The organism is Rhizobium ruizarguesonis (assembly GCF_012349115.1).
Taxonomy (GTDB): Bacteria; Pseudomonadota; Alphaproteobacteria; order Rhizobiales; family Rhizobiaceae; genus Rhizobium; species Rhizobium ruizarguesonis.
Window position 1 is genome coordinate 52,091 of record NZ_PQIG01000071.1, and the last position, 53,854, is coordinate 105,944.

The following is a 53,854-nucleotide window of genomic DNA, read 5'->3' on the forward strand; positions in this document are numbered from 1 at the left end:
GCAGATGCAGCAGATGCAGATGGCGGCGCAGCAGGCCGCAGCTCGGGCCGAGCAGATGGGGCAACCCGCACCACCGCCACCTGAGATGCCGCCGCAGCTTCAACAGATGATGCAGCAACCGACGATCGACGAGGTCGTGCAGCTCTTGCGCAATGACAGCATTCGCGGCTTCCAGATCGACATCGAAACGGATTCGACCATCGAGCCCGACGAGGACGCCGAAAAGCAGCGCCGCATGGAATTCGTGCAGATGATCGGCGGCTTCCTGCAGCAGGCGGGCGCCATGGCACAACAGAACCCGATGCTGGTGCCCGTGATGCTCGAGACGCTGCTCTTTGCCGCCCGCGGCTTCAGGGCCGGGCGCCAGCTCGAAAGCACGCTGGAGCAGGTCGGCGCCCAGCTCTCCGAGGCCGCAACCGCGCCGAAGCAACCGCCGGAGCCGCCGGCCGAGCAGATGATCAAGCTGAAAACGGCAGAGGTGAAGGCCGGTGCGGAACAGCGGAAAGCCGAGCTTGGCGTGGCGCAAGCCGAGATCGAGCATCGCGCCGTGGTCGAGCAGGCGCGCGGCGAGGCAGCGGCGCAGGCCTTGCAGCAGTTCCAGGCGCAGCAGCCCGCCTATCAATGATTGGGGTTGAAGCATGAGAGAACGTTATTGCCGTGTCTGCGGCGGCTGGCACGCGCTCGACAAATGGCCGCACAACTGCATGCCGGCCCAAAACCCGGCGCAGTCAGATCTGCCGGCGCCGCATTTCGTCAGCGACAGCATCGACATCCAGTCGATGCATGACGGCAGGCATTACACCTCGAAGGCCAAGCTGCGTTCGGCCTATCGAGCGGCCGGCGTGGTCGAGATCGGCAACGAAAAGCCGCAGCCGATCGAGAAGCCGAAGACCGATCGTGCCGAGATCCGCAAGGAGCTGCGGCGGGTTCACGCCGAATACAACGCCTAGAACAAACTGCTCTAACCTTTTGTTTTTACGGGCATCAATCCCCGACAAAGGAAGTTTCCGACATGGACATGGAAGACCTGAACGAGGCCGGCAACGGCAGCGAAGATTTTGGCGCGTTCGACGAAAGGCCAGTCAGCATCCGCGACAGCCTGAAGGCGGCGATCGACACCGTCGAAGGCAATGGACCGGGCGATATAACCGGCCAGCCGCGCGACGGGGAAAACGGCCGCTTCCTGGCCAAGGGGCAGGAGCAAGCCGCAGCGGCGAGGGCAGGGCAGGCGCCGGCAGCTAACGCTGCTTTGGCCGCCCAGCAGCAGACGCCGCAAGTACAAAGCCGAGCGCAGAGCGGCGAACAGCCGGCAGCTATCGGCGGCCGGGTTCCGCCCGGCTGGTCGGCGGAAGCCAAGGCGCAATTCGCGACCCTTCCCGGGGAAGTGCAGGCGGCGATTACCAAGCGGGAGCAGGAGGTCGATAACGGCTTCCGCGTCCTGCAGGATTACAAGGGGCTCGAGGAGTTCACGCCGCTCATCCGCCAGGCCGGCATGACCCATGCCGATGTCATGCGCCGGGCGATCGACTGGGAAAAGGCGCTCATCCACGATCCCGTCAACACCGTCGTTCACGTCGCCAGGATGGCCGGGGTCAATCTTCATGCCCTGGTCAATGGTCAGATGGAACAGGTCCTGCAGCGGAGTTCGCAGCAGGCCGGACCACAGCCCGGACTACAGCAAGGAGGACCGCAGCCTCGACCCATCAACGTCGAGGCGACGGTCGAACATGTTCTGCGGAAAAGGGACACCGAAACTCAAGTCGATGCCTTCCTTTCCGACCCGGCAAACGCGCACGCCGATGATGTGCTGGACGATATGATCGCCCTTATCAACGCAGGGCGGGCATCATCGCTTCAGGACGCCTACGACGCCGCATGCTGGATGCGCCCGGACATTCGCCAGCAGTTGATCAGCCAGACTGCACAGGCCCCCGTTCACCAACAGCAAGCCCAGAGGGCAGCAGCGGCAGATCAAGCCCGCCGCGCCTCGCGATCCATCTCTGGATCTTCCGCGCCGGGCCCGACCCGCGATGCGGCAAGAGGCCAGCCCACCTCAATCCGAGACTCGCTGCGCGACGCCATGCGTTTTTCGCGCGGTCAAGTCTGATCAAAGGAATGATCAATGCCCATCTCGCCCAACCTCTCTGAAATCGTGACCACGACGCTGCGCAACCGCAGCGGCACGGTCGCCGACGACGTGACGAAGAACAACGGTCTTCTCACTCGTCTGAACAGCCGCGGCCGCAAGAAGCCCATCTCCGGCGGCCGCACCATCGTTCAGGAACTGCAGTACCAGGAAAACGGCAGCTTCAAGCGCTATTCCGGCTACGATATCCTCAATGTGCAGCCCTCCGACGTCATTACCGCTGCCGAATACGACCTCAAGCAGGCCGCGGTCGCCGTCTCGATGTCGGGTCTCGAACAGCTGCAGAACTCCGGCGAGGATGCGATCCTCGATCTGCTCGAGCAGCGCATCGAGAACGCCGAAACCACGCTGAAGAACAACATCGCGCTCGACTGCTATTCCGATGGCACGGCCGATGGCGGGCGTCAGATCGGCGGCCTGCAGCTGCTGGTCTCGACCTCGCCGACCTCGGGCACCGTCGGCGGCATCTCGCGCGCCACCTGGGGTTTCTGGCGCAACCAGAAGTTCTCGGCCTCGGCCGATGGCGGTGCCGCCGCCTCGAATGCCAACATCCAGAGCTATATGAACCGGCTCTACATGTCCTGCGTTCGCGGCTCCGACGCGCCTGATCTGGTCGTCGCCGACAACAACTTCTTCCGCCTCTACTGGGAATCGCTGCAGGCGATCCAGCGCATCACCTCGGCGGACAAGGGCATGACCGGCTTCCAGTCGCTGCAATACATGGGCGCCGACGTGATCTTCGACGGCGGCTTCGGCGGCGGTGCGCCTCTCAACCAGATGTTCTTCCTGAACACTAAGTACCTGTTCTATCGCCCGCACCGCGACCGCGACATGGCTCCGATCGGCGACGAGCGCATGAACACCAACCAGGATGCCTTCGTGCAGCTCATGGGCTTCGCCGGCAACCTCACCATGAACAACGCCTTTCTGCAGGGCGTGTTGTTCGCCTGATCGTCAACGAAAGGAAAAGCAAATGTCGGTCGCTTCAATCCAGTCCGATCGTCTTGGCGCGAACCCGTTCGTCGTCGAAGGCCCGATCGTTTCCGGCTCCGGTATTCCGGGCCCGAACTTCTCCCTCGGCGCCGTCGCCGGCGGAGACCGCGAATCCGAATGGGTTTATTGCCAGCTTGTGCTGGCCTCGCAGACGACCCTTCAGCCCGGCCAGTGGTTCCAGTGGACCAGGGATTATGTCGCTTCGCTGCTGACCACGGCGGCCGCCGTCGTCGGCCAGCGCTGCGGCGTCTTTTCCGGTGCCGCCCAGCCTCCGACCCTGACCGGCGGGCCGGTCGGTGCCATCACGCTTGCACCAGGCACCTATTACATCTGGCTGCAGCGCAATGGCCAGGCGCCGTCGCAGGTGGCAACCGCAACGGCGGCCCTCGTCGTTGCCGAAACCACCGCCACCGCAGGTCAGGCGAGCGCCCCGGCATCCGCCACGGCAACCACCAAGGCCATCGCCAACGTCAACTTTGCGGCGGCCAACCAGACCTTTACCGCAACCACGGTCAACGGCTCCAACCTGCTGACGAGCCTTTCCGGCCTCAACGCCGGTTCCGGCCCGTTCATCGGTGCGGCTGTCTCCGGCACCGGCATATCAGGCGGAACCACCATCGCCGGCATCACCTACAGCCCGAACGGCGTCGTCCAGAGCATCACGCTGTCGGCCAACGCCACCGCCAATGGCACCGGCATCACCATCACGGCGACGGGTGTGCTCGAGGCAACGCTGATGCGTCCGTTCCTGTCGAAGGTGAACTAAACCAAGACGTCGACGGGCACTTCGGCGCCCGTTTCGTCGACCTATCCATACGCGGCCTGCCCCTCATCCGGCTGCCGCCACCAACCGGGGTCGAGCCACGCGTCTCGACCCGTCCTTCGGACCCCCGTAAACGGGGCGAAGGGGATATGCCGCGACCTCTCTGTTCCCCTCAGGCCTATCGCGGGGCACGTCCCCTCTCCCCGTCAGAACGGGGAGAGGGCTAGGGTGAGGGGCAGCCAGCCGACATCAAGCCGGCGCTTCGGCGCCCGCTTCCTTTCCCCCGCCATCAACAGCGAGACAAACACCATGCCCGACAGCAACACCGGAATTTATGCCTCCTTCAGCCTCGAACCGGTCGAGCAGACCTTTCTGACGGAGAAGGAAGGCCGGCCGATCTTCGCCGACAAGGAATTCGTCCGCATCTTCATCTCCGGCGACAAGCACACCGAAGTCTATCGCGAGGTGACCGACAACGACAAACAGCGTTTTTCCCAAGCCTATAAGCGTTTCAAGGAAGGGGCCGCCGCCCGCGAGCAGCTGACCGGCACGCCGCTGGCGCAATGGCCCTATCTGAAACCCAGCCAGATCAAGGAGCTGGAGGCGGTCAATATCTACACCGTCGAGCAGCTTGCAGCACTCTCCGACACCGTCAAGCAGAAGATCGGCATGGGGGCGAACGAACTCGTCGCCGCCGCTCGGGCCTATCTGGCAACCGCTGAAAACTCGAGTGCTGCCTCGGCCTTTGCCGCCGAGAACGAGCGGCTGAAGGACGAGGTGACACGCCTGCAGGAGCAGATGAAGGAGATGGCCTCGCGCTTCGAGGCGCTCGAAAACGAACGTCAAGCCGGGGCCAAGTCCCGCGGCCGCGTCGCCGCCTGAAGAGGAGATCCCGCGCATGTCGCTCTTGACCATCATTCAGAATGTCTGCGCGGAAATCGACCTCGATCCGCCGACGGCCGTCATGTCCTCGGCGGATCCGCAGATCATGCAGCTGCGCATCCTCTCCACCCGCGCCGGCCGCGACCTGATGCGCGAGCATGACTGGTCAACGCTGATGGTGCAGCGGCAATTCGCAACGACGGGCGCCAACCCCGAACCGGCCGAGCCGCCCGCTGACTGGGACCGCTTCGCCGCCAATTCGAAGATCTGGAACGCCTCGCGCCTCTGGCAGATGAATGGCCCGGTGGAGCCGCAGACCTGGCAGCGCAACAGCATCCTCAACTCCAACCCGGTGCCGCAGATCTGGCGCATGGCCGGCGGCAAGCTCGACATCCACCCGAACGCTGCCGGCGAAACGATGGCTTACGCGTATATTTCCGGCTTCTGGGTGGCGCTGAATGGCGAGGCGACCTATGCCGCCAATTGGGCTGGCGACACCGACACCGCCCGCTTCCTCGAAGACCTCCTCGAACTTTCGCTGATCTGGCGCTGGAAGCGGGCCAAGGGCCTCGACTATGGCGAGGAGATCGCCAGTTTCGAGCGATCCAAGGAAGCCGCGATCGGCGCCGATCGGGCGGCAAGCCCGGTCGACCTCTCGCTGCCGGCGAGGGGGCAGGCGCCTGAGAATTACTGGCCCGGCACGATCACGGTGTCCAACCCATGACCCGCAGACCTGTCCCTCAAAACGGGCGCACCGGCCGCGTTTCGCCAAGCAAAGACTGGATCGCACCGATCGGCGGCTGGCGAACCGATGTCGAGATGGCGGATATGCCCGCCGATGCGGCCTTTCAGCTCGACAACTTCTTTCCCGAGGCCAACCGGGTGCGCGCCCGTTATGGCTTCCTCGCCTTCGCCACCGGGCTTGGCGCCGACGTGCAGACGGTCATTCCCTATTCCGGCGTCGGCAACCGGCTCTTTGCCGCCGCCGGCGACAAGATCTTCGACGTGACGGCGGGCGGTGCCGTCGGTGCGCCCGTCGTCTCCGGCATGGCAAGCGCCCATTGGTCGGTGCAGCAATATACCAATCCGGCCGGCCAGGAGTTCCTGCGCCTCGTCAATGGCCTCGACACGCCGCTGCTCTTCAACGGCACCGCCTGGACGAATAATTTTCTGGTCGGCACGGCCACGCTCGCCACCCAGAACGTCGCCGTCCGGAACACGGCCTATACGCTGAGCTTCTTCGGCACCGGCTCCGTCGCCCTTTCCGGCGCCTTCACCGGCTCGCTGAGCGGCACAGGCGTCGCCAACCGGGTGTCGCTGACCTTCACGCCGGCGGCCGGCACGCTTGTCGTCACCGTCTCGGGAACGGTCAGCAATGCGCAGCTCGAAAAGGGCGCGGTCGCCACCCCTTACGTTCCCTCGACGATGATATCGGGCATTCCGGACGCCTCTCTGCTGATCGCCGTCACCGCCTATCGCTCGCGCCTGTGGTTCATCGAGAAGAATTCGACCAATGTCTGGTATCTCGCCACCGATGCCGTCAGCGGCACGGCGACGGTTCTGCCGGTCGGCGGTAATATGAAATATGGCGGCACGCTGATTGCGATCAACGTCTGGACCATCCCCGTTTCCACAGGCCTGCAGCAGTGCCTGGTGCTGATTTCCTCGGAAGGCGAGGTGATCGTCTTCCAGGGCTCCGATCCCTCGAGTGCTGCCAATTGGGGCCTGATTGGCACCTTCAAGCTCGGCCGGCCGCTCGGCACCGATCGATGCCTGCTGTCGGTCGGCGCTGATCTGGCGATCATGACGACGGACGGCATCGTGCCGATCACCAAGGCCGTGCAGCTCGATCGCGGCGCCACCAGCCTCGGGGCGATCACCGCCAAGATCGGCCCGACCTGGCGCGAGACCGTTGCGGCGACCGGCACGACCTCTGAGGAGTGGCAGCTTTCGAGCTTTCCGGCGCGGCAGATGGCGATCGTCAACCTGCCGTCCTCCTTCGGCCCCTATCAATATGTGATGAACACCGAAACCGGGGCCTGGTGCCGCTTCGTCGGCATGCCCGCCTCCTGCTGGACGACATGGCAGGACCGGCTGTTCTTCGGCGCGGGCGACGGCACGGTTTATGAGGCCGAAGTCGGCGCCAACGACAATGGCGTGGCGATCGACGCGCTGATGGTCGGCGCATGGAGCCGCTATGGCGACGGCCTCTCGACCAAGCTCTCGAAGCTGATCGGGGTGACGGCGCAGATCGGGGTTTCCACGCTGATGTATGCGGGGATCTCGGTGGACTACCAGACCAAGATTCCCAACGCGCTTTTGTCGTCGATCGAGAACAATACGGCGGCGAAGTGGGGAACGGCGGTCTGGGGCGTGTCGAAATTTCCGGGCATTTCGCTTGTCCGCAAATTCGCCTCCGCCGGCGGTGCGGGTTCGGCCTTGGCGCCGACGATCCGCGCGCTGATCTCCGGCTCGTCCGGCTCCGTCTCGGAAGCGGCCGTGGTCGGCGGCTCCGTGCTTTACGAGAAAGGCGCACCGATTTGATCGTCTCCGAACCGCGCGAGCAGATCGCGGCCTGGGTCGGCAACAGGATCGGCGTGAGCTTCCACCCGCCTTACACCACGCTCGCCCATATCGACCGCGGCCGGATCATCGCCGGCTTCGTCTTCAACGTCTGGACCGAGCATGACGTCGAGGTTTCGCTGGCCGCCGACCGGCTGACGCTGACGCTGATGCGATCGGTCTTCCGCTATGTCGTGCACCAACTCGGCTGCTGCCGCGCAACCGCAAGAACCCGCGCCGACAATGCCGAATCCCAGAAGATTCTGGCAAGATTGGGCGCCCGGCGGGAAGGCCGCCAGCAGGCCTATTTCGGCGACTGCGACGCGCTGCTTTACGCAATCATGAAAGAGGATTTTCCCTATGGTCTCCACGCCGAAGGCCCCAAAGGCGCCTGATCCGACACAGACCGCAGCGGCGCAGACGGCCACCAACGTCGACACCGCCATCGCCAATGCGGGGCTCAGCCACACCAACCAGTACACGCCGGATGGCTCGCTGGAATACAAGGTCAGCGGCTACCAGACGATGACCGACCAGAACGGCAAGACCTACCAGCTGCCGACCTATTCGGCCTATCAGACCTATTCGCCCGAGAACCAGGCGATCTACGACCAGACGCAGCAGACGCAGCTCGGCCTTGCCAGGCTCGCCAACGACCAGACCGGCAAGATTTCGGGCGTGCTGGGCACCAATGTCGATCTCAGAGCCGGCAATGTCGACAAATATGTCAACGATCACTGGCAGTCCGGCTTCAACAACCAGTGGGACCGCGATCAGGCAAGCCTCGACCAGAGCCTCGCCGACAAGGGCATCTCGATGGGTTCTGCCGCCTATGACAATGCTCTACGCGATTTTTCGACGCGCAAGCAGGCCGCCTCCGACCAGTATCTCGGCGACATGTATTCGAATGCCCAGAACTCGATCCTGACCGAGCGAAACCAGCCGCTGAACGAGATTTCGGCGCTGATGTCGGGCTCGCAGGTCCACCAGCCGAGCTATGTCAACACGCCGACGACGCAACTGCCGACCGTCGACCAGGCTGGGCTGATCAACGAGAATTTCAATCAGAAGATGGGTCTCTACAATCAGCAGCTCGCCCAGTCGAACGCCGCCATGGGCGGCCTGTTCGGCCTCGGCGGCTCGCTGCTGGGCGGCTGGGCGAAATCCGACCGGCGGCTGAAGGAAGACATCAAACGCGTCGGCACGCTGGACAATGGCCTGCCGGTCTACGCCTTCCGCTACAAGGACGGCGGCCCGACGCAGATCGGCCTGATGTCCGACGATGTCAGAGAAATCCATCCGGACGCCGTGTCCGAACACGCCGACGGCTTCGACCGCGTCTCTTACGAAAGGGCAGTAGGCTGATGGGATTCATCTTCGGCGGCGATACCGGCAAGACACAGGGCAACATCAGCGACCAGCGCAAGCGGCTGGCCTACGCCATGCTGCAGCAGGGCATGGACACGAGCCCGGTGCAATCCCCGTGGCAAGGGGCGGCGCGGCTGGCGCAGGCGCTGATGGGCGGCCTGGCGATCAGGCAGCAGGAGAAACGTGCAGGTGCGGCTGAAGGTCTCGCCGCATCGAAGAACGCGTCTACCACCTCGTCTGCGGTTTCGCCCGACGAAGCATTCAACGCGAACACTACACAATATCGAGATATCGTTGAGCGCGACGAGCTCAACCCGACCGATGTCGTTCCCGATTTTGGAACATCTGCACAACCGAACGCGCTAACTCCGCCGGTCGCCGCCTCGGTCGCTCCGAGACAGCGGGCAGCCCCTATCGCTCTTGCTGGAACCACAACGCCTTCAACCATGCGCAAAACATCGAACGGCACCACATGGAGCATTGAACAGTAATGGCGACAATCTTGGTTAATGGTCAGCAGTTAACGGTCGACGACAGCTTTTTGAGCCTCTCTCCGGACGACCAGAATTTTCTAGTTGACGAGTTATCGCGGCGCCTCCCCCCGCCTGTAGATAGCCTCCCTCCACCTGTAGATAAGAGTCATATCGGACAGCTTTGGCCAATCAGCCGGGACGCCGACGGGAACAGATATTTCGATAGCGACGCCGGCATTCTGGGAGCGCTAAAACGCTCCGTCATGCTTCCGGGTGACGTCTACAGCGGCAAAGTGCAGATGAATGGCCCAGATGGCAGAATAAGCCCAGAGGCGATTGGTCGTTCGTTGGAGTTTGCGTCGACTTTCATCCCGGCATCGCCGGGGCTCCGCGCAGGAGAGGGGCTAGTCCCAGGATTGAGCAAGAGCCTGCGAAGGCCAAATAGCGTAGAGCCGCCATCTAGCAACGCTCTTTATGCCGAGGCAGAACGCAATTTCGAGGCGATGCGAAACAGTGGTGTTGATTACTCCTCCGATGCCGTTAAAACAATGGCAGAGGCAGTTCAATCGAAGCTCGAGAAAGAAGGTTTTGACCCAGAGCTCGCCGGAAAGACTCACAAGATTCTCGCAAAACTCTTTAACCCTCCGGAAAACAGCTTGGCGAGCATCGAGGGGTTAGACTCAGCCCGCAAGACGTTCGGAAAAATAGTCCAATACGTCAAAGAACCGAACGATCAAGCTGCTGCGTCCCGCGTTATTCGAGAGTTGGACGAGTTCATTGGTGCCGGCGATCCGGCGACCGTCGTGGCTGGAAAGGCGACTGACGCAGCCGACGCGCTCAAGGCAGCAAGTGGTAATTTCGCAGCCGCAAAGCGTTCCGATATTGTGAACGGTATCGACAGATCCCCAGATTTCCGCGCTGTACCAAACACTTCCGCTACAAATACTGTAGATGTGATTCGTCAACGCGCCGCCTCAACCCTTCTTCAGGACAAGGAGATATTCCGTTTTTCTCCCGAGGAAATAGAAGCGCTCAAAACTATTGCCGGGGGAAGCGCGGCCCAAAACGTCACGCGCCGCATAGGAAAATTTTTGGAGGGCGGAAGTGGTCTCGCTCGGATGCTGAGCACGGCAGCGGGCGGCGCCGCTGGAGCGGCGGCGAGCAGCACCGGTGGCGCCGGCGCCGCCGCCAGCGGCGCGGCTGTGGGGGCATTGGTCCCGACAGTCTTGGGCCAAGGCAGCAAGGAACTGTCCAACATTCTGACATCGCGGGCGCTGTCTTCCGTTGATCGAATGGTTCGGCAACGTTCTCCGCTTTATCAGGCCACGCTGAATGCCGCCCCCAAGGAAGTCGTCCGCCAACCGATGGCGGAGGCACTCATACGGGCTCTATTGCTTTCTCGACAGAAGCAAGATGGCGGTGACCCATGGATATGAACTTCCGCGTTAAAAATCCTTCTGGAAGCTTGCGAGTTGAGGGATACACGCTGTCAGCGGTTCTCAAGGCCGATCTGGATCGGTATGGCAACCAGCAGCAATGTTGCGAGCGTGGCCATCAAACCAAGCGCGCTGCCGGAACGACACCCTCTGTCGGCCAGGTCATCGCCCCCGAGGCCGGGATTTTCGAGACCCGCGGGGGACGATGAACCATCTCCGCGAACAGCTTGCGGTACCGGGCGCCGAGAAAGCGGCTGCACTCGTACGCGCGCTGTTGCTTGCTCGGCAGCAGCAAAAATAGCGGTGGTGGCTGGTGAGCTATCCCCGCAGATCTTCCCACAATATGGCAACCCCTAGTGCCATCACGCTTATCGGTATGGCCCAGATGATCAATTTGACGGGTTGGCCGGCGTACAGGAACATGTAACCGGCCGCTGATGCTCCGCCAATGGCCATCATCGCCCCTAGTGTCATGGATATGAATTTCCTCATTAAAAATCCTTCCTGGAAGCTTGCGGGCCTGAGGGGTACATGATGTCAGCGGTTATCAAGGACGATCTGGATCCGGATGGCGACCAGCAGCAATGTTGCCAGCGTGATCATCAGGCCGAGGGTGGCGCCGGGCAGGCAGGTGGTGCCGTTGAAATAAAGTCCCTCGCAATTAGCCCGCGCCTGCTTCCATATAAAAAAACAGGCCGGCCCTGCCGTCAAAGCGCCGGCGAGAAACAAGGTCAACTCGATCGGAAACTGATCAACCACCCACCTGGCGGGGCCTGTCCTGAGCGGGGACCATGAGGCAAACGTCACGACGGCGATGAGCATCGCGACGATCTTGATCGCTCTGTGTGACGGTTGGTTCGGCTCGTGATCACTCTGCATGCCGCAACCGATACTATACGATTCGAGGCCTCGCAATTCGCGGGGCCTTTTTCTTTGGAGAAGGTCAATGCCCAGAAACCCCTCAACCGGCGTCTATTCCAAGCCCGCCGGAACGACACCTTCCGTCGGCCAGGTCATCGACCCCGTGCCGTGGAACGCACTGACCACCGACCTCGGCAACGAAATCACCAACTCGCTGCCGCGCGACGGCTCGGCGCCGATGGTAGCACCCCTCAAGGCCGCAGGCGGAACCGTGTCCGCCCCGGGCCTCGGCTTCGCCTCGACCCCGCAGACCGGCCTCTATCTGAAGGGCGGTGGCCTGCTCGGCTTCACGCAGAACGGCGTCGACGTCGCGTTCGATCAGGCTCTGGTCTATGCGGCCAAGTCAGGCGACTACACCGCGCTTGCATCCGACGACAACGCGGTTCATCGCTTTACCGCGGCCGCGACGCTCACCCTGACCGCAGCGTCGACGCTTGGCGCAAACTGGCACTATTGCGTCATCGCCGATGGCGGGGACGTGACGATCGATCCAAACGGGTCGGAGACGATCGACGGCGCGGCAACGCTTGTCATTAAAAATGGCTATAGCGTCGAAATCATATGTTCCGGTGCCGCTTTCTTCACCAACAAACTCTTCGCCAGGATAGCGAGCAAAGCCGACAGCGCCGCTGTAGGCGATTTCGTCGTCGGGCTCACGCTTTCGAACAACAGCGGCAGTCCGAACACTCATATCGATTTTAGCGCCGGCTCCGCTCGTTTGGGCTCGAGTTTCGTCTCAAATCTGTCGTCGATCACAAAGCGGACGAACGGGATATTCGCCGCCGGCACCGGCGCCGGTGGTCTGGACACCGGTTCGGTCGCGGCGAACGCAACCTATTTCGCATATGCGCTACGCAAGGATGACGATTTGACATTCGATATCGTGCTGTCGACCTCTGCGACGATCGCCGGAGTCAACACGGCGCTGCTCACCGGCTCTACCATCGTCAAATGTATCGGCGTCGTGCTGACCGATGCCAGCTCGAACATTCGGCCGTTTGTCCTGTATCCTCGTGACGAATACACCTTCGTGACGCCGGCGAGGGACGCTATCAACGCCGCTATCTCTACGACTTCGACACTCCTGGCGCTGACAGTGCCAAATGGGGTGAAGGTCAAGGCGAAGCTGCGGTTTGAATTCACATCGACCGCGACGACCAATGCTGTGCTGATCCACGATCCGGCGCAGGGAATTCTTGTTGCTGGCATCTCTGGCGATGGTGGCAACGTAGGCGCCGTCCAGGTTGCAAGCGGCTTTGCCGTAGGGACCCAAGATGTTTGGACGAACACGAGCAAGCAAGTCAGACAGGTCGCAGGAGCTGTTGGCAATATCTGGGTGTGGGCCGACGGTTTCTATTTCCCGTGCGGGAGGAGCGCATAATGCCTTTTTGCTTCCCGACCGGGCGATAGTGCAAACAGATCGACGACTTTTTCGCAGTCGCAGCGCAATTATAGCTTACGGTGAATTGAGCGTCTTAGCGATCGATCGCCTTCCGATACTCCGGGAAAGTTCGTGAGCGGGCTTTTCCACGAAGTAGTAGAATGGGGCGATCATCAGAAGGGAGCCAGCACAAACAAGGACCGGGCTGGCAACTCCTAATCGCTCAATTACTGTCGCAGCAATGACATGCATCAGGTAAATGGAGAAACAGGCCTCTCCCACTTTCTCCAGAACCGCAACAGCGTTGCCGCGCTCGGCGTTCGAAGTCTCCGAAATGATCCATCCACAAGCCAGCACCCCGAAGGGAACCATCGTCAGGTAAAAGCCGGCAGGGGTATTGATGGTCGCCCAATAGAGGATGGATGCAGTAGCTGCCGTAGCGATCCTCCAAAGCCAGACGTTGCCAACAAACACGCCGCGTCGATATGTCTGCGCCAGATAGCAACCCATGAGCCAAGCGGGCAGGGAAACGAGCCAGTTCAAAGATGGCCCGTATTTCTGCGCACTGCCATATTCATCAGAGCCTAAACCGATAACGATGGCGTAGGAGACGATGACGGAGACGGCGATCATCGCCGGCCACCCAACTTTCCGCGAAATGGGAAGGAACAGCGGGTAGAGCGAATAGTAAATGACCTCGCAAACCACGGACCACAAGATATAGCCGTCCAACGGATTATAGGCGCGGATGCCGACCCACTGCGCGAGAACGAGCGCCACGGCGGTTGGAATCATGATCCGGACGTACCGCCTCTTCAGAAAGGTTACAGTAGACAATTCCGCCGCTCGGAACGGGAAGTGGATGCAAAATCCTGAGATCACAAAGAAAGCGATGACGGCAGGGTGGCCCGTGAAGATGTAGCGTGAAATACCAGGCATTGAAGGGCCAAGCAAATGCGCGAATACAACAGACAGAGCGGCAATTGCTCTGACGGTATCAAGGCCTTCGATTCTGTTTGAACTCGGAATTGATCGCATTTCGCGAAGTAACCGCGAAGCGAAAACTTTAGCAACAGGCAACCATTAGCGTACCTATCGGTACTAATATTTATTTAGCAGTCGACATCGAATTTGCCTGGAATCGCGACCCCGTCGCTGCTCCTCAGGGAATTGGCGGCAACGGTGCTCAAGCTGGGCTGACCCACGCAAACTGGTACCCACGCAACCCGTTTACCAACCTCGCCCCCGAGCTTCTAGCGGGGATATGCACACGCGATCTCTGGCAATAACTGACGGCGTGAGCTAATGACCTCCGAACTCGGAGGAAATCATGGCAGCCGATAAAGCGTCGTACCGGAATCGCGGAGGAATTCTTCAGCGTCTCGTTAGCGCCTACAAGCGATTTCGCTACTTTAGCCGCGCCGGCTCGAACCTAGTCGTCAAGCCCAGCGCCGAGTTCCGGATGGTGAAGCACGCCGTTCTTGAGGTCGGCAGCAATGTCACGATCCAAGACTATTCGTTCTTCCAACTCACGATGCCCGAGCCGAAGGTGTTCATTGGAAACAACACCGTCATCGGGCGCCGCAACATCATCACTGCCAAAAATCGCATATCCATAGGCAATGATGTGCTGATCGGTTCCGATGTCCAGATCATCGATCACGGCCACGGCATGAGGCGAGACGTACCGATCAGGCTTCAGAAGGCCGAAATCGGCTTTGTCGAAATTGGTGATGATGTCTGGATTGGTGCGGGTGCCAAAATACTGATGAACGTCACGATTGGGACCGGTGCCGTGATCGGAGCAAATTCCGTCGTCACGGCCGATATTCCCGACTATGCGATCGCCGTTGGCTCGCCGGCGAAAGTCGTCAAATACCGCACCTAAACCGGATCCGGATTGTAGGCGGGGTCGAATTTGAGACGTACCGCGTCCCGCTTTGTCTTGTGAGCAACATACGCGGCCTAGGTTTTATCCATACAGTCGCGTCACGCGGTTTTTAGGTTTGGCTCCTTGCGCCCGGCCTCGTGGATGGTGACCGCCATTCGTTCAAGACTCGCAATCAACGGCATTTAGTGTCTCTTTTCGTTCGACGGACACGACCAAGCGTCATTGAAATTTCAGCCCGCACCCCGTCTCCACCCAGGAGCCGGGCGCCTCGCCACATCCATAATCCGGAGCCCACCCCATGCTCGTCCATAACTGGCGCGCGGTGCTGAAGCGTGCCTGGTCGGTGCGGCTGATGGCGCTGGCGCTGCTCCTCATCATCATCGAGCCCGTCTACAGCTTCGCCGCCGCCACCTGGGTGTCCCGCAACCTCTACATCCAGCTCGCCATGTCGGTGGCGACAGGGCTTCTCGCCGTTGCGGCGATCATCGCCCGCATCTTCGTCCAGCAGAAAATTTCAGGAGACCTCGATGGCAAACCGCCTGCAGAAGGGTAGTGCCGCCGCGGCCATGGCCGTGGCGCTCGTCGGATCGTTCGAGAGAGGATAAAGACCCATGACGATTTACAACCCAGATGATTATGGAGCGATCGGGGATGGTGTGACCGATGACGCCCCGGCCTTTGCCGCCATGACGGCTGATCATCTCCATTCTGGCGCTGTCGCCTCTCGGCCGGAACCTAGCGAGGAAATCATCCAGTGGCCGTGGCGCGTTTGCCGCGCATGGGCAAAAACGGAATCACCTTGGGGACGCGCTCGGCATATGACCGGTAGTCTGGAAATGCCGCCCGGAGCACCGTCTCTTCGTTACTCATCCGGCGAAGTTGCAGGCACCAATGCACGATTCCGAGAAGTACCGTCCACGGAGAAAAGCTGAATAGGATCATTCCGATAATGAATATCTCCTCGGTCAGATAGAGCGGGTGCCGGACGATGGAATATGGCCCCGTTGTGACCAGAGCTCTTGCACCCGGTGCTATGCTGAAACTGCGGCCGAGGATCGCAAGCATATATGCCGATGAAACGAAGCCAATGATCATCAAAACCATTGCGGCAAGGCGCACAGTATCTGGCAACACCATTGGCGGAGGCAGGAAGGCGATCAGCAGGAAGAGGAAGGTGCCTGCCATCGCCGTCAGGTATGGTTCAACGCCGCGCGCAGACCGTACTTGGGGCATTCTCGTTAAGGTCACGACACACATCATGCCGATAAATAAGATCGCAGCGATCTCAGCTATTAGGAATACGACGCCCCGGGACGGATAGTCGCCGGTCGTCATCGTCCGCGCAATCTTGGTCCATACAACTAGTATTGAATAGGAACAGATACCAATCCGGCCGGTGACATCTGTAATAATCAAGTGTCGATTGCTCATTTGTACCCCCACGTTGTTTGAACGCATCTTCGCACGGTTGCGGAAAATGGCAATCGCAACCGGCTAAATTGGTGAATACCAACTATTGGGGATGTGATTTACACCGACGCGCCGCCGTCGGCGTCTGTCAATGCAACGACACGCGATGCGCCAGCAGCCGATCAATTCTGGCCCGGATGCGGATGCGGCGGATGATCTCGGCGTGAGTGAAAAGGCAGGCGAGGGCGGCCACGACGATCAACGCGGTTCCGAGCAGCGCTGTAGGCAACGGCAGTGACCAGTCGATATAACCGGCGGGGAGTGACGCCCCACTGCGACCTGCTTCTGCTGTGCTTGCAGCGGCATTGGCAAGCACCAGCCCAAGCAGCGCAACATGGGCATGAACGAAGCGTGCCCTAAGAAACCGTTTCGGATGAAAAGCAAGATAGACGCCGAAAATCGCCATTGACGCAAACGCAATGAGAAGTTCCCACGCCCCCATCCCCGCCGCGCTAAGTAACATAAGAGGTAAGCGCAACACCGGCAGCATCGTCAGGTACAGCGCCCAAGCAAACGGGCGTGATGGATACATGGCCAGCAGTAGCATGCTGGCGGCAAATACCGCACCGATGGCATAGACCAAAGCAGGTCCGAGACGAACAAAAGTCAGAACGAAGACACGCATTCGCTTTCCTCCTTCGGCAGGCCTCGTGGTTCTGGGCAGAATATTCGCAAATGCTTTAGCAGGGCTTACCGCTTGACCAGCGCCGCATGAATGACTCCGGCTGCGGAGATTTGCAACCTTCCACAAAACTTATCCACCTCAACGAGGCGATTTCATGAACATCGACGGCACGCCGCTGCGGCTATTGCTCTTCGTCGCCTTCGGAACCTGATCACGGCTTAACCCCTCCAAACATCGGAGACGTTCCATGCTCGTCCATAACTGGCGCGCCGTGCTGAGGCGCGCCTGGTCGGTGCGCCTCGTGGCGCTGGGGCTGCTCTTCATCGTCGTTGAGCCCGTCACCAACGTCGTCGCTGCCAGCTGGGTGTCCGGCAACCTCTACATACAGCTCGCCATGTCCACGGCATCGGGGCTCTTCGCTGCGGCAGCGATCATCGCCCGCATCTTCGTTCAGCAGCAAATCTCAGGAGATCTGAATGGCAAACCGCCTGCAGAAGGGTAGTGCCGCCGCGGCCATGGCCGTGGCGCTCGTCGGATCGTTCGAGGGGCTGCGCCAGAATGCCTATCCCGATCCGGCGACGCAAGGGAAGCCGTGGACGATCTGTTATGGCAGCACCAATGGCGTGAAGCCGGGGGACCGCAAGACGGTGGAGCAGTGCAGGGCGCTCCTGGCGCTGGAGCTTAAGACCTATGCGAGCGGCATCGAAAGCTGCGTGCGCGTGCCCCTGCCGGATGCGCGCTTCGTGGCGCTGACCTCCTTTGCCTATAATGTCGGCGTCAAGGCGGCCTGTGGCTCGAGCGCGGTCAGGCTCATCAACCAGGGCAGGGCGGCCGAAGGCTGCGAGGCGCTTTTGAAGTGGAATCGCGCCGCCGGCATCGTCTTTCCCGGCCTGACGCGGCGCCGGCAGAAAGAGCGCCAATTCTGCCTCGAGGGCGTCTGATGTTCTCCATCCTCGACACGCTCAAGATGGGCGCCGGCATCGCCGCCGGCCTGATGCTTTATCACCTCTATGCCGTCTCGATCGGCTATCCCTCGGCGGCAAGGCAGGCGCGCGCCGGCTATATCCTCGTTGCCGAAAAGACCGCAGCCGAGGCCCAGGCTGCCGAGATGGAGCGCCAGCGCAACGCGGCGGCTAAGGCCGGCGAAGAGCACCGCAAGCGTCTCGCGGCCGCCGAGGCCGCCGAGCAGGCCGCCAAAGACACACTCGAAATCGAGATCCAATCTTATGAGCTTCAGCTTTCGGAAAAGAACCGCGCTTGCGCTGTCACTGCTGCTGATCGTCAGTGGCTGCTCCGCCACTGAGCGCTTGAACAAGGCGGCGGTGACGACAGGGCAGGCGGCGGCGGGCGTCGCTCTGCCGCCGCTGCCGGATGATCTCCGCCGCCAGGAAGCGCATACGCCTGTCGTCGAGGGCGAGCCTGTCATCGCCATCCTTGCCCGCGAGCGCCAGGCGCTCGACCGTGCCAACGCCCGCCAGGGGCGCACCATTCAATTCTACGACGACCTCACCAGCAGATATGGAACACGCCGATGATGAATGCCATCTCGCTTGCCCTGACGAACCCGATGGGCGGAGCTGACCTTGCGCCCCCGCCATGGGTGCCGGATGCCAGCCGCTATATGCCGGCCGCCACCGGCACCCGTTGGCCGGCGGGTTTCACGCAAACTTACGCGGCCGACCTGAACTATCAATGTTCAAAGCTGTTCTTCGGCTCACCTGATTACGAAACCAACGATTTCCTGATTCCCTTTGTGGGTTTCGGCTGCACGGAGGGCAACCTTGCGCCGCAGGAGACGATCTTGCCGAATGCCGATATTGCGATCGATGAGGTGTTCTTCATTCACCCGGATGGCACGGAATACCCGGTGCTCTTCGGCGGCAACGCGGCCGCGACCGTCACGGCGTCGACCGGCATTGTCTACGGGCAGGTGACGCTGCCAAGCGCCCTGCCGACCTGGTCTGTCTTCGGCATCCGAACGGTGTGGCACGGTACGATCGGGCAGACCTATATTGGCGGCTATCGCTGCCAGCGCCATCGGGGCGAAAAATATTGGGCCGCCACCGATCTGACGTCGATTCGGGCGCTGGCCCTGGCGAACGCGGCGAGCACGCCAGCCCGCGACACGTTCTATAATACGGTCGGCAATGAGAGCAACTCGCAGCCTCTTGCCTATGGCCCTGCAATGGTTCTGGCCAAGGGGTGGGACGGCCGGCCGGTTCCGATGGTCCTGTCCGATAGCCTCATCGAGCGCCAGGAGATTGCCGCCACGGCCGATGCCAGGCGCAACATGGGCATGTGGCTGCGCTGGCTTGATGCACGAGATCCGCTATGGGGCAGTATCATACCCCTCGTCATGGGCGTCCCCGGCTCGAAGTCGGTGCAGGAACTGGCGACGTCGGCAACCAAGCGCTGGGCCATGATCGACGCGATCCGGGACACATACAACGGCGGCAAGAATATCTGGACGTTCGTTCTCGACCAGTCCGGCCGCAACGATAACAGCGCCACGGCAAGCACATGGTCGAACGCCAAGCTCGGCTTGGTCGACCGCGTCAAGACGCGCTATGGGGCGGGCATCCATGTCGTCGGCGTCACCATAATTCCGACCATGACCCCTTCGTCGGACAGCGGCCGGACGGTCGCGGGCTATACCGTTCCCGCCTTATGGACAACCACCTTGGCGACGGTGAACAACACCATCAAGGCGAGTTCTCGTTACGCCAAGGTCATCGATCAGCTGCTTGCCTTCACGACGGACATCGATCCGACGAAGTCGCCGGCCGCTGAAATGTTTCCGCTCGGAAACGTCGTCGGGCATCCTGGAAATCAGGACGGCGTGACGACGTGGGACACGATCAAGCTGCCGGCTTCAGTGCCGGACGGCACCCGCATCATGTTCGAATATCAGCCTGGTCAATGGACGTCGAGAAACACCTATGGCCGCATCGACAATGGCGACGGGACGGCTGACTATAAGGTTCAGGAGATATTTGCCACCAACGTCCAGGACAATGCCGCGCTGCTGGCCCACGGCATGAACCTCGATGTCTCGTCTTATGTCCATCCGACGCTGCAAGGGATCTTGCGATTTGTCAGCCGCTTGCCGCAATCCGAAAAGCTGAAATTTTACCCCTAGGCGAGCACTGAGAGAGATGACATCGAATGACGATATTCTCCGCGCTCTCGGGCGCGTCGAGGGAAGACTGACGGGCATCGAGGACAACGTCGCGCTTCTGCGCAAGGAGGTCAGCGACGAAAAGGTGAGGGCCCATGACAGCCGCGCCGTGATCCACAAGCGGCTCGACGAGCAGGCCAGGCAGATTGCCCATCTCGACACCAGGATGGCGATCAGCGGCGGCGCGCACGCGCAGATCCGCGAGGAAATCAAAACCCTCAAGGAGACCGTCGAGAAGAACCATGACGCGGTCGGGCCGGCGCTTGAAGAGTGGAAGCGGATGAAAACGATCGGTTACGGAATATCGGGGCTTATCGCCTTCGCCGGACTGACGATTGGGGGGATGATCGCCTATGCGAGCGACGGCGCGGTAGCGGCGCTGCGGCATTGGTTGAAGATCAATTGACGGGATCGTGGTCGCTGATGGAGCGACTATCTTCCGAGTTAAACATCTCCGCGCGGGGTTTCGCCAATAGGCTCGCGGGGAAATGCACCCGCTAACCGATTACTCCGCTGTCGTATTGCAGGATGATGTTATCGAGGTAGGCGTAGGCGGTACCGGCGAAATTTGGAACGAAGTTCATCTCCTGGAAATTGCCCGCATTTGCCTCTATGTGTCCGACGAAGGGCTCCTGATAATCCCAAGGGATTGTTGGTGTGGGTGCACCGTCGACGACTGGTATAGTCGTGCTCAGCCCGTCGCCGTCATGAAAATCGTACTCTACGAGCGTAGCATTACCTGATGCTGAGATACCGCCGCCGTTGAAGAATATCTCCTTCCCGCCATCCTCTGCTTGTACCACCGTCGCGCCGATGAATAGCAGCCCGTGATAAGTAAAGGTTCCGGATAATCCCAGTGGTAGATCGTCGAAATCAAGGAGCACTTGGTTCGGCGCCAATGGGTCGCCTTTGATCTCCAGATTGAGCTTCCCCACGTCGGTATTTCCGGCACCGTCAGATATTTTGTAGGAGACGTTTTCGGTGAAGGTTTTGCCGGCGAACAGCAACAAGCGCGCATCGTCATTGAGTGAGTAGGTGTAAGAGCCGTCGGCCTTCAGGTGGAAGACCCCGTAGTCTCCTACGATATCGTTGATCTGGTCCGGCTTTTTGGCCAAGACGTTTTCATCATCGAAGAAACGCAGAAACTTGTGGCCGTTGGCGCCAGCTTCGTCATTTTCGAGAATGTTTCCTGAAATCGCATCGCTCTCGTAGAAGCTGAGATAGTCGTCGGTCGCTATGGGTTTAATGCTGGCAGCCATCGGTTTCCCCCGGTGAATCGTACCCGTCAAGATCGCAAATAAGAGCATTGTCCGCAATCTACTTGGACACACCACCCCATCAGGCGAAGGCCGGGTTTTTCGATCAGGGGATCGAGGGCGACGTTCAGGAAGGCAGAACTTTCGTTGGTGATCTCTTTCACGCACACGTCGCCTTCCGCCGGGCGCGCGCGGCAGATCGGTGCTTCTCTTCTCGCTCCAAATGGGCGCAGTAAAATCCTAAATTTTAGGCATCACTAACGAACAAAACGGCCGCCTGCTGGTTTTCCTCTCAGGAGGAAACTGTCATGAAGACCATGAACAATCGCCAAGTTCGCATTCCCGGCCCGCGAGATCACGATGTTGCCGAACATTGCCGCAAGTTCGGGATCGGCCCGGCAGAGGAGAAGAAGCTGAAGAAGCTCCTGGGCTCTCGGGCACCGCTCCATGAAATCCAGGCCAATGCTCCGCCGGGCCAGCCTAAGTGGCGTTAGGTGGGGAAGGGGTCGCGGAAGACGTCGCACGTGATCATTACACGCTACATTACGGCGATGATTCAAAGATTGACCGGAACAGAGCAGCGCCGTGAACGCTCGCGAAAGAGGTGCTTTTGCCGGGTTTTGAAGTGATCGATCTTGTTTAAGACGTGGGCCGAATGTTCGGCTTGCTCCACCTGGATCCGCTGAAAGCCCCGCTCCGGCGGGGTTTTTCGTTGGCGTTGTGATGTGCCTGTCGGTTTTCGCCCCGCGGGAGCTTCTCGGTGTGACGGTCGCAACGTGCCCGGGCAGGTTGTCGATGATCCCTCGGCGGAATTTCCGGGATCGTGGCGTCGCATTTCTGCCGGGGAACTTCCGACAAGATCAGGGGTTTTGCCGGCGGATCGCGCGGCAGGTCTCGTCTCCTGTACCACTGCACCCCTGCAGTTGCTGCGCGGTCCACTGATGCAAGCACGATGAGAGGCGCTTTGCTCCCAGCTTTCGCCAGCGGGCAAGGTCATTGCAGCGCCGCGCGTCTTTTAAGGCGCTCAAAGGACGCAGCAAAACTTTTAAGGAGTTATGCAGCGGTCGTTCGTCAGCTGGATGTTCGAAGTTCCCGCCTTCGAAGACGCCCCGATCCGCGTCGACCTCAGCACCTGCGCTGGCCCACGAAGGCACAGGTGCGGGCTAGCAAAGCGTATCAATGCCGTGGGCGCCGCGACAGCATGAGGATGTAATCGTCGGCGATATCGGCAACCACCATGGCGGCTTCAGCGGCCGTATATCCCTTGCCGATGGCGTCGCTGACGATTTTCATGACGGCCGGCTCAAGCGCTTCCCGACAGTCGGAGAGACTTTCGACATGCGGGCATTTTGCACGAAATTCCAAGACATTGTTCATGGCATACCCTCCATTTTGATTGAGCTCGGCCCCTATGCATGGAAGCCTGTCTTTCCACGGAAAGGCAGGCAACGGTTCCGGCGAGCTGCTTCAGGAACCAGAAATGTTTTCCTGAAGCTACGATGGCATAGGCCCCGACGTATTCAAGCGCATGCTGATATTAAGGTAAGCCAGTAGGGTTAATTCGTCCGCTGATGTTGCATCGTGGCATCGAAAGCAGATGCACGCCAGCGGCGGCTAACGCATCGGCCCGAAAATCGGAATCGATTTTCGAAATCACGATGCGTCGATCCAAAGTGTTACAGCGTCCTTTGCGTGGCTTCAGACGCTGATGCGCCGGCCGGCCTTATCAGCCTCTTTGCGATTGGCGCCGTGCTTTTCGATGATGCCTTTGGCATCCTCGTTGGAAATGCGGTGTTTCTTCGCGAAGTAGATGACGTCGTAGGGGCCGTCAGTCACGGCCGCTTTGGCGGGTTGGGCCTTTTTCGTTGTGTCATTGGTCATGATTTTTCCTTTCAAGGCAATGTGGCGCCGGACATCAGGTCATGTCAGCGCCTATTTTCTCCGGAACGAGGATCGGAGAACCGTCACTCTCAAACCGGCATCGGTCGAACAACTGGCTTCGTGCCGTTTTATCGATGCGCTCGGGCCGTCTTGTGTTTTTCCCAGATCTGCGTCGCCTGCGCTGCGATCCCGGTCTTGTGGAAGCGCAGCAGGTGAAGTCCTTCATTCCGTCGTTTTTCGTCGAAGGCGCTGTTTTCGTAGTCGGCGCCTTCGACAATGCTCTCGCTTTGAAGAACGGCCTTCAATTCCTGCACATAGTGTCCGGTGATGTTGAAAAGGGCTTCATTCTCGGGTGTGTCTGTCATCATTTTCCCTGTGGGTGGTCGTGTGGCATTGAACGCGATGCTGATTCAGCAAGCCGCGTTGGTAAGATGCATCAAGCAATCCGCGCCCCTATGGGAAGGCTGGTATCGGACAGCGCTTAGCCGTGTCTGTCTGGAGTTCCATATATCGTGCAGCAAAGCCGCGCCGAGAATCGATGGTGGAGGCGCGGCAGGTCTGAAGGCGGCACCTTAAACCACTTGCCTTCCCGATACCACGTCAATGGAAATGCCGAAGAATATGGAGGGAGCAGGGTTGTCTTCGCTTTCCGAGTTTAGAGCAAGCGATCCGGGTTCCCACCAAAACGGTTGCTTTTGCAGGAGAGACCAGGCGTGGAGGCGTTCGTCATGCCGGGCCGGCGTATCGGTCAGCTCATCATAGGTGCCTTGAACAAGCACGCTCTTCCACGTTCGGTTTTCGCCGAATTCTTCAACCTGAACACAGGCGGGTGAATGGGCCCGCAATAGATCAATCTTCAGGCCCGGCATGGAAAATATGAAAAGCCGGTCCTTTTCATAGGCATACTGAATGGGAACGATATAGGGATATTTGTCGCCCAGGCATGCCAGGTGGCCACGGGTGTGGCCTGCCAGAAAGGCGAGGCAGTCTTGTTCACCCATTTCTCGCAGTTGCATCACGTTTATCCAATTCCGTCAGCGTTTCAGCCCTTCATTCGATAGGCAGCAGAGCGTCTTGGCTCGCCGCAACAGTCTGCCAGCGCCTACCAGAAGACATCGTTGAGAATGATATAGACGATAAAGGCCAGACAGATTGCTGGTGTCGATTTCACCAGAAAGTCGATATACCGGAACCTGCCGATATGCTGGGCGAGGCGTTTCCACGAATGGATGTTTACCGTGGAAGACATGATGCCCTCCTTTGGTTGGGGCCGGGTAACTCTGATTATCCCGGGAAGCAGCGCCCGTTCACAAACTGCCACTACACCACATATGGGCGCCAATCATCTGCGCTGCAAGGCGTGGCGGATTGCCGGTCCGGCAGTGAGATCCCGCTGCTGTGCACGATCGCAAAGGGCGGCGCGGAGGTGCCGGGATTGCGGGGCACTTCCATACACAATTGCCCTTCTACCTCAACCATTGCTTCGATCAGTTTCAGCCGATCGAGTTTCCGCCGTTGATCGTCGTAGAGCCTGCTGAGCAGCGCATAGGCCGATCCGGAGGGTCTGCCTTTGCGCAATAGTTTCCTGATCAGCATTTCCTGATCGGCAACGCGATGCGCCGCCTTCACGATATGGCGACGCGCCAGCTTCAGGTCTTTCGGGCGGTATCGTGTGGAAACCATATGCTTTGCTCCCCCTGTCTCATCCGGCAGTAGCAGGATGGTCGCAGTTTCAGTTGGCCGGCCGCACGCCTTCTCGCGATCAGCGAAAATCTGCAGCCGTGAGCGTGAAGTTGTTTCCGCGTCGATGCTGATAGGCTCTCGATGCGGCCTCCTGAATGGAAGAACGCGCCGCATCGAAGGCATTGAGGTATGCGGCCTCGGAAGAATTGTGGGTGATCGCGCTGCCGAGGGCTGCTTCTTCGACCAGAAACCTGACTTCGAACATGCCGTCATAGCCGGTGAAGCGGACGCCTTTTCGCGCTTCGTCGAAGCTGCGGCTTCTGTTGGGGAAAATAAGTGTCATTGCGGTTATCCTTGGAAGTGGGCGCGGCCGACCTGCGGAACTCGGGCACCGGTGATGATGATGGATGCACGAGGGAGCGAGCAGCTTGATGCCAGATGGTTGGCCACCAGCCTGCCTGCATGTCCGAGCGTCGGCAGATCTCAATGGATGGTCTGCACGATGACCCGGTTTTCAAGCAAAGCTTCCGATGTCTTGATCAAGCGCATCGTACCCGTGATAACCTCATCGGAATAGAGCGAATCCGCACGGGAAATTTCGTCCGTCATATCGCGGAGAACTTTGTTGATCTCCAGCAGAGGCGGCACGAATTCCACCAATCCGGCGGCTGCCAGCCCGTGTGTCAGGCGCGCGATCGCCTCTCTCAGGTGATCGACCAGTGCACGCCTTTCCACCGGCAGTGCCGACGGCTTCGTGAGGGTCGCTTCATCGTTGAACTGCATGATGCGAATCCTCCTGTCACTAAAATGGGTTCCGCCACGGCATTATCAATGGCGGCTGCCGAATGAGGTTGCGGTCAGCTGGCAATAAGCGCAAGCTGATTCATCGGCGGGCACGGTACGGGCACCGCTGCTTGGGGCGCGCCAGTGACGCTAGCGCCAGTGAACCCTAGCCCCAACGAAGGAGGACGCCATGTCTTCCACATCAGATCAGTTTTTCGGTGTCGACAATTTGAGGATGCTCGATCGTATCCTGCGAAAGGCCGGCTTTCGCGGCGGCGAAACCCACGCGGCCGATGATGGTGAGATCACCGCCACAAGTTTCCTCATTAGTTGTTTCCAGATGGGCGTCGTCGATGAAGCCGCGTTGAGGTCGTCGCTGAAAATGTATCTCGCGACACAGTTGAGTTCAGGCCCGCTTCCGCAGGCAATGGAAGACGCCTCCTTTGCCAGGTGGCAGGATGACGGCGGCGCCCCGGTGAAAGGCTATCGGATCGCGCACTATACGGCGTCTGGGCGTGCGGACGCATCGCTGCGGCCGCCAGCTTACCGCTTTCCCAAAACCAGGCTGCCTGAACGACTGTCCGAGATCCCGTGAACGGGCCCGCTGCGATGTCGCCGGCACCCCTCGATCGATCGTTGCGATGACATGACGAGCAAGGAAGAAGACATGTCTGGGATCCACGCCGATCAAAAGGACAGGGCCAGGAAAAGCAAAATCATCGCCTTCGTGCGAAAAATCGCAACCTTAAGCCCGACTGCAGACGATCTCATAGCGCAGGCGCGTCAAGCGAGGTCATCGTCAGCGGAGCAGGGGATCGATAGCACTGACAACCAAGCCTATGGTCTGGCGCGTCCACACAAAGGTCCGTTCGATAATGCGACGGCATTCAGCGCTTCTACCTACGACCATGATCTCCCGACGCGGCAGCAATTGGAGGCTGCGCAACGCAGCCAATCCGATGCGGTAAAACAGCAGGAAGCAAACGGCCAAAGGGGCAGATTCCGCATGCGCTCAAAGAGGACGAAGCTGAAATCTCCCTGAGCAGGAAATATGAGCAGCAAATAGAGGAGCGGACGGCGCCCTATGGATTTCCCGCCGACTGAGCGGTGCTTGGCTCCAAGGCTTTTCCGCTCCGGTCCGTCGAAAAGCCCGCCTCAAGCAGGCTTTTCCTGTTTGCAGTAAAACTCAGGCTACCGTCACGCTGCCCCAAATGGCACGGCGACGAACGTCTTGTTGCCGTCGCGTTCGACGAGCAGCAGCACCGACTTGCGGCCGGCCTTGCCGGCATCGGCGATTGCGGTCTTGACGTCGCGGGCATTGTGGACCGGTCTGTCGTTCACCGAGATGATGACATCGCCCGACTGGATGCCGGCGGCAGCCGCCGACCTGTCCGGGTTGACCTTGGCGACAACCGCGCCGCTGACCGAGCGCGGCAGATTGAGGTGCTGGCGCACATCGGGCGTGAGATCGGCAAGGCCGATGCCGAGGCTCGGCTGGCCGGTGCTCTGGTCTTGGGCGTCGGGGCTTTCAGCCGCGGCCTGCTTCTGCCCTTCCTCATTGGTGCCGACGGTGACGTTGAGATCGATGGTCTTGCCGTCGCGCCAGACGCTGAGTGATTTTTTGGCGCCCGGCGAAAGATCGGCGACCAGGCGCGACAGGTCCTTCGGCGTCTTGACGCTCTCGCTGCCGACCGATGTGATGATATCGCCGGGCTTCAGGCCGGCATGGGCGGCCGGCGTATCGTCGGTGACGGCGGCGACCAGCGCGCCGCCGGTCTTGTCGAGGCCGACCGCATCGGCGACATCCTTGGTGACCGGCTGGATTTGCACGCCGAGATAGCCGTGATCGATCGAGCCGTCCTTCTGCAGCTTGGCGACGATCGCCTTGGCCTCATCGGAGGGAATGGCGAAACCGACGCCGACGCTGCCGCCGTTCGGCGAATAGATGGCGGTGTTGATGCCGACGACATTGCCGCTGCGATCGACAAGCGGGCCGCCGGAATTGCCGTGGTTGATCGGCGCGTCGATCTGGATGAAATCATCATAGGGTCCGCTGTGCAGGTCGCGGCCGCGCGCCGAGACGATACCGGCCGTCACCGTGGTGCCGATGCCGAAGGGGTTGCCGATCGCCAGGATCTGGTCGCCAAGCTTCAGCCTGTCGGAATCGCCCCAGCCAATGGTTTGCAGCGGCTTCGGTGCCTCTATCTTCAACACGGCGACATCGGATTTCGGATCGGTGCCGATCAGCTTGGCCGGCAGTTCGGTGCCGTCATCCAGCGTCACCTTGATGTCGACGGCATTGTCGATGACATGGTTGTTGGTGACGATCACCCCGTCAGTACTGATGATGAAGCCGGAGCCGAGCGCCATTGCCTGCTGCGACGGCCGGTTTTTCGGCGCCTGGTGCGGCAGCGGGATGCCCTGATCCTCGAAGAACTGGCGGAACTGTTCGTCCATTGGCGACTCCTGCTCTCCGGCGCTGACATCGGTCGCCTTCATTGTCGTGGTGATGGTGACGACGGCAGGTTTGTCGGCATCGACGATGGACGCGAAGGAGCCGCTGGGGGCAAGAGCGCCGCCGGCATCCGAAGGCGCGGCAAAGGCGCTGGAGGCGTTGATGGCGAAGGGCAGGCATGCCGCGCCGGCGATGATGGCGGCCCCGACAAGGGCTGCGGTGCGATGGTTGCGGAGGATGTGTGACATGGTGGTGATCCCTTGGAAGGTGGTCCCTTGCGAGAGCGTTGGCTTTGGATGGCGTCGTGGTTCCATGTCTTGGGACCTGGCGTCGGATGGCGTTTGGCGCCAATTCCTCCTGGAAATGCGCAGTCGTCGAGGGGCGGCGACCGGGGGGAGAGAAGAATTGGCGCTCGGGATTCATATGATCCCACCAAGCGGATTTACAAATTAAAGTTTGATCATGTTTATATTGCCGATTTGTAAGATATGACTGGAATTTAATCTTCGCTCACGCAGCGTTTGAGCTTCTCAAAAATTCCGGCTTGATTTTGCCTCGCTTGGCCGCCGCCGCGATGTTTTTATTCGACAATAAATGGACTTATTCCTGGAGGCGGTGATCCGATCGCCGCATGCGTCCGTAATTTGCCGGCAGACGATCCTGTTGCTCTTTCTGGAATTGTATTCCGGATTCTGTTGCGAATATAAAATGTTAGTAGACTCTAAATTATTTCTTCTTCAAAAAGTAAAGGCCGCGATTCGAGGGCAAGCGAGTCTCGCGGGCGACGTATAGGGGGGGATGAGGGCAGCAGTGGAGCGGGGGCGGAAAGCCAGGCGCGGCGCGCATGTGAAGTTGAGCGATGTGGCGAAGAAGGTGGGGGTCAGCCCCATCACGATTTCGCGCGCGCTTCGCAATCCAGAAATCGTCTCGGAGGATCTCCGTCAGACCATCCTGCGCACTGTAGACGAGATGGGGTACATCCCCAATCTTGCCGCCCGGGCGCTCGCCGGCCTCCATAACGGCATCATCGGCGTCATCACGCCCGCTTTGCACCAGCACGGCTTCGCCGGCCTGATGATCGGCATCGAGGATTGCTTGCGCGCCACCGAATTCCGCGTGCAATATTCCAGTACGCTCCATCATGCCGACGGCGAGGCGGGCGAGCTCAGATCCTTCCTGACGCAGAAGCCGGCCGGCGTCATCATCGCCGGCGCCGAATCCTATCGTGATCTCCTGCCGCTGATCGAGAATGCCACCTGTCCGATCGCCCATATCACCGATCTCAGCCAGGAGCCGGCAAGGCTGGTCGTCGGCCTTGATCATCATGCGGCAGGCGCCGAACCCACCCGTTTCCTGTTGTCGAGGGGCTATGAGAGGATCGGCTTCATCGGCCGCGGAACGGATATTCGCTCGCGCCGCCGGAAGGAAGGCTATCAGGCCGCGATGCGGGAAGCCGGCCGTTTCGATCCCGATCTCGCCATTGGCGGAAATGAGGGAAGCAGCACCGGCCTCGGCAGGGAATTGTTTGCCCGCCTGTTGCAGCGCGTGCCGGATATCGATGCCGTCTTTGCCCAAAGCGACGATCTAGCGCTCGGCGTCCTCATCGAATGCACCGCGCGCGGCATCCGCGTGCCGGAGGATGTCGGCATCTGCGGCTTCAACGATCTGGAATTTTCAGCCTTCACCCAGCCGACGCTGACGACGGTGCAGATTCCACGCTACGAAATCGGCTACCGCGTCGCCGACATGCTGCTGCGCGCCGTCCGCGACGAACCACCCGGCGAAGACAAGGTCGATTGCGGCTTCTCCATCATCCCGCGCGGCTCGACGCGCTAGCGCGGCTTGACGCGGCAATCTGGTACGATCTGCCAGCTTTGTGTCTGCCGAGATCAGCCCAGTGTTCCTGCAAATCGTTCCGGCCACCGCTCACGTTGAAAAACCTCCGTCAGGAAGTCGATGAACACCCTTGTCTTGGAGGGCAGCAGGGTGCGGTTTGCATAATAGATCGAAATCGGGCCTGCATCGGCATACCATGCCGGGATCAATCGGATCAGCTCGCCGCTCTCCAGATAACCAAGAGCATCCGCCTTGGCGATCATCGCGACACCGAGGCCGAGAAGTGCTGCGGATCGCATTGCCGCGGGATCGTTGACGATGATCGTCTCTTTCAAGGCCGCAGGCTGCTCATCTCCAGCAAGATTGCACATCTGCCGCTGGTGAATTCGACCGGTCCGCATCGAGCGCATGACGATACCGTCGAGTTCGCGCAAGCCGGACGGATCATGAGGCCGAACCCGATCGCCCATATATCCCGGTGATGCCACGGGGATAATATGAGCGGGCGCCAATGCCCTGGCGATGATGCCGGGCGTCAATTCGAACCCTCCGCCGATCGCCGCATCATAGCCCTCGGCGATCAGATCGACCTGTCTGTTTTCGAACATCCATTCCGGCCGGATCATCGGATATCGCTGCATGAACTCCGGCAATAGCGGAAGGATGTAGCCGATGCCGAGTGTCGGGCTCATGCTGAGTTTCAGCACGCCGGATGGTTCGGACTGTTCGTTCGATGCCTCCGAGATCGCTCCCTGAAGGCTGTCCAGATGGTCACGGATTGAAAGCAGAAAGCGCTCGCCTGCTTCCGTGAGCGTCAGACTTCGGGTGCTTCGTTGAAACAGCCTGAGCTTCAGGTTGCCTTCAAGGGCTCCGACATTGCGGCTGACCGCCGCCGGCGTCAGGCCGAGCCGCCGTGCCGCCGAGGAGAAGCTCCCAAGCTCGGCGCTGCGCACGAAGGATTCCAGGTTTGCAAGCGTTTCCATATCATGACTTTCAATGAATGCTTGAAATTGATAACAGGCAATTCCGTCTAATCACAGGGGAATAACGAGGCGATATTCGCTCCATCGAAACCAAACAATGGAGTTATCGCAATGACCATCGGTATCATTGGCGCCGGCAAGATCGGCTCCGCCTTCGCCCGGGCCCTTGCCCGCAACGGCATCGCTGCCACGATCTCAAACAGTCGCGGCCCTGACACATTGCAGGAGTTGACCGAGGAGCTGTCGCCGCACATTACGGCGGGGACGATCGAAGAGGCGGCGAAAGCCGACCTCGTCCTTGTCGCCGTCCCTTGGTCAAAGCTTCCCAAGGCATTGGCGGGTCTTCCCGACTGGGCGGGCCGCATCGTGATCGATGCCAACAATCCGATCGAAGGACCGCTGTTCAAGCCGGCCGAGCTGAATGGCCGCCTGTCGACGGAGGTCTTCGCGAGCCTGGTGCCCGGCGCTCGCGTCGTGAAGGCATTCAACCATCTTCTGGCGCATCTGGTTTCAGCCGATCCCCGCGCCGAGGGCGGCAGCCGCGTGCTCTTCTATTCCGGCGACGATGCCCAATCGAAGGCCGAGGTGGGCGCGCTGATCTCCAGACTGGGCTTTGCCGGCATCGATCTCGGGCCGATTTCGATTGGCGGCAAGCTCGCGCAATTCCCCGGCGGACCGTTGCCTGTCCTCAACCTCGTCAAATTCGGATGAACAGCGATCGGCCGGATCGATCCGGCCGATCTGCTTGACTAGGCACAGCCCAGATTATTCCCTATATGGAATGAATGACAATCACTGTGCTGAAAAATGGATAACACCGGACTGTCTCTCGACAGAATGCGCACCTTTGTCCGCGTCGCCGAACGCGGCAACCTGTCGATGGTCGCCAGAGAGCTGGGTGTCGGTCAGTCCACCGTGACGCGGCACCTCAATGAACTTGAGGAGGCTGTCGGCGTACCGCTTCTCAGCCGAACCACGCGTCGCGTCACCCTCACGCACGAAGGTAGCCGCTATTATACCAACTGCCTTCAGATATTACGCCTGGTCGAACAGGCTGCCGAAGAAGCGAGAGATGCCCGTCAGGCCCCGGCCGGCGCTGTTCGGCTTTCTTGTACGGCAGCGCTCGGCGTGATGCACATCACGCGCCTGATCTTTGATTTCCAGGACAGGCATCCGGACATCCGGGTCGACCTCAACCTGACGGACGAGCGGATCGACCTGGTTCGCGAAGGCGTCGACGTCGCACTCCGTCTTGGGCCTCTCGCTGACAGCGCGATGAAACTTCATGCGCTCGGAGAGAGCCATCGGCTGCTGGTGGGCGCTCCGGCCTATTTGTCCGTCCATGGACGGCCGCAACACCCAGCCGATCTGTCACGCTGCGAAACCGTCGTGATGTCCAATGTGGCCGGCAGCGATCAGCTCGTTCTTTCCTCTCCCGATGGCACAAGCCTGATGATCCCGGTCAGTGGGAAATTGCGCGTCGACCACGGGCTCGCGGCGCGCGAAGCCTTTGCCGCCGGGCGCGGCATTGGACCTGCACATCTCTGGTTGGTCCACGATCTTCTGGATGATGGCCAGCTCGATGTCGTGCTTGGCGACTATCGTCCTTTACCGGTTCCGGTGAGCTTGCTGATCGTTCCAGAGCGTGCCGGTATTGCCCGCGTTCGGCTTCTCGTCGACTTTCTTGTCGCCGAGATTTCCAAATTACCGGGAATCCGGTCGTCATGATTTAAAGTATGTCGCGCAAAAGTGTGCAGCGGTTTTGCGCTAACGACATGCGGAAAAACAAAGAGCTAAAACGCGACAAGCGAATCTGAAAGATCGCGACGCGCTTTAGAGTCCGAAAGACCGCTTATCGCCACGCCACCCCGTCTTCCGCAGATACTGCTCCCAGTTGAGCGTGTCGGGGTTCAGGCGACGGCTCCATTCAAGATCGTGCTCCTTGCCGAAATAGCCATAGTCGACAGCATATTCGACCATCCCCAGAATCTCTCGAACGAGAAGTTCGTTGGCGGCAAACTCTGGAAAATAGTGCAGCAGGCCATCCCGGGTGAAAGCGTTTCGATAAGCGGCCTTGCGCCCGGTCACGCGCTGAAAGGTTTCGACCATTTCGCGCGGAGAAATGATGTCGCCAACGATCGGCAGCGTTTTGCCGTTGTAACGCTCGGGGTTTGAGAAAATTTCAAGCACGACTGGCCCGGTCGCCGTCAGCGGATCGACAAAAGGTGCTCGAAAATCTTCAGGAAGATAAACCGGCAGGAGGAGCGTATCGCCCTCCATGCGCGGCACATAATATTCGAGCAGATTCGTGTAGAAGAATGCCAACATGACGAAGGAATGGGAGATCGGCAGGCCGCGAATATAGTCTGCTACGCGCGCCTTGTCGGTAAAATGCGGCGCATACTTCTTGCCCCTGGTGATCTCGTCGACATTCTCAAGCGTGCTGAAAACAATATGCCCGACGCCGGCCTCAACGGCGGCATCCGCCAGTTGTCGGCCGAGAGGGGCCTCGATTGTTTCCGGCGGGGCGATCGGCGGCGTCATCAGAAATGCGCCATCCGCGCCTTTGAAGGCGGCGACGAGGTCCTCTTGACGGCCAAGCTCGAGCGGGACGGCTACGATTTCAGCGCCGCGTTCCTCCAGACGTAAAGCCTCAGGCGAATCCTTTTTCCGGGTTAAAGCACGCACCCGGAAACGTTGGCTCTCAAGGAGTGCCGCGGCGACGCTGCGCCCCTGTTTGCTCGTTGCACCGGCAATCGCGATCAGTGGCTTTTCATCTGCAGACATAGAGCTTCAAACCTTTCCCTGTCATTGACGCCGACTGCGGTGCCAGGCGTCATTTTGCGGGGAGGACGGTCGGCCTGTGCCGAGAGCCCACCTCGATGGCAGGCACCCTATCTCAACAGGTTCTATGGCTGTAGATATCTGAAATACATAACATAATGCCATTTTATGGATAAATGGCTCCCAGTCAGGCGCGGTACAAATCGGTTCGACATCCCGGATCAGAACGTCGAAACCCGCGCCGGGACGATCGGAAAGCGCCGAACCATGGTCTCTGCCGGCGCTGTTTCGCTGAGCAATCAGGGTATCAGCAGAATACTGCCCGCCGAGCGTCCGGATTCCATCTCTTCGTGCGCCTTGGCAACATCGGCCAAACGATATTCGGCACCGATCTGCGAAACGATCCCTGTTTTCATCGCACCGACGGCAGCCAGAGCAGCCTCGCGATACTGTCCGATGTCAGCGCACCAGGCCATGATGCTCGGATGGCAGAGTGCCTTGCCGGGGCGAAGTTCCTCGACGGGCACCGGTGGAATAGCACCGGCGGCCTGACCGATGGTGACTGCCATGCCGAATGGTCGGACAGAGCGTATGCTTTTGAGAAGCGAGTCGCCGCCGATCCCGTCATAGGCGACGTCGACACCAAGCCCGTTCGTCAGCCGCTTCACGTCCCCGACGATATCGGCCCCTCGTCCGACAATAAGGTGATCGGCTCCATAAGATGCGGCGAGTGCGGCCTTTTCGGAGGAGCCGACCGTCCCGATCACGGTGGCATCGAGCGATCTGGCCCAACGAACGAGGATGCTTCCAAGCCCGCCCGCGGCCGCATGGATCAGAACCTGAGTTCCTGCACGCACATCATAGGTCTTTTTCAACAGCATGTAGGCGGTCATGCCTTTGAGCAGCGAACTCGCTGCCGTTTTCGCTGTAACGGCATCCGGAAGCTTGATCGCCCTTTCGGCGGCAATGTTCCTCGTGGAGCGATAGGCGCCAACCGGCGGCCCGGCATAGGCAACGCGGTCACCCTTTTGGAACAGGGAGACGCCAGGACCGACGTCTGCGACGATGCCCGCCGCCTCGGCGCCGATCACCGCGGGGTAGGAGGGCATAGGGTAGATGCCCTTGCGGTGATAGACGTCGAGAAAGTTGGTTCCGATTGCCTGATGACGGATTTTTAGCTCGCCATCGCCAGGAGGTTCAGAATGGTGATGCTCCTCGACATGGAACTGGGTGACGTCACCGGGTGCGTTCAGCCATATGATTTGGTCGGTCATCTCTCGTGCTCCTTCATGGACACAAACTAACCGATGGCCTAATGTGTGAAAATTCCCTATTGCTTCACAATGATTGGGAGAGAATTCACAAAAATCGACTGGGACGACCTTCGGCATTTCCTGGCGCTCGCGCAGTCGGGAACGTTGCTTGGTGCCGCAAAGCAGCTCGGCGTCGAACACGCGACGATCAGCCGACGCGTTTCGTCGCTTGAAGCCAGGCTGGGTCGCAAACTCGTAGACCGCCGCGGGCGGCGCATCATTTTGACCTCGGAGGGAGAGCAGGTTGCCAAGCACGCAGCTCTTATCGCCGCGCAGACTGCGGCAATCGAGCAGCTTGGCCGCAGCAGCGCCACGGAGTTGCGCGGCCATGTGAGGATCAGCGCGCCTCCCGCTCTCTCAAGCGTGCTGCTGGCAAAGCCGATCGCCGCCGTCAGGCGAGACCATCCGGGTGTTCAGATCACGCTTGTCGGAGAAAAGCGCCTCGCGTCGCTGAACAGACGAGAGGCCGATATCGCCGTGCGAATGTCGCGTCCGGAGGACGGCGACTACGCCATCGTCAAGCTCGGCGAGACGAGCTTCCATCTCTACGCATCAAAGACCTATCTCGAAACGGTTTCCCCGTCGGACTGGACCTTCATCGGTTACGACGAAACCATGAACGCCTCACCGCAACAACTGCGGCTGATCGAACTGGCCGCCGGCCGGCCGATCGCCGTGCGGTCGTCCGTCCTGGAATTCCAGGCCGCAACCGCACGCCTTGGCGCCGGTGTCGTCATGCTCCCCGATTTCGCCGTCCTGGAGTCCGGCGGTCTCCAGCGCATTGAGACCAAACAGCCGTTGACAAGAGAGGTCTGGCTGGTTGTCCATTCTGATATCAAAGACGTCCCCTCCGTCCGCGTCGTCGTCGATGCGCTGAAGAACGCTCTGGGGAAGTAGTCCGCTCAGCTGGCTTGAGCACCACATGGACGGTGGGTCGTCGAGCGAGTTTTTCGTTGTTAATGTACGACTTGGGAGGCTACCGACATCAATTCCTCGGAATTCGGTGCCTTGAATGTCTGGAGCCCAGCCTCCAGAACTTCAGTGAAGCTCCAGCGTACGATGCCCTCCCGGTCGATTAGGAACTGACCGACAAGCTGCCCATGGTCGGCAGTCATCATCTGCTGATCGGCTTCCGTAATTTGATATCCTTCCTTCTCGTTGAGAAATTCGTCCATTGCCATCACGCCCATGGGCTCGGGCAACTCGCCCGGAAGATCGATCCGTATCGCCATGACCGTGTCGATCCCGACCTCGCGTAAGCCGAAGGCTTGGTGCGAAGCCCGTCCCGGGTCGGAAGCAGCAAGAAGATCGGGTATCGGATGGTAACGGAAATAGAGCCGCGCGCGTTCGACCGGGGTGTTTACCACCGCCAGGGATTGGACGCCTTTCTCACGCAGCATCGGGTTGAGATATGCCATGGCCGCGACATGGCGCCGGCAGAACGGACAATGCAGGCCTCGAAACAAACCGATCAACAATGGGCTGCGGCCACGAAAATCATCAAGTGCGATCTTCCCCTCGCGCGAGATCGCATCAAACACAACGTTCGGGACCCGGTCGCCCGGTTGTAGCGGATGGTCGACATAGTGCGTGGACATGGACAACCTCCTCGCTCGGGGATCAGTCGAGAAAAGGCGCCACGTTAACTGCTTCGAGGTCGAGATTGAGCGTTGCAGGGCCTGACCTCTCCGTTTTACCGCACCGCCAGGATCCAACCTAAGAATGGCCCCACATTGGCCTGCGGGCAAGCGGTAAACAGCGAATCGTGAATTGAAAAAGTCCGTTTTCTGCAAACTCTAATTTTTTTAGCGGCCGTAGAGGCCGGCAGGGAATCCGCCAGCCCGCAGCCGGCGGATTCGGCTGCGGTGAGGGGCCAGTCTTGCTGGCCCCTTATCCTTTATCAGATATCGCTTGCAGCGCTCGACCAGAGGTCGGCCGCTTCGGCTGCCGTCATGCGGCGCACCTCGGCCTCGTGGCTGCGGCTGGCGAAGAGTTCGCTTGCCATGATCTGCTCGGCAAGATCGGCCGGAAGCGAGAGGATGACGCGGGCTTCGCCATGGTGCAGGCCGCCGAGTTCGCTGCGCTTGCCGGTCACCATGCCGCCGGCAACCGTGTTGTTGGTCTCCGGATCGATCAGGATGAAGGAGCCGGACAGCCGGTTCTGCTCATAGGGGTCGAAGATCGCCGCTTCGTCGAAGATGAGCCGGACTTTGCCGATGGCGTTCATGTAGAGCCGCTGGGCGGCGTTCCAGGTGCCAGTCTTCAGTTCCAGCTGGCTGAGCGGCTGCACCTGAACGCGCTGGCGGCGGCTGCCGCTCTTCAGCCAGTAGCGTTTTCCGGGCTCGATGCCCTCAGGCTGCAAGGCAACGATCTGTGCGTCGAAAGCCAGGCCGACCTGCGGCTGGGCGTCGATCGAGACGATCATGTCGCCGCGCGCCACATCCACCTGGCGGTCGAGCACCAGGGTGATCGCGTCGCCGGCAACCGCGGCATTGCGGACGAGATCGAAGGTGACGATCTTCGAGACATTGGCGACCATGCCCGACGGCAGGATCATGACGCTGTCGCCCGGCTTGACCGAGCCGCCGGCAACCGTGCCCTGATAACCGCGGAAGCTTTCGCCGGGACGCGAGACGCGCTGCACCGAAAGGCGAAAGCCGACCGTCTGCGACGAGCGCACGGTGGCAAGCTCCAGCGTCTCCACCAGCGTCGGGCCGCTGTACCAAGGCATGGCGGCCTGGCCGGAATAGACGACGTTTTCGCCCTTCAGCGCCGACATCGGAATGGCGGTGATCTGCTTGACGCCGAGCGACAGGGCAAATTCCCGGAAATCATGGCTGATCTTGTCAAAGCCGGCGCGGTCGTAGCCCGTCAGGTCGATCTTGTTGACCGCAAGCACGAACTGCTTGATGCCGAGCAGCGAGGCGATCGTCGCGTGACGGCGCGTCTGCTCGAGAATGCCGAAGCGCGCATCGACCAGCAGGATGGCGAGATCGGCGGTCGAGGCGCCGGTCGCCATGTTGCGGGTATATTGCTCGTGGCCGGGCGTGTCGGCGACGATGAAGGAGCGCTTGTCGGTCGAGAAATAGCGATAGGCGACATCGATGGTGATGCCCTGTTCGCGCTCGGCCTGCAGGCCGTCGAGCAGCAATGCGAAGTCGGGCAGGCCGAGATCGTTCTGCTTGCCGGTGGAATCGCGCTGCAGGGTGGCGGCCTGGTCTTCCTTGACCGCCTTGGTGTCCCAGAGCAGGCGGCCGATCAAGGTCGACTTGCCGTCATCGACGCTGCCGCAGGTGATGAGGCGCAGCGGCGTGGTATCGCGCTGGGCCTTGAGCGGCTCGGCGGCGGGCAGGCTGACGACGGTGGCGGCCGAGACGGCGGTTTGGGCTGCAGTCATCTCAGAAATATCCTTCACGCTTCTTCTTTTCCATGGAGCCGGACTGGTCGCGATCGATGGCGCGGCCCTGGCGTTCGGACACCGTTGCAATTTCGAGTTCGGCAATCACCTCTTCGAGGGTGGTGGCCTGTGAGCGGATGGCGCCGGTCAGCGGGAAGTCGCCGAGGGTGCGGAAGCGGATCATGCCTTCCTGGCGAACTTCGCCGGGCAGCAGTTCCAGGCGCGGATCTTCGGCCAGGATCATCATGCCGTCGCGCTCCACGAAAGGCCGCTTCTTGGCGTAGTAGAGCGGCACCAGCGGAATGTCCTCGGCCTGGATGTAGCGCCAGATATCGACTTCGGTCCAGTTCGACAGCGGGAAGGCGCGCACGCTCTCGCCCTTGCGGATCATGCCGTTATAGATGTTCCAGAGTTCCGGCCGCTGGTTGCGCGGATCCCAGCGATGATCGGGTGTGCGGAAGGAATAGATGCGCTCCTTGGCGCGGCTGGCTTCCTCATCACGCCGCGCACCGCCGAAAGCGGCGTCGAACTGGCCGGCATCAAGCGCCTGGCGGAGCCCCTCGGTCTTCATGATGTCGGTGAAGGCGGCCGATCCATGCGTAAACGGCGTGATGTTTTCGGCTTTGCCGCGCGGATTGATGTGCTCGATCAGATCGAGATCATACTTCTTCGCGGTCTCGTCGCGGAAGGCGATCATCTCGGAGAATTTCCAGCCGGTGTTCACATGCAAGAGCGGGAAGGGCACGCGGCCGGGATAGAAGGCCTTGCGCGCCAGGTGCAGCAGCACCGAGGAGTCCTTGCCGATCGAATAGAGCATGACAGGACGCTCGAATTCGGCCGCAACCTCGCGGAAGATGTGGATGGATTCGTTTTCCAGCGCTTTCAGATGCGGGTCGAGCGGCGCCTTGGCGCTCTGCGGATTGCTGAGTTCCGTATCCGGACGGCTATCGGGCATGTGTTACTCCAGGCTATCGGTCGTTTACGGCTCGCCGCAAAACTTGATGTTGGCTTTCCCCGGGAATGTTGGCTTTCCCAGGGAATGTTGACTTTCCCAAGGCTGCGGCGGTCGCCGCGCCCTGATTGGGAAAGCCGTGGGGTGATTTACTGTGCGGCGATCGCTGCGGCCTCTTCGGCGACGTGCAGGCCGCATTCGCGCGTTTCGTCCTGCTCCCACCACCAGCGGCCGGCGCGTTCCGGCTCGCCGGGCTTGATCGCCCGGGTGCAGGGTTCGCAGCCGATCGAGGGATAACCGCGGGCGTGCAACGGATTGACCGGCACGCCGTTCGCCGAAACGAAGGCCTTGATCGCCTCCAGGTCCCAGTCGGCGAGCGGATTGACCTTCAGCAGGTGGCGTTCGGCGTCGTATTCGGCAAAGGGCGTTTCGGCGCGGTTAGCCGATTGGCCGCGGCGCAGGCCGGTGACCCAGATCGCAGCACCTTCGAGGGCACGGGCAAGCGGCTTCAGCTTGCGCACGCCGCAACAGGCATGGCGGGCTTCGACGCTCTCGTAGAAACCGTTGAGGCCGTATTGCGCCGCATAGGCGTCGATATCGGCCTTCTCGGGCTCGAAACGATGGATATGGATGTCGTACTGGCTTTCGGTCTCGTCGATCAGCGACAGCGTCTCGGCAAACAACCGGCCGGTCTGCAGCGTCGCGATATCGATCGGCAGGCGGTGCGTGCCGATCTCGGCGGTGATCACCTGGTCCTCGATGCCGAGTGACGTCGTGAACACCACGCGGCCGCCAAGGCCGGAGACCAGCGACAGACGTCCGGCAAGGTCGAGGCCTGCCAGTCTGTCGTTCAGCGCCTCGGCTTCCGCAATCGGCCCTTCTTCCGCAATCGTATTGATAGCAGTCATGAAAATCCTGTCCTTTGTTGACCGGAGTATCGCAGTTCACGCATGGATCGGACAGAAAAAGGGATTTCGAAAGCTGCGGCCGGAGGAGCAAATATCTCTCCGAAGCTGCCGCGATGCAGAAAAGCAGCCGCCTGCGGATGAAAATCCACATCGGCAGCTCGAATGTCTATAGAAATAGTAGAGTTACACGCAGCCTGTCAATCCGAAATCTGAAGTGATGCCGAAAATGGTGCAGAAGGCGCGGTTTTGGCATAGATTAAGCGTGCTTGGCCGAGGGCGAAAAACAAGGCCAAAACGCTTGTCTCTCAAGGCTTTCTCCGGCGCGTTCAAATTCCGTTCATGCTGGTTGTGCCATAGAGGTGAAAGTACTTCCGTAGCGGTGCGGAAATTCGCGCCGCCTGTGTGTGTCGATGGTCAAAAATGATTACGCAAAAGGCGAAATATGCGCTGCGAGCGCTGACGGTCTTGGCTGATGCCGATGCCGACGAACCGGTGATGATTTCCGATATCGCGGCGCAGCAGAAGATCCCGAAGAAGTTCCTCGAACAGATCCTGCTCGACCTGAAACATCACGGCGTCGTCGCCAGCCGTCGCGGCAAGCAGGGCGGTTATCTCCTGTTGAAGCCCGCCCACACGATTACCTTCGGCGAGATCCTGCGCATCATCGACGGCCCGATCGCGCCGCTGCCGTGCCTCTCGATCACTGCTTACCGCAGATGCGACGATTGCGACGGCGAACAGAACTGCCAGATCCGCCACGTCTTCGCCAAGGTGGCCGACGCCACCCGCAAGGTGCTGTTCTCGACGACCATCGCCGATGCCATCGCCCCAAAGCACAGCGCCGAAGTCACCCGTCTGCTGGCGTAAGTCAGGTTCCAGATCCGGCCGCCGATCGAACGAGCTTGATCGCGAGCTGACGCGCTGGCATCGGACGAAGTAATCGCCATCCCGGTTTGAATTTTCAACCTGATCCCACGTCAGAAAACGGAGGGTTTTCCAATGGCCGATGCCCGGTGCGCTTGCGGCGCTCTCACACTCACGCTCCCGGAACAAGCAAAACTGGTTGTCGCCTGTCACTGCCTCGACTGCCAGCGGAGGACCGGCGCGCCATTCGGCGTCGGTGCCTTTTATCCGGCCGAGGCCGTCAGCATTTCCGGGGCGAGGAAAGAGTTCACGCGCGATGGGGCAAGCGGCGGAAAGGTGCACATTTATTTCTGTCCGAACTGCGGCTCATCGGTCTGTTGGACGGCCGACAAGCTGCCGGCGATGATCGGCGTAGCCGTCGGCGCGCTGGCGGACCGCCATTACCCCGCCCCCGTCCTGTCGATTTTCGAGCAGTCGAAACATGACTGGGTGCGGATGGATACCGCCGTCGAACGTTTCCATCAAAGCAGTGTGGCAAAACGCTGAAAAGCGAGACCGGGGCGAAGCGGCCGAGTAGAAGAGGTTCGCTTTTTGGCGCGCGCTCCGCATCACCGGTCGCTGACGGCGGCGCGCGGGTTGATCCACGGCTCCTGGTTCGAGCGCGCCAGCGGCTGTTTGCCGAGGATATGGTCGGCTGCCTTCTCTCCGGTCATGATCGACGGCCCGTTCAGGTTGCCGTAGGTGACGTGCGGGAAGATCGAGCTGTCGGCGACACGCAGGCCATCGACGCCGATCACCCGCGTTTGCGGATCGACCACCGCCATCGGATCGTCCTTGGCGCCCATGCGGCAGGTGCCGCAAGGGTGATAGGCGCTTTCCAGATGTTCGCGCAGGAAGGCGTCGATCTCTTCGTCGCTCTGCACGCCTTCGCCCGGCTGGATCTCCGGGCCGCGATAGTCGTTGAAGGCGCTCTGTCCGAAGATTTCGCGGGTGAGGCGCACGCAGTGGCGGAATTTCTCCCAATCCTCCGCATGGCTCATATAGTTGAAGCGCAGCACCGGATCGGCCTTGGGATCGGCGGAACGTAAGCTCACGCTGCCGCGCGATTTCGACAGGTTATAGCCGACATGAACCTGGAAGCCGTGGCTTTTCGCCGCCGCCTTGCCGTCATAGCTGATCGCCACCGGCAGGAAATGGTACTGGATGTCGGGTTGCTTCAGCCCTGCTGCAGACCGCAGGAAGGCGCAGGCCTCGAACTGGTTGGAGGCGCCGAGCCCGCCGCGCGAGAGCAGCCATTGCGCGCCGGCCACGCCCTGCCAGAACCACGGCAGCCAGGAATAGAGCGACACCGGCTTGGTGCTGACCTGCTGGAAGTAGAATTCCATATGATCCTGCAGATTGGCACCGACGCCCGGCCGGTCGGCCTTCACCGTAATGCCCATGTCTTGCAAATGTCCGCCGGGACCGATGCCCGACAGCATCAAGAGCTTCGGCGAATTGAAGGAGGAGGCCGAAACGATCACCTCGCGGTTCGCCTTCACCACCTCTATTCTGCCGTTGCGTTCGATCTCGACGCCTGTGGCACGTCCGTCCTCGATCACGATCCTCTGCGCAAAGCCGTAGACGATCCTGACATTGTCCCGTTTCAGCGCCGGTTTCAGATAGGCATTGGCGGCAGACCAGCGGCGGCCGCCGAAGATGGTCTGCTCCATCAGGCCGAAGCCTTCCTGCTTGCTGCCGTTATAATCTTCCGTCGTCTCGAAACCCGCCTGTTTGCCGGCCTCGACGAAGGCTTGGAAGAGCGGATTGGTGAAGCCGCCGCGCTGGACATGCAGCGGCCCGTCGGTGCCGCGCCAGCCCTCTTCGCCGCCATGCGAATGTTCCATCCGCTTGAAATAGGGAAGCACGTCGGCATGGGCCCAGCCGCTGGCGCCGAGCTCTTCCCAGCGGTTGAAGTCCTCGGCATGACCGCGCACATAGACCATGCCGTTGATCGAGGAGGAGCCGCCGATCACCTTGCCGCGCGGCGCGGTGATGCGCCGGTTGTTGAGGTTGGCCTCCGGCTCGGACAGATAACCCCAATTATATCTCTTCATGCTCATCGGCCAGGCAAGGGCCGCCGGCATCTGGATGAACGGCCCGAAATCGCTGCCACCCGCCTCGATGACGATGACGCTGTTCTTGCCGTCCTCGGAGAGGCGATAGGCGAGGGCGGAGCCGGCGGAGCCCGAGCCGATGATGACGAAATCTGCTTGTTGCATGACGTTCCCTTAGATTCTTTTGCAACGGTTCGAAGACCCCGCCCCAAACCCCTCCCCACAAGGGGGAGGGGCTGAATTTGCCGCTCCGCCTCACTTCAAAATCGGCGCCACAAGCGATGAGATCGAAGGAGGGTAAAACCGGTGCCGCATACTAGCCCCTCCCCCTTGTGGGGAGGGGTTGGGGAGGGGTCTTGCACCCTTCAATACGGCGCCACCACCGGCCCCATGCCGACATAGACCGTCTTCAGCTCGGAATAATGCTCCAGCGCGGCCAGCGAATTCTCGCGGCCGAAGCCGGATTGTTTCGAGCCGCCGAAGGGGATTTCCACCGGGCAGAGATTATAGGTGTTGATCCACAGCGTGCCCGCTTCCAGCCGGTCGACGACGCGATGGGCGCGGGTGAGGTCGGCGGTGAAGACGCCGCCGGAAAGGCCGAATTCGCTGGCATTGGCCCGCGCAATCACCTCGTCCTCGGCGTCGAAATCGAGCACACACATGACCGGCCCGAAGATCTCCTCGCGGGCGATGGTCATGTCGTCGGTGACATCGGCAAACACCGTCGGCTGCACGTAATAGCCTTCGCCGGAGACGTTGTTCGGAATGCCGCCGCCGGCAATCAGGCTCGCGCCCTCGGCCTTGCCCTTCTCGATGTAGGAGATCACTTTCTCGCGCTGCGCCCAGGAGACCATCGGCCCGACCTGCGTCGCCTCGTCCATCGGATCGCCGATCAGCATTGCCTCGGTGCGGATCTTCAGCCGCTTCAGGAACTCGGCCTTAACAGTCTTCTGCACGAAGACGCGCGTGCCGTTCGAGCAGACCTGGCCGGTCGAATAGAAATTGCCGAGCATCGCGCCGCCGACCGCCGAATCGAGATCGGCATCGTCGAAGACAATGAGAGGCGACTTGCCGCCGAGCTCCATCGTCACGTGCTTGAGGTTGCCGGCGGCAGCCGCCGCCACCCTGCGGCCGGTCGGCACCGAGCCGGTCAGCGACACCTTGGCGACATCGGGATGGTTGACCAGCAGCGGCCCGGTGTCGCGGTCACCCTGGATCACATTGAAGAGCCCCTTCGGCAGTCCCGCCTCATACAGGATCTCGGCGATCTTCAGCGCCCCGAGCGGTGTGTTCTCGGAAGGCTTGAACACCATGGCATTGCCGCAGACAAGCGCCGGCGCAGCTTTCCAGCAGGCGATCTGCTGCGGATAGTTCCAGGCGCCGATGCCGACGCAAACGCCGAGCGGCACCCGCTTGGTATAAGCAAAGTCCTGACCGAGCGGGATCTGCGAACCGTTGAGACCGGCCGGCGCAATGCCGCCGAAGAATTCGAAGGCATCCGCACCCGAGGTCGGGTCGGCGACAACAGTCTCCTGGATCGGCTTGCCGGTATCGAGCGTCTCGAGTTCGGAGAGGGCCCGGTTTCTCTCGCGCATGATGTCGGCCGCCCGCTTCAGGATGCGCCCGCGCGCCATCGGGCTCATCGCCGCCCATTCCGGCTGGGCGCGTTTGGCCGCTGCGATCGCCCGTTCGACGATCGCGGGCGTTGCGGCATGCAGCCGTGCGATCACCTCGCCAGTCGCGGGATAAAGGCTCTCGATGACGGTGCCGTCGGTATCCTCGACATATTCGCCGTCGATGAAGTGCGAGGCTTTCGGCTGGGCTTTCATGTCATTTGTCCTTGGGTGGTTCGATGTGGTCGTTCCTTCTCCCTCCGGGGAGAGGGGGAGGCGGTGGCCAAAAGCGCATTCAGATAATCTTCCGTCAGCGCGATCGAGGCTTCAATGCCGATCGGCGCCGATTTCAGACTTTGCCTGATATAGAGCCCGTCGATCATCGCCGCAGCGCCCTCGGCGATGCGTTCTGCGGCGTCGGCGGGCAGCAGCGCCTTGAGGTCGGCCAGCAGATTGGAGCGCAGCCGCCTGGCATAGATCACCAGGAAACGGCGCGTCTCTTCCGAACGCTGCGCTTCGGCGTAGAAGGCAAGCCAGGCGGCAATCGTGCCCGGCGCAAACTGGTCGGCATGGAAGCTGACGCGGATGATGGCCGCAAGCCGCGCCCGCGGCGTCCTGGCGGCCTTAAGCGCCGCCACCGTGTCGTTGCGCAATTGTCTCAGAAGCGAGCGGATCGTCTCGATCAGCAATTGTTCCTTGCTGCCGAAATAATGATGGGCAAGGGCTGGCGACACGCCAGCCTGCCGGGCGATGTCGGACATGGTGACGGTTAGCGAGCCGTGATCGCCGATCACCCGCAGCGCCGCATCGACAAGCGCCTTGCGGCGCACCCGCTCCATTCCGACCTTCGGCAAACCGCGCCAACTCCTATGAACCGGAGCTAAGTTATTTTTGATTGACTGATTAATCAATAAAAATCTTTCTCGATTTGATTTAGCGCAGATCTTTTCTTGAAAAATTGCTGCAGCATATGTTGAATCCAACAGGAGGTGCGTCATGGCCGATGTCTTCGAGGGAACGCCGACATCTTCGCTGCAGTCGAAATGGATCTGGTTCGTCGGCCTCGGCGTGCTGCTGCTCGTCTGCGGTCTGATCGCGCTCGGCAATCTGATGCTCGCCACCGTCGTCTCGGTCTATTATGTCGGCATGCTGATGCTGGCCGGCGGGGTGATCTATCTCGTTCATGCCTTCCAGGTGCGCGGCTGGGATCATGTGCTGTTCTGGATGCTGAGCGGCCTGCTCTATGTGCTTGCCGGCATCTGCGCCTTCGTCAATCCGATCCTGACTTCGGCGGCGCTGACGCTGTTTCTCTCGCTCGCCCTCGTCATCGCCGGCGTCTTCCGCACCTGGGTCGGCATGCGCATGAAGCCGGTCAAGGGCTGGCGCTGGATCGTCGCAAGCGGCGTCATCACCGCCCTTGCCGGTTTCGTCATCGCGCTCGGCTGGCCGGTGAACAGCCTCTGGATCCTCGGCCTGTTCCTGGCGGCCGATCTTATCGTCCAGGGCTCGACGGTGATCGCCTTCGGCATCGGTATCCGCCGTTGAGATTGTGGAGAGCGGCCGTTCTTTTTTTGACAAGGCTATGACAGGGGATTAGACTTAAGGGGTTATGGGCCGATCCCGGCAAGCGGGCGGTCCGATGTGCGAATGCACCAAGGCACCGGCGAGATCGCCGAGAATGCTGAAAATGGTCATGCGTCCCCCAGAGGCAGGGTTCTGTCTGATCAGAAAAGGGAGGAAGTTCATGCCGATGGTCACCGTTTCCATCTCTCCGCAACAGGCAGCGGGCATCCGCGCCGCCGTCGACAATGGCGGCTATGCCTCGAGCAGCGAGGTCGTTCGCGAGGCGCTGCGTCTCTGGGATACCGCCCGCAAGCTCAATGAGTTCCGGGACGATATTCTTGACGACGACGCTCCATCCGGCGGCAGATGCGTCGCCGACATGTTCGCCGATCACGAGGCGGAGCGCCGTCGCTCCGCCTGAGCAAGCATTTGATTGCATTGGAAAATTGAATAAACGCGGAGCGCGTAGGGCACGCTTGCGCGTTTCATAAAACTTTCACACTGGCGAAAGAGTTCATTGACCCTTCTGCGGCATGTTCCGGACGAAAAAGAACAAGTCACAGTGGAGATCAGCCACAATGAAGACCGGCATGTCCTTGGCTGCCACCGTCGCGCCGGATGTCCTGCGCCGCTACGCCAGCGATCAGATCGTAACCCTTGCCAAGCTCGTCGTCGAGAATGCCTTCCAGCCGATCGTCGAGGCCGGTACCGGCACGGTCTTCGGTTACGAATCCCTGATGCGCGGCCAGGACCGCATCGGCTATGATACGCCGGTCGACATTCTCGACGAGGCTCACCAGGCCGGCCAACTGCTGCAACTCGAGCAGATGGTCGCCAGCCGCGCACTCGCCAAATTCGCGACTCTGTCGAATTTCTCCACCTCGACGCTGTTCCTCAATCTCGATGTCCGGCTCATCCCGCATGGCGAAAGCCTGGTCGAGACCCTGCTGCAACACCTGCGCAAGGCCAATATTCCGCCATCCTCCGTCTGCTTCGAATTCTCCGAGCGTTTCGACAATACCAGCGTGCCGGAATTTTCCGGCCTGGTTTCCAGGCTGCGCAAGGCCGGTTTCAAGCTGGCGATCGACGATTTCGGCGTCGGCCATGGCGAGATGAAGCTGCTCTGCGATTATCCCGTCGATTATCTCAAAATCGACCGTCATTTCGTTGCCGAGATTGATCGCAGCCCGCGCAAGCGTCATCTCTTGAAAAGCATCGTCAACATTGCTCACGTGCTCGGCACGCGCGTCATCGCCGAAGGCATCGAGACCGAGGCCGAATTCATCGCCTGCCGCGAATATGGCGTCGACCTCGTCCAGGGCTGGTTCATCTCCCGTCCGACGACGCATATATCAGAGCTGGCGCCGTCCTTCCCGCATCTGCAGGAGCTCGGCAAGAGCAAGCGGGGCAGCCAGTCGCTCGATGAAATCCTCATCCGCAAGCAGATCGAGCTGCTGCCGACGGTCTACGAGAATGACAGCATCGACAGCGTCTTCGAACTCTTCCGGCGCAATCCGCGCCAGGCCTTCTTTCCCGTCCTCAATGCCAATGACGAGCCGCGCGGCATCATCCACGAGCATCACCTCAAGGAATATATCTACCAGCCCTTCGGCCGCGATCTCCTGAAGAACAAGATGTATGAGCGCAGCATCTCGCATTTCGTCGAGATGGCGCCGATCGTCGGCCTCGACAGCGACGCCGAGCAGCTGATGGCGATCTTCGCCAATATGGAAGGCAGCAACTGCCTGATCCTGACCGACAATATGCGTTATGCTGGCGTCGTCTCCGCCGCCTCGTTGATCAAGGTCATCAACGAGAAACAGCTGAAGACCGCGCAGGACCAGAACCCGCTGACCGGCCTGCCGGGCAATCGCGCCATCCGCGATTTCATGCGTCAGTCCGGCCGCGACGGCGATGAGCTCCGCCACTTCTGTTATTGCGACTTCGACAATTTCAAGCCGTTCAACGATGCCTATGGCTTCCATCTCGGCGATCACGCGATCTCGTTGTTTGCCGCGCTGATGCGCCGCTATTTCTTCGCCGAGCGCCATTTCCTTGGCCATGTCGGCGGCGACGATTTCTTCATCGGCATTGTCGGCTGGACCAAGGAGGAACTGACGGAGATCCTCGACCGGCTGATCAGCGATTTCCACGACGACGTGCGCGATCTCTATTCCGACGAAGACCGCGCCGCCGGCCGCATCCTCGGTCACGACCGCACCGGCGCCGAAGCTTTGTTCCCGCTGATGCGCTGCTCGATCGGCGTCATCGAACTGCCGGGAGGCCTCGTCATCGACGATATCAACCGCGTCAGCGCCGAGATCGCCATCATCAAATCGGCCGCCAAGGAAAGCGAGGAAGGCCTGGTCTTCCATCTCCTACAGCGCCGCGCGTCTTTTTAGACGCGCAAAGGACGCTGTAGCACTTATGCAGTGGGCGAGGCGAATTGACGCCTCTGCCACATCAAGCCTTCCCAAGCCTCCGGGGCTGATTTACTTCCTATGTTTTAGACAAAAGCTAGAGCGGTTCCGCGCACTTCCACCAAAAGCTGAACCGTTCCAGGGAGGAGCCGGTCATGCCATTGCCACAGGATATGCGTTTCGTTGATCTGCCCTCCTTTGGCGGGCCGGAGGTGATGACGATCGGCAGGCGCCCGCTTCCAGTACCCCAAGACGGGCAGGTTCTGGTGCGCGCCGAGGCGATCGGCGTCAACCGCCCCGATATTGCCCAGCGGCAGGGCAGCTATCCCGCGCCCAAGGATGCGAGCCCGATCCTCGGTCTGGAATTGTCGGGTGAAATCGTTGCCGTCGGCCCCGGCGTCCGCGGCCATGCCGTCGGCGACAAGGTCTGCGGGCTCGCCAATGGCGGCGCCTATGCCGAATATTGCCTGTTGCCGGCAGGCCAGATCCTGCCCTTTCCCAAAGGCTATGACGCGGTGAAGGCGGCAGCTTTGCCTGAGACCTTCTTCACCGTCTGGGCCAACCTCTTCCAGATGGCCGGGCTGACGGAAGGCGAGACGGTGCTGATCCATGGCGGTTCCAGCGGCATCGGTACGACGGCGATCCAGCTGGCCCGCGCCTTCGGCGCCGAGGTCTACGCGACGGCGGGCTCGAAGGAGAAATGCGAGGCCTGTGAAAAGCTCGGCGCCAAACGCGCGATCAACTACCGGACCGAGGATTTCGCCGAGGTCATCAAGGCCGAGACCGGCCACGGCGTCGATATCATCCTCGACATGATCGGCGCCTCCTATTTCGAGCGCAACATCGCCTCGCTGGCGAGGGATGGCTGCCTGTCGATCATCGCCTTCCTCGGCGGCGCGCTCGCCGAAAAGGTCAATCTCTCGCCGATCATGGTCAAGCGCCTGACGGTCACCGGCTCCACCATGCGGCCGCGCACGGCGGAAGAAAAACGCGCCATCCGCGACGATCTTCTCTCCGAGGTCTGGCCGCTGCTTGCCGCCGGCACCGTCGCGCCCGTCATCCACAAGGTCTTTGCCTTCGACGAGGTCGTCGAAGCCCACCGGCTGCTGGAAGACGGCAGCCATGTCGGCAAGGTCATGCTGCGCGTTGGCTAGAGCAATTCCAGCAAAAGTGTGCAGCGGTTTTGCCAGGCAAAGCGCGAAGCGCTTTTGCCGGGAATTGCGCCAAAACAAAGAGATAGGGCGCTCTTAGTGCGTCCTATCGGACGCGCGGCGCGGTAATGTCAGCGACACGCCGACGGCGAGAACACCAGGCAGCGCCATCAGCAGATAGAGCCAGTGCGCTGCCGACAGCGCGCCTGATATGCCGCCCGGATCGACGAGGCCGGCGCCATTGGCGATGACGCCGGAGAAGGCCGCACCAAAAGCGCCGCCGAGCGAACTCATTGTCGGGATCGCTGCGGAGGCCTTGTCCTTCTCGTTGTCGGCGACGAGTTTCAGCACCATGGCGACGAGATGCGCCCAGCCGAGACCGATGCCGAAGCCCATCATGAACATGCCGATCGCCGCCGGCAGGATGACGAGCATATGCGCCTCCGGATTGTCGCTCGCCAGGAAAATCGCGAGCGAAGCGGTCGCTGCCGCCTCGATGAGAGCGCCGATGACGATCGCCGCATAGGCCCGTCTGCCAGTCAGCGAGCCGCTGAGGAAGGCCGCGAATGTCCAGCCGAGGGCGACGAGCGCCACCAGATAACCCGATGCGAGTGGCGCCACCCCATGCAGGGTCTGCAGGAAATAGGGAATAAAGACATCGCTGACGAGCACGACGGTCATGGCGAGCATCGTCAGATAGACCCGTGCAATCGGCCGGGAAAGGCTGACGGCGCCGGACGGCAAGAGCCGGTTCGGGCTTCGGCCCTCGATGAAGAGCATGCCGGCGACCGCGACGACCGAGGCTGCAATCAAAGCGATTTTCGCGCCCGTCGTCTCGATCGCGCCGGCCGCACTCACCATTAGCACGGCAGCAAGCAGCAGTCCGATCTGGGCAACCGGGGTTTTCTCCTGCTCGCGGTCGTCCTCGACCTCGGGCAGAAGCCGCGGCGCCAGGAACGCCATCAGCAGCCCGAGCGGCACGAGCACGATGAAAGCATAGCGCCAGGCGTGACCCGAAGAAAAGAAGCCGCCGAGCGTCGGCCCGATGACGGTCGAGACCCCCCAGATCGCCGCATAGAGCGTCGAGGCCTTCGGCCATAGCGGCTCGGGATAAACGAAGCGGATGAAGGCATAGCCGAGCGCTGCAAGTGCGCCTGTTCCCAGACCCTGCACCGCGCGACCGATCAGCACCACCGGCATCGACGGTGCGGCTGCGGCAATCAGGCTGCCGACGCCGAAGACCAGTGCTGCGATCACATAGACGGATCGAAGTCCGATCCCGCGCGGCCGCATGGCGACGAAGATCGAGCCGAGCACCGCGGCGGCGACGAACAGGCTGGTGACCCAGGAAAACAGCGCGAGGCCGCCGATATCGCGCACGATCGAAGGCGCGATCGTCGCCATGATGTAACTCTCCACCGCATAAAGCGTCACGCCGCCGGCCAGCATCAAGGTTGCCGGCAGGTGCTCGGGCAGAAAGAGGCGGAAAAGGGAACTGGGGTTCGGGATGGCTGCGATCTGGTCGATATCCGACATGGGAGGAACTCGATATTTTTGCTGGCGAAGGATTATTTTCCAAGTTATAAATTGGAAAATTACACGTCATCCTGATTATAACAAGACTTGACTTGGAAAATATGCGCCAGTCCCCCGCCAACCGGATCCTGATCCTGATAAAGACCGACGGCCCGCAGCTTGCCGCTGCGATCGGCGATGCACTCGGCATTTCGGGTGAGGCCGCCCGCCAGCAGCTGTCGAAGATGGCGGAGGAGGGGCTGGTGGAATCGGTCACCGTTGCCGCCGCGGGCCGGGGCCGGCCGCGCCAGCTCTGGCACCTCACGGCCAGCGGCAACCGCCAGTTCCCGGATGGCCATGCCGAGTTGACGGCAAATCTCCTCGGCACGCTCGTCGAACAGCTCGGCCCCGCAGCCCTCGATACCGTCATCTCCGCCCGCGAGGCCGAGACGCTGCAGCGCTATCGGCAGGAACTCGGCAATGCCGACAACCTTGCCTCGCGCGTCGAGGCCCTTGCCGCGATTCGCACCCGCGAGGGCTATATGGCTGATCACTGGCAGGAGGCAGACGGCTCCTTCATGCTGGTCGAAAACCACTGCCCGATCTGCGCCGCCGCCGCCGCCTGCAGCGGCTTCTGCCGCTCCGAACTCGAAACCTTCCGCGCCGTCCTCGGCGCCGATATCGAGCGCAGTGAACACATCCTCCTCGGCGCCCGCCGCTGCGCCTACCGCGTCACGCCGCGTTGACGCCTGTCGATCGGAACGTCGTGGTTCAAGCCAACTGCCGCGCCTGCCGCCGGCTGCTTTCGAGATAGAGCAGCACTCCGATCGATGCGAGACCCGCGGCCGCGCCGACGAAGGCAGTGCCGGAATAATCGGTGATTGCGGTGCCGAAGGCGAAGAGGCCGGCGCTGATGCTAACGCCAATGAACGTGTTCAGCGAGATCAGCGAGGTTCCAAGTCCCGGTCGATCCGCGATCAGGTCCTGCAGATAGGTGATCGGCACGCTGAGGATCGCTGCCGCCCCGCAGGCATTGAAGAGAAGCAGTGCGTAGATGTGCCAGGGTGCCGAAGCAAAACCGAGCAGCAGCAGATAGACGCAATAGATCAGCGCGCCGAAGGCAAGCACATGCACGGTCCGGAAGCGGCGCTGCGCAAAGCCCCACATCATCATGAACGGCATCTCGAGCAAGGCCGTCAAGCCTGCCATGAAGCCGACATCAACCACGGTGCCACCGGCCGCATGGGTGATGATCAGCGGCAGGAGCATGGCGTTCAGCCGCTGCAACCCGAACAGCATCGCCATGACGGTGACGCGCGACAGCACATGCGGCACGAAGATCCGTTTCAGCGAAGCAAAGAAGCCGGCGTGATCGGGGGCAGGGCCGGCGGCGCCATTTCCGGGTGCGAAGAAGAAATACAGGCAGAAGCAGGTGCAGCTTGCCAATGCCGCGATCCCATAGGCCGGCGTCATCGACGGCGAACTGACGAGATAGAGGCCGATCAACCCCGGCGCCAGCGCCCATGAGCCGGAAAAGAGCGCCCGCACCGTTGCAGTGATCGCCGCCCCCTGGCCGCGGTCCATCTGATTGGTCCTGGCGCGCAGGCTGGCGAACAGCAGCGAATAGGTGGAATTGCTCATCGGCACCAGCAACAGCGTGGAGAAGATGAAGACCACGGGGCTATGAATGATCGCGATCGACCCGAAGCCGAGCATGCCGGCGACGCAAAGCCCCAGCACCAGCGGCCGGCGCTCTTTCAGCCTGTCCGACCAGATGCCGAGCGTCAGGCTCGTCGTGACGTTGACGATCGCCGAGAAGAACACCAGCGCTGAATAGGCGCCATTGCTCAAGCCGAGTTCGTTGATCCCGATGATCGACTGGTAGGGCGCGGTCGACGCATAGGTGAAGGCGAGCGCGACGAGTGTCACGGTCGGAATACGGATCCTGTTGTCGCGAAGGATCAAGGAAAAGGTGGATGGCATGGGGCGGTTCCTGATGCACCACTCTTAGCCGCATCGGATCCATCAGAGAAACGATAGTTTTAGATTGCTTCGGTCAATTTATGTGATGAATGTTTGGACGATGTGATCGCCGAATGAGCTCCGCAAAGCACGAGGATTATTTGCAGCTCTCATCCGGCTGCCGCCACCTTTTCACCGCCAGCGGGGCGAAGGGGATATGCCGCATCCGTTTCCTCAATCTTTGACGTTCCGTTTGGCAGGTCCCCTCGCCCCGTTTACGGGGAGAGGGTTAGGGTCATATGCGCTAGGTTTAGCCCTGGACATAAGGAATCTGGTTGTGATTCAAGCTT

At 60.8% G+C, this 53,854-nt stretch carries 62 protein-coding genes and 1 pseudogene (1 of these 63 only partly in view); 37 read left to right on the forward strand and 26 right to left on the reverse strand.

Going from position 1 to position 53,854, the window contains the following annotated elements; genetic code table 11:
- The 13 genes from C3Y91_RS12825 to C3Y91_RS12885 form a co-directional block, all read left to right on the forward strand.
- Positions 1-625, forward strand: partial view of a hypothetical protein gene (locus tag C3Y91_RS12825; protein ID WP_075225290.1) — the final stretch only. Its footprint begins 1,484 nt before the window's first position; the window shows 625 of its 2,109 coding nt (coding positions 1,485-2,109); the start codon falls outside the window, past its left edge; the stop codon is at positions 623-625.
- A gap of 13 nt (positions 626-638) precedes the next feature.
- Entirely contained in the window at positions 639-950 is a 312-nt protein-coding gene (locus C3Y91_RS12830; RefSeq protein WP_024322767.1) for a hypothetical protein, read from the forward strand.
- 62 nt (positions 951-1,012) lie between these two features.
- On the forward strand, positions 1,013-2,107 hold the full coding sequence (locus C3Y91_RS12835) for a hypothetical protein (RefSeq protein ID WP_168575400.1): 1,095 nt from the start codon (positions 1,013-1,015) through the stop codon (positions 2,105-2,107).
- 15 nt (positions 2,108-2,122) lie between these two features.
- Entirely contained in the window at positions 2,123-3,097 is a 975-nt protein-coding gene (locus C3Y91_RS12840) for a phage major capsid protein (protein WP_131707305.1), read from the forward strand.
- A gap of 22 nt (positions 3,098-3,119) precedes the next feature.
- Entirely contained in the window at positions 3,120-3,905 is a 786-nt protein-coding gene (locus tag C3Y91_RS12845) for a hypothetical protein (protein WP_018068847.1), read from the forward strand.
- Positions 3,906-4,211: 306 nt separating this feature from the next.
- Positions 4,212-4,784 (forward strand): hypothetical protein, encoded by a 573-nt coding sequence (locus C3Y91_RS12850; protein ID WP_027689689.1) that lies wholly within the window; start codon positions 4,212-4,214, stop codon positions 4,782-4,784.
- A 16-nt stretch (positions 4,785-4,800) separates the two neighbouring features.
- A complete protein-coding gene (locus tag C3Y91_RS12855; RefSeq protein ID WP_168575401.1) occupies positions 4,801-5,508 on the forward strand; it encodes a hypothetical protein in 708 nt (235 codons plus the stop codon).
- Positions 5,505-7,328: a hypothetical protein gene (locus tag C3Y91_RS12860; protein WP_130770278.1), complete on the forward strand. Its 1,824-nt coding sequence runs from the start codon at positions 5,505-5,507 to the stop codon at positions 7,326-7,328. Before C3Y91_RS12855 ends, C3Y91_RS12860 begins: the two co-directional genes overlap by 4 nt.
- On the forward strand, positions 7,325-7,741 hold the full coding sequence (locus C3Y91_RS12865) for a GNAT family N-acetyltransferase (RefSeq protein WP_130770279.1): 417 nt from the start codon (positions 7,325-7,327) through the stop codon (positions 7,739-7,741). The genes C3Y91_RS12860 and C3Y91_RS12865 overlap by 4 nt, the downstream gene beginning before the upstream one ends.
- Entirely contained in the window at positions 7,707-8,711 is a 1,005-nt protein-coding gene (locus C3Y91_RS12870; RefSeq protein WP_130770280.1) for a tail fiber domain-containing protein, read from the forward strand. Before C3Y91_RS12865 ends, C3Y91_RS12870 begins: the two co-directional genes overlap by 35 nt.
- Entirely contained in the window at positions 8,711-9,205 is a 495-nt protein-coding gene (locus C3Y91_RS37885; protein ID WP_226307172.1) for a hypothetical protein, read from the forward strand. The genes C3Y91_RS12870 and C3Y91_RS37885 overlap by 1 nt, the downstream gene beginning before the upstream one ends.
- Positions 9,205-10,623 (forward strand): hypothetical protein, encoded by a 1,419-nt coding sequence (locus C3Y91_RS12880; protein ID WP_130689527.1) that lies wholly within the window; start codon positions 9,205-9,207, stop codon positions 10,621-10,623. The genes C3Y91_RS37885 and C3Y91_RS12880 overlap by 1 nt, the downstream gene beginning before the upstream one ends.
- A complete protein-coding gene (locus C3Y91_RS12885; protein WP_163857477.1) occupies positions 10,614-10,832 on the forward strand; it encodes a hypothetical protein in 219 nt (72 codons plus the stop codon). The genes C3Y91_RS12880 and C3Y91_RS12885 overlap by 10 nt, the downstream gene beginning before the upstream one ends.
- Positions 10,833-11,160: 328 nt before the next feature.
- On the opposite strand, the gene C3Y91_RS12890 is transcribed toward C3Y91_RS12885, so the two are convergent.
- The gene (locus C3Y91_RS12890) at positions 11,161-11,445 is read right to left on the reverse strand and encodes a hypothetical protein (RefSeq protein WP_226307174.1); all 285 of its coding nucleotides are present in this window, start codon (positions 11,443-11,445) and stop codon (positions 11,161-11,163) included.
- A gap of 124 nt (positions 11,446-11,569) precedes the next feature.
- Here C3Y91_RS12890 and C3Y91_RS12895 point away from each other — a divergent pair, with 124 nt between their 5' ends.
- Positions 11,570-12,925, forward strand: a complete 1,356-nt coding sequence (locus tag C3Y91_RS12895; RefSeq protein WP_130689528.1) for a hypothetical protein — start codon at positions 11,570-11,572, stop codon at positions 12,923-12,925.
- Between the two features lie 75 nt (positions 12,926-13,000).
- Here the strand turns inward: C3Y91_RS12895 and C3Y91_RS12900 are convergent, their stop codons facing one another.
- A complete protein-coding gene (locus C3Y91_RS12900; protein ID WP_042941435.1) occupies positions 13,001-13,963 on the reverse strand; it encodes an acyltransferase family protein in 963 nt (320 codons plus the stop codon).
- Positions 13,964-14,255: 292 nt separating this feature from the next.
- Here C3Y91_RS12900 and C3Y91_RS12905 point away from each other — a divergent pair, with 292 nt between their 5' ends.
- The 3 genes and pseudogenes from C3Y91_RS12905 to C3Y91_RS12915 all read left to right on the forward strand — a co-directional run.
- Entirely contained in the window at positions 14,256-14,813 is a 558-nt protein-coding gene (locus C3Y91_RS12905; protein WP_027689695.1) for an acyltransferase, read from the forward strand.
- 301 nt (positions 14,814-15,114) lie between these two features.
- Entirely contained in the window at positions 15,115-15,369 is a 255-nt protein-coding gene (locus C3Y91_RS12910) for a DUF7940 domain-containing protein (RefSeq protein WP_018068829.1), read from the forward strand.
- A pseudogene (locus C3Y91_RS12915) lies at positions 15,344-15,412 on the forward strand (lysozyme); the annotation flags it as partial. The gene C3Y91_RS12910 and the pseudogene C3Y91_RS12915, both read left to right, overlap by 26 nt.
- Positions 15,413-15,563: 151 nt before the next feature.
- On the opposite strand, the gene C3Y91_RS12920 reads toward C3Y91_RS12915, so the two are convergent.
- Together C3Y91_RS12920 and C3Y91_RS12925 are read right to left on the reverse strand one after the other, a co-directional pair.
- A complete protein-coding gene (locus tag C3Y91_RS12920; RefSeq protein ID WP_171481036.1) occupies positions 15,564-16,247 on the reverse strand; it encodes a methyltransferase family protein in 684 nt (227 codons plus the stop codon).
- Between the two features lie 127 nt (positions 16,248-16,374).
- The gene (locus C3Y91_RS12925; protein ID WP_018068827.1) at positions 16,375-16,911 is read right to left on the reverse strand and encodes a hypothetical protein; all 537 of its coding nucleotides are present in this window, start codon (positions 16,909-16,911) and stop codon (positions 16,375-16,377) included.
- 247 nt (positions 16,912-17,158) lie between these two features.
- Between C3Y91_RS12925 and C3Y91_RS12930 the strand changes: the two genes are divergently transcribed.
- Genes C3Y91_RS12930 through C3Y91_RS12955 form a run of 6 tightly spaced genes read left to right on the forward strand, consistent with a single transcriptional unit; the run spans position 17,159 to position 20,495 of the window.
- Positions 17,159-17,413: a DUF7940 domain-containing protein gene (locus tag C3Y91_RS12930; protein ID WP_024322739.1), complete on the forward strand. Its 255-nt coding sequence runs from the start codon at positions 17,159-17,161 to the stop codon at positions 17,411-17,413.
- Positions 17,388-17,852 (forward strand): lysozyme, encoded by a 465-nt coding sequence (locus C3Y91_RS12935; RefSeq protein WP_130681361.1) that lies wholly within the window; start codon positions 17,388-17,390, stop codon positions 17,850-17,852. The genes C3Y91_RS12930 and C3Y91_RS12935 overlap by 26 nt, the downstream gene beginning before the upstream one ends.
- Positions 17,852-18,214 (forward strand): hypothetical protein, encoded by a 363-nt coding sequence (locus C3Y91_RS12940; protein ID WP_027689699.1) that lies wholly within the window; start codon positions 17,852-17,854, stop codon positions 18,212-18,214. The genes C3Y91_RS12935 and C3Y91_RS12940 overlap by 1 nt, the downstream gene beginning before the upstream one ends.
- A 19-nt stretch (positions 18,215-18,233) precedes the next feature.
- Complete coding sequence (locus C3Y91_RS12945) at positions 18,234-18,446, forward strand: hypothetical protein (protein WP_026170649.1); 213 nt, start codon at positions 18,234-18,236, stop codon at positions 18,444-18,446.
- Positions 18,443-20,050 (forward strand): hypothetical protein, encoded by a 1,608-nt coding sequence (locus C3Y91_RS12950; RefSeq protein ID WP_168575402.1) that lies wholly within the window; start codon positions 18,443-18,445, stop codon positions 20,048-20,050. Before C3Y91_RS12945 ends, C3Y91_RS12950 begins: the two co-directional genes overlap by 4 nt.
- 16 nt (positions 20,051-20,066) lie before the next feature.
- Positions 20,067-20,495 carry a DUF1515 domain-containing protein gene (locus C3Y91_RS12955; protein WP_168575403.1) on the forward strand — a complete coding sequence of 143 codons (429 nt, stop codon included), beginning with the start codon at positions 20,067-20,069 and terminating at the stop codon, positions 20,493-20,495.
- 91 nt (positions 20,496-20,586) lie between these two features.
- Here C3Y91_RS12955 and C3Y91_RS38400 read toward each other — a convergent pair whose 3' ends face one another.
- Positions 20,587-21,348 carry an Ig-like domain-containing protein gene (locus C3Y91_RS38400; RefSeq protein WP_130664283.1) on the reverse strand — a complete coding sequence of 254 codons (762 nt, stop codon included), beginning with the start codon at positions 21,346-21,348 and terminating at the stop codon, positions 20,587-20,589.
- 305 nt (positions 21,349-21,653) lie between these two features.
- Between C3Y91_RS38400 and C3Y91_RS12965 the strand changes: the two genes are divergently transcribed.
- Positions 21,654-21,839: a hypothetical protein gene (locus C3Y91_RS12965; RefSeq protein WP_130664284.1), complete on the forward strand. Its 186-nt coding sequence runs from the start codon at positions 21,654-21,656 to the stop codon at positions 21,837-21,839.
- A gap of 682 nt (positions 21,840-22,521) precedes the next feature.
- Here C3Y91_RS12965 and C3Y91_RS12970 read toward each other — a convergent pair.
- The 8 genes from C3Y91_RS12970 to C3Y91_RS13005 all read right to left on the reverse strand — a co-directional run bounded on the left by C3Y91_RS12970 (position 22,522) and on the right by C3Y91_RS13005 (position 25,692).
- Positions 22,522-22,722 carry a hypothetical protein gene (locus C3Y91_RS12970; protein ID WP_018068819.1) on the reverse strand — a complete coding sequence of 67 codons (201 nt, stop codon included), beginning with the start codon at positions 22,720-22,722 and terminating at the stop codon, positions 22,522-22,524.
- A 321-nt stretch (positions 22,723-23,043) separates the two neighbouring features.
- Positions 23,044-23,226 (reverse strand): hypothetical protein, encoded by a 183-nt coding sequence (locus tag C3Y91_RS12975; protein WP_018068818.1) that lies wholly within the window; start codon positions 23,224-23,226, stop codon positions 23,044-23,046.
- Positions 23,227-23,354: 128 nt separating this feature from the next.
- Positions 23,355-23,591: a hypothetical protein gene (locus C3Y91_RS12980; RefSeq protein ID WP_018068817.1), complete on the reverse strand. Its 237-nt coding sequence runs from the start codon at positions 23,589-23,591 to the stop codon at positions 23,355-23,357.
- Between the two features lie 207 nt (positions 23,592-23,798).
- Positions 23,799-24,242, reverse strand: a complete 444-nt coding sequence (locus tag C3Y91_RS12985) for a pyridoxamine 5'-phosphate oxidase family protein (RefSeq protein ID WP_026237102.1) — start codon at positions 24,240-24,242, stop codon at positions 23,799-23,801.
- A gap of 86 nt (positions 24,243-24,328) precedes the next feature.
- On the reverse strand, positions 24,329-24,475 hold the full coding sequence (locus C3Y91_RS12990) for a hypothetical protein (protein ID WP_017959492.1): 147 nt from the start codon (positions 24,473-24,475) through the stop codon (positions 24,329-24,331).
- Between the two features lie 71 nt (positions 24,476-24,546).
- Complete coding sequence (locus tag C3Y91_RS12995; protein ID WP_168575404.1) at positions 24,547-24,909, reverse strand: hypothetical protein; 363 nt, start codon at positions 24,907-24,909, stop codon at positions 24,547-24,549.
- Between the two features lie 79 nt (positions 24,910-24,988).
- Complete coding sequence (locus C3Y91_RS13000) at positions 24,989-25,252, reverse strand: DUF1488 family protein (RefSeq protein ID WP_017963411.1); 264 nt, start codon at positions 25,250-25,252, stop codon at positions 24,989-24,991.
- A 140-nt stretch (positions 25,253-25,392) separates the two neighbouring features.
- Complete coding sequence (locus tag C3Y91_RS13005) at positions 25,393-25,692, reverse strand: hypothetical protein (RefSeq protein WP_011650973.1); 300 nt, start codon at positions 25,690-25,692, stop codon at positions 25,393-25,395.
- Positions 25,693-25,882: 190 nt separating this feature from the next.
- On the opposite strand from C3Y91_RS13005, the gene C3Y91_RS13010 reads away from it, so the two are divergent.
- On the forward strand, positions 25,883-26,287 hold the full coding sequence (locus C3Y91_RS13010; RefSeq protein ID WP_027689703.1) for a hypothetical protein: 405 nt from the start codon (positions 25,883-25,885) through the stop codon (positions 26,285-26,287).
- Between the two features lie 72 nt (positions 26,288-26,359).
- Entirely contained in the window at positions 26,360-26,734 is a 375-nt protein-coding gene (locus tag C3Y91_RS13015; protein WP_024322731.1) for a hypothetical protein, read from the forward strand.
- Positions 26,735-26,889: 155 nt separating this feature from the next.
- Here C3Y91_RS13015 and C3Y91_RS13020 read toward each other — a convergent pair whose 3' ends face one another.
- Positions 26,890-28,395 carry a DegQ family serine endoprotease gene (locus C3Y91_RS13020; protein ID WP_168575405.1) on the reverse strand — a complete coding sequence of 502 codons (1,506 nt, stop codon included), beginning with the start codon at positions 28,393-28,395 and terminating at the stop codon, positions 26,890-26,892.
- Between the two features lie 550 nt (positions 28,396-28,945).
- On the opposite strand from C3Y91_RS13020, the gene C3Y91_RS13025 reads away from it, so the two are divergent.
- Complete coding sequence (locus tag C3Y91_RS13025) at positions 28,946-29,983, forward strand: LacI family DNA-binding transcriptional regulator (RefSeq protein WP_024322729.1); 1,038 nt, start codon at positions 28,946-28,948, stop codon at positions 29,981-29,983.
- Positions 29,984-30,036: 53 nt separating this feature from the next.
- Here the strand turns inward: C3Y91_RS13025 and C3Y91_RS13030 are convergent, their stop codons facing one another.
- Positions 30,037-30,966, reverse strand: a complete 930-nt coding sequence (locus C3Y91_RS13030; protein WP_018068808.1) for a LysR family transcriptional regulator — start codon at positions 30,964-30,966, stop codon at positions 30,037-30,039.
- Between the two features lie 111 nt (positions 30,967-31,077).
- Here C3Y91_RS13030 and C3Y91_RS13035 point away from each other — a divergent pair, with 111 nt between their 5' ends.
- Together C3Y91_RS13035 and C3Y91_RS13040 are read left to right on the forward strand one after the other, a co-directional pair.
- Positions 31,078-31,677 (forward strand): NADPH-dependent F420 reductase, encoded by a 600-nt coding sequence (locus C3Y91_RS13035; RefSeq protein WP_168575406.1) that lies wholly within the window; start codon positions 31,078-31,080, stop codon positions 31,675-31,677.
- Positions 31,678-31,773: 96 nt separating this feature from the next.
- Entirely contained in the window at positions 31,774-32,694 is a 921-nt protein-coding gene (locus C3Y91_RS13040; protein ID WP_168575407.1) for a LysR family transcriptional regulator, read from the forward strand.
- A 105-nt stretch (positions 32,695-32,799) separates the two neighbouring features.
- Here the strand turns inward: C3Y91_RS13040 and C3Y91_RS13045 are convergent, their stop codons facing one another.
- On the reverse strand, positions 32,800-33,753 hold the full coding sequence (locus tag C3Y91_RS13045) for an NmrA/HSCARG family protein (protein ID WP_168575408.1): 954 nt from the start codon (positions 33,751-33,753) through the stop codon (positions 32,800-32,802).
- A 296-nt stretch (positions 33,754-34,049) separates the two neighbouring features.
- Positions 34,050-35,024, reverse strand: coding sequence for a quinone oxidoreductase family protein (locus C3Y91_RS13050; RefSeq protein ID WP_130770287.1), 975 nt, complete (start codon positions 35,022-35,024; stop codon positions 34,050-34,052).
- A 69-nt stretch (positions 35,025-35,093) separates the two neighbouring features.
- Here C3Y91_RS13050 and C3Y91_RS13055 point away from each other — a divergent pair, with 69 nt between their 5' ends.
- Positions 35,094-35,960, forward strand: a complete 867-nt coding sequence (locus C3Y91_RS13055; RefSeq protein WP_174827021.1) for a LysR family transcriptional regulator — start codon at positions 35,094-35,096, stop codon at positions 35,958-35,960.
- 59 nt (positions 35,961-36,019) lie between these two features.
- On the opposite strand, the gene C3Y91_RS13060 is transcribed toward C3Y91_RS13055, so the two are convergent.
- The 4 genes from C3Y91_RS13060 to C3Y91_RS13075 all read right to left on the reverse strand — a co-directional run bounded on the left by C3Y91_RS13060 (position 36,020) and on the right by C3Y91_RS13075 (position 40,320).
- Positions 36,020-36,661, reverse strand: coding sequence for a peroxiredoxin-like family protein (locus tag C3Y91_RS13060; RefSeq protein ID WP_168575410.1), 642 nt, complete (start codon positions 36,659-36,661; stop codon positions 36,020-36,022).
- A gap of 302 nt (positions 36,662-36,963) precedes the next feature.
- The gene (gene cysN / locus C3Y91_RS13065; RefSeq protein ID WP_168575411.1) at positions 36,964-38,460 is read right to left on the reverse strand and encodes a sulfate adenylyltransferase subunit CysN; all 1,497 of its coding nucleotides are present in this window, start codon (positions 38,458-38,460) and stop codon (positions 36,964-36,966) included.
- A gap of 1 nt (position 38,461) precedes the next feature.
- Positions 38,462-39,415 (reverse strand): sulfate adenylyltransferase subunit CysD, encoded by a 954-nt coding sequence (gene cysD / locus C3Y91_RS13070; RefSeq protein WP_003546395.1) that lies wholly within the window; start codon positions 39,413-39,415, stop codon positions 38,462-38,464.
- A gap of 146 nt (positions 39,416-39,561) precedes the next feature.
- Positions 39,562-40,320 carry a phosphoadenylyl-sulfate reductase gene (locus C3Y91_RS13075; protein WP_018068798.1) on the reverse strand — a complete coding sequence of 253 codons (759 nt, stop codon included), beginning with the start codon at positions 40,318-40,320 and terminating at the stop codon, positions 39,562-39,564.
- Between the two features lie 420 nt (positions 40,321-40,740).
- On the opposite strand from C3Y91_RS13075, the gene C3Y91_RS13080 reads away from it, so the two are divergent.
- Complete coding sequence (locus C3Y91_RS13080) at positions 40,741-41,187, forward strand: RrF2 family transcriptional regulator (RefSeq protein WP_003546399.1); 447 nt, start codon at positions 40,741-40,743, stop codon at positions 41,185-41,187.
- A gap of 132 nt (positions 41,188-41,319) precedes the next feature.
- On the forward strand, positions 41,320-41,730 hold the full coding sequence (locus C3Y91_RS13085) for a GFA family protein (protein ID WP_018485205.1): 411 nt from the start codon (positions 41,320-41,322) through the stop codon (positions 41,728-41,730).
- 62 nt (positions 41,731-41,792) lie between these two features.
- Here the strand turns inward: C3Y91_RS13085 and betA are convergent, their stop codons facing one another.
- From betA to betI, 3 genes are all read right to left on the reverse strand, one after another.
- Positions 41,793-43,445: a choline dehydrogenase gene (gene betA, locus C3Y91_RS13090; RefSeq protein WP_024322720.1), complete on the reverse strand. Its 1,653-nt coding sequence runs from the start codon at positions 43,443-43,445 to the stop codon at positions 41,793-41,795.
- Positions 43,446-43,645: 200 nt separating this feature from the next.
- A complete protein-coding gene (gene betB, locus C3Y91_RS13095) occupies positions 43,646-45,109 on the reverse strand; it encodes a betaine-aldehyde dehydrogenase (RefSeq protein WP_024322719.1) in 1,464 nt (487 codons plus the stop codon).
- The gene (gene betI, locus C3Y91_RS13100) at positions 45,106-45,891 is read right to left on the reverse strand and encodes a transcriptional regulator BetI (protein ID WP_425523608.1); all 786 of its coding nucleotides are present in this window, start codon (positions 45,889-45,891) and stop codon (positions 45,106-45,108) included. The genes betB and betI overlap by 4 nt, the downstream gene beginning before the upstream one ends.
- On the opposite strand from betI, the gene C3Y91_RS13105 reads away from it, so the two are divergent.
- The 4 genes from C3Y91_RS13105 to C3Y91_RS13120 all read left to right on the forward strand — a co-directional run bounded on the left by C3Y91_RS13105 (position 45,890) and on the right by C3Y91_RS13120 (position 50,030).
- Positions 45,890-46,438, forward strand: a complete 549-nt coding sequence (locus C3Y91_RS13105) for an HdeD family acid-resistance protein (protein WP_018485209.1) — start codon at positions 45,890-45,892, stop codon at positions 46,436-46,438. The genes betI and C3Y91_RS13105 overlap by 2 nt on opposite strands.
- 199 nt (positions 46,439-46,637) lie before the next feature.
- Complete coding sequence (locus C3Y91_RS13110) at positions 46,638-46,877, forward strand: ribbon-helix-helix domain-containing protein (RefSeq protein WP_012756551.1); 240 nt, start codon at positions 46,638-46,640, stop codon at positions 46,875-46,877.
- Positions 46,878-46,989: 112 nt separating this feature from the next.
- Positions 46,990-48,858, forward strand: coding sequence for a GGDEF domain-containing protein (locus C3Y91_RS13115; RefSeq protein ID WP_024322717.1), 1,869 nt, complete (start codon positions 46,990-46,992; stop codon positions 48,856-48,858).
- Positions 48,859-49,031: 173 nt separating this feature from the next.
- Positions 49,032-50,030 (forward strand): NAD(P)H-quinone oxidoreductase, encoded by a 999-nt coding sequence (locus tag C3Y91_RS13120; RefSeq protein WP_024322716.1) that lies wholly within the window; start codon positions 49,032-49,034, stop codon positions 50,028-50,030.
- Between the two features lie 93 nt (positions 50,031-50,123).
- Here C3Y91_RS13120 and C3Y91_RS13125 read toward each other — a convergent pair whose 3' ends face one another.
- Positions 50,124-51,563, reverse strand: a complete 1,440-nt coding sequence (locus C3Y91_RS13125; protein ID WP_024322715.1) for an MFS transporter — start codon at positions 51,561-51,563, stop codon at positions 50,124-50,126.
- 101 nt (positions 51,564-51,664) lie between these two features.
- Between C3Y91_RS13125 and C3Y91_RS13130 the strand changes: the two genes are divergently transcribed.
- A complete protein-coding gene (locus C3Y91_RS13130; protein ID WP_042941439.1) occupies positions 51,665-52,288 on the forward strand; it encodes a helix-turn-helix transcriptional regulator in 624 nt (207 codons plus the stop codon).
- 25 nt (positions 52,289-52,313) lie between these two features.
- Here C3Y91_RS13130 and C3Y91_RS13135 read toward each other — a convergent pair whose 3' ends face one another.
- Complete coding sequence (locus C3Y91_RS13135; protein ID WP_130681379.1) at positions 52,314-53,525, reverse strand: MFS transporter; 1,212 nt, start codon at positions 53,523-53,525, stop codon at positions 52,314-52,316.
- Positions 53,526-53,854 lie beyond the last annotated feature (329 nt).

Excerpts from the sequence above, each read along its gene's own strand:
- C3Y91_RS12830 (WP_024322767.1), top strand. The coding sequence starts at position 639 with ATGAGAGAACGTTATTGCCGTGTCTGCGGCGGCTGGCACGCGCTCGAC.
- C3Y91_RS12835 (WP_168575400.1), top strand. The coding sequence starts at position 1,013 with ATGGACATGGAAGACCTGAACGAGGCCGGCAACGGCAGCGAAGATTTT.
- C3Y91_RS12840 (WP_131707305.1), top strand. The coding sequence starts at position 2,123 with ATGCCCATCTCGCCCAACCTCTCTGAAATCGTGACCACGACGCTGCGC.
- C3Y91_RS12845 (WP_018068847.1), top strand. The coding sequence starts at position 3,120 with ATGTCGGTCGCTTCAATCCAGTCCGATCGTCTTGGCGCGAACCCGTTC.
- C3Y91_RS12850 (WP_027689689.1), top strand. The coding sequence starts at position 4,212 with ATGCCCGACAGCAACACCGGAATTTATGCCTCCTTCAGCCTCGAACCG.
- C3Y91_RS12855 (WP_168575401.1), top strand. The coding sequence starts at position 4,801 with ATGTCGCTCTTGACCATCATTCAGAATGTCTGCGCGGAAATCGACCTC.
- C3Y91_RS12860 (WP_130770278.1), top strand. The coding sequence starts at position 5,505 with ATGACCCGCAGACCTGTCCCTCAAAACGGGCGCACCGGCCGCGTTTCG.
- C3Y91_RS12870 (WP_130770280.1), top strand. The coding sequence starts at position 7,707 with ATGGTCTCCACGCCGAAGGCCCCAAAGGCGCCTGATCCGACACAGACC.
- C3Y91_RS37885 (WP_226307172.1), top strand. The coding sequence starts at position 8,711 with ATGGGATTCATCTTCGGCGGCGATACCGGCAAGACACAGGGCAACATC.
- C3Y91_RS12880 (WP_130689527.1), top strand. The coding sequence starts at position 9,205 with ATGGCGACAATCTTGGTTAATGGTCAGCAGTTAACGGTCGACGACAGC.
- C3Y91_RS12885 (WP_163857477.1), top strand. The coding sequence starts at position 10,614 with ATGGATATGAACTTCCGCGTTAAAAATCCTTCTGGAAGCTTGCGAGTT.
- C3Y91_RS12890 (WP_226307174.1), bottom strand. The coding sequence starts at position 11,445 with ATGCTCATCGCCGTCGTGACGTTTGCCTCATGGTCCCCGCTCAGGACA.
- C3Y91_RS12895 (WP_130689528.1), top strand. The coding sequence starts at position 11,570 with ATGCCCAGAAACCCCTCAACCGGCGTCTATTCCAAGCCCGCCGGAACG.
- C3Y91_RS12900 (WP_042941435.1), bottom strand. The coding sequence starts at position 13,963 with ATGCGATCAATTCCGAGTTCAAACAGAATCGAAGGCCTTGATACCGTC.
- C3Y91_RS12905 (WP_027689695.1), top strand. The coding sequence starts at position 14,256 with ATGGCAGCCGATAAAGCGTCGTACCGGAATCGCGGAGGAATTCTTCAG.
- C3Y91_RS12910 (WP_018068829.1), top strand. The coding sequence starts at position 15,115 with ATGCTCGTCCATAACTGGCGCGCGGTGCTGAAGCGTGCCTGGTCGGTG.
- C3Y91_RS12920 (WP_171481036.1), bottom strand. The coding sequence starts at position 16,247 with ATGAGCAATCGACACTTGATTATTACAGATGTCACCGGCCGGATTGGT.
- C3Y91_RS12925 (WP_018068827.1), bottom strand. The coding sequence starts at position 16,911 with ATGCGTGTCTTCGTTCTGACTTTTGTTCGTCTCGGACCTGCTTTGGTC.
- C3Y91_RS12930 (WP_024322739.1), top strand. The coding sequence starts at position 17,159 with ATGCTCGTCCATAACTGGCGCGCCGTGCTGAGGCGCGCCTGGTCGGTG.
- C3Y91_RS12935 (WP_130681361.1), top strand. The coding sequence starts at position 17,388 with ATGGCAAACCGCCTGCAGAAGGGTAGTGCCGCCGCGGCCATGGCCGTG.
- C3Y91_RS12940 (WP_027689699.1), top strand. The coding sequence starts at position 17,852 with ATGTTCTCCATCCTCGACACGCTCAAGATGGGCGCCGGCATCGCCGCC.
- C3Y91_RS12950 (WP_168575402.1), top strand. The coding sequence starts at position 18,443 with ATGATGAATGCCATCTCGCTTGCCCTGACGAACCCGATGGGCGGAGCT.
- C3Y91_RS12955 (WP_168575403.1), top strand. The coding sequence starts at position 20,067 with ATGACATCGAATGACGATATTCTCCGCGCTCTCGGGCGCGTCGAGGGA.
- C3Y91_RS38400 (WP_130664283.1), bottom strand. The coding sequence starts at position 21,348 with ATGGCTGCCAGCATTAAACCCATAGCGACCGACGACTATCTCAGCTTC.
- C3Y91_RS12965 (WP_130664284.1), top strand. The coding sequence starts at position 21,654 with ATGAAGACCATGAACAATCGCCAAGTTCGCATTCCCGGCCCGCGAGAT.
- C3Y91_RS12970 (WP_018068819.1), bottom strand. The coding sequence starts at position 22,722 with ATGAACAATGTCTTGGAATTTCGTGCAAAATGCCCGCATGTCGAAAGT.
- C3Y91_RS12975 (WP_018068818.1), bottom strand. The coding sequence starts at position 23,226 with ATGACCAATGACACAACGAAAAAGGCCCAACCCGCCAAAGCGGCCGTG.
- C3Y91_RS12980 (WP_018068817.1), bottom strand. The coding sequence starts at position 23,591 with ATGACAGACACACCCGAGAATGAAGCCCTTTTCAACATCACCGGACAC.
- C3Y91_RS12985 (WP_026237102.1), bottom strand. The coding sequence starts at position 24,242 with ATGCAACTGCGAGAAATGGGTGAACAAGACTGCCTCGCCTTTCTGGCA.
- C3Y91_RS12990 (WP_017959492.1), bottom strand. The coding sequence starts at position 24,475 with ATGTCTTCCACGGTAAACATCCATTCGTGGAAACGCCTCGCCCAGCAT.
- C3Y91_RS12995 (WP_168575404.1), bottom strand. The coding sequence starts at position 24,909 with ATGGTTTCCACACGATACCGCCCGAAAGACCTGAAGCTGGCGCGTCGC.
- C3Y91_RS13000 (WP_017963411.1), bottom strand. The coding sequence starts at position 25,252 with ATGACACTTATTTTCCCCAACAGAAGCCGCAGCTTCGACGAAGCGCGA.
- C3Y91_RS13005 (WP_011650973.1), bottom strand. The coding sequence starts at position 25,692 with ATGCAGTTCAACGATGAAGCGACCCTCACGAAGCCGTCGGCACTGCCG.
- C3Y91_RS13010 (WP_027689703.1), top strand. The coding sequence starts at position 25,883 with ATGTCTTCCACATCAGATCAGTTTTTCGGTGTCGACAATTTGAGGATG.
- C3Y91_RS13015 (WP_024322731.1), top strand. The coding sequence starts at position 26,360 with ATGTCTGGGATCCACGCCGATCAAAAGGACAGGGCCAGGAAAAGCAAA.
- C3Y91_RS13020 (WP_168575405.1), bottom strand. The coding sequence starts at position 28,395 with ATGTCACACATCCTCCGCAACCATCGCACCGCAGCCCTTGTCGGGGCC.
- C3Y91_RS13025 (WP_024322729.1), top strand. The coding sequence starts at position 28,946 with ATGAGGGCAGCAGTGGAGCGGGGGCGGAAAGCCAGGCGCGGCGCGCAT.
- C3Y91_RS13030 (WP_018068808.1), bottom strand. The coding sequence starts at position 30,966 with ATGGAAACGCTTGCAAACCTGGAATCCTTCGTGCGCAGCGCCGAGCTT.
- C3Y91_RS13035 (WP_168575406.1), top strand. The coding sequence starts at position 31,078 with ATGACCATCGGTATCATTGGCGCCGGCAAGATCGGCTCCGCCTTCGCC.
- C3Y91_RS13040 (WP_168575407.1), top strand. The coding sequence starts at position 31,774 with ATGGATAACACCGGACTGTCTCTCGACAGAATGCGCACCTTTGTCCGC.
- C3Y91_RS13045 (WP_168575408.1), bottom strand. The coding sequence starts at position 33,753 with ATGTCTGCAGATGAAAAGCCACTGATCGCGATTGCCGGTGCAACGAGC.
- C3Y91_RS13050 (WP_130770287.1), bottom strand. The coding sequence starts at position 35,024 with ATGACCGACCAAATCATATGGCTGAACGCACCCGGTGACGTCACCCAG.
- C3Y91_RS13055 (WP_174827021.1), top strand. The coding sequence starts at position 35,094 with ATGATTGGGAGAGAATTCACAAAAATCGACTGGGACGACCTTCGGCAT.
- C3Y91_RS13060 (WP_168575410.1), bottom strand. The coding sequence starts at position 36,661 with ATGTCCACGCACTATGTCGACCATCCGCTACAACCGGGCGACCGGGTC.
- cysN (WP_168575411.1), bottom strand. The coding sequence starts at position 38,460 with ATGACTGCAGCCCAAACCGCCGTCTCGGCCGCCACCGTCGTCAGCCTG.
- cysD (WP_003546395.1), bottom strand. The coding sequence starts at position 39,415 with ATGCCCGATAGCCGTCCGGATACGGAACTCAGCAATCCGCAGAGCGCC.
- C3Y91_RS13075 (WP_018068798.1), bottom strand. The coding sequence starts at position 40,320 with ATGACTGCTATCAATACGATTGCGGAAGAAGGGCCGATTGCGGAAGCC.
- C3Y91_RS13080 (WP_003546399.1), top strand. The coding sequence starts at position 40,741 with ATGATTACGCAAAAGGCGAAATATGCGCTGCGAGCGCTGACGGTCTTG.
- C3Y91_RS13085 (WP_018485205.1), top strand. The coding sequence starts at position 41,320 with ATGGCCGATGCCCGGTGCGCTTGCGGCGCTCTCACACTCACGCTCCCG.
- betA (WP_024322720.1), bottom strand. The coding sequence starts at position 43,445 with ATGCAACAAGCAGATTTCGTCATCATCGGCTCGGGCTCCGCCGGCTCC.
- betB (WP_024322719.1), bottom strand. The coding sequence starts at position 45,109 with ATGAAAGCCCAGCCGAAAGCCTCGCACTTCATCGACGGCGAATATGTC.
- C3Y91_RS13105 (WP_018485209.1), top strand. The coding sequence starts at position 45,890 with ATGGCCGATGTCTTCGAGGGAACGCCGACATCTTCGCTGCAGTCGAAA.
- betI (WP_425523608.1), bottom strand. The coding sequence starts at position 45,891 with ATGACGCACCTCCTGTTGGATTCAACATATGCTGCAGCAATTTTTCAA.
- C3Y91_RS13110 (WP_012756551.1), top strand. The coding sequence starts at position 46,638 with ATGCCGATGGTCACCGTTTCCATCTCTCCGCAACAGGCAGCGGGCATC.
- C3Y91_RS13115 (WP_024322717.1), top strand. The coding sequence starts at position 46,990 with ATGTTCCGGACGAAAAAGAACAAGTCACAGTGGAGATCAGCCACAATG.
- C3Y91_RS13120 (WP_024322716.1), top strand. The coding sequence starts at position 49,032 with ATGCCATTGCCACAGGATATGCGTTTCGTTGATCTGCCCTCCTTTGGC.
- C3Y91_RS13125 (WP_024322715.1), bottom strand. The coding sequence starts at position 51,563 with ATGTCGGATATCGACCAGATCGCAGCCATCCCGAACCCCAGTTCCCTT.
- C3Y91_RS13130 (WP_042941439.1), top strand. The coding sequence starts at position 51,665 with ATGCGCCAGTCCCCCGCCAACCGGATCCTGATCCTGATAAAGACCGAC.
- C3Y91_RS13135 (WP_130681379.1), bottom strand. The coding sequence starts at position 53,525 with ATGCCATCCACCTTTTCCTTGATCCTTCGCGACAACAGGATCCGTATT.